We start from the raw sequence: 57,146 nt of genomic DNA, 5'->3' as shown, positions 1-57,146 counted from the left end.
GGTAGGCGGAGTAGCCGGCGACGATGATCAGCGGCTTGAACTCGCGGGCCTGGGCGCGCAGGGCCTCGTAGTCGATCAGGCCGGTGGCGGGGTCGGTGCCGTAGGAGCGCTGGTCGAACATCTTGCCGGAGATGTTCGGGCGGAAGCCGTGGGTGAGGTGGCCGCCGGCGTCCAGGGACATGCCGAGCATGCGCTGGTTGCCGAAGGCCTGGCGCAGCTCGGCCCAGTCGGCGTCGGAGAGGTCGTTGATCTGGCGGACGCCGGTCTTCTCCAGGAAGGGCGCCTCGACACGGTCGGCGAGGACGGCCCAGAAGGCGACGAGGTTGGCGTCGATGCCGGAGTGCGGCTGGACGTAGGCGTGGCGGGCGCCGAAGAGCTCACGTGCGTGCTCGGCGGCCAGGGACTCGACGGTGTCGACGTTGCGGCAGCCGGCGTAGAAGCGGCGGCCGACGGTGCCCTCGGCGTACTTGTCGCTGAACCAGTTGCCCATCGCGAGGAGGGTCGCCGGGGAGGCGTAGTTCTCGGAGGCGATCAGCTTGAGCATCTCGCGCTGGTCGGCGACCTCCTGGCCGATGGCGTCGGCGACGCGCGGCTCGACGGAACGGATCACGTCGAGGGCGGCGCGGTAGGCGGTGGAAGCGGTGGAGAGGGGCTCGGCTGACATGGGGACCTCCGGACGTTGCGTTCAGCGTTCACGGTAGGCCCTGACGTGACGACAGGGCCCAAGGCCCAGGCGCACGGCACATGTGCCGGACCCGACGGGTCCGGGGGCCGCTTCCCGATGGTTGGTCCCATCCCAGCGCGCCAGTCACGGCCCGTGAGCAGCCTACCGGGCGGCACGGAGTGCCGTGGTCCGGCGTCCACCATGCGGGCGGCGGTGTCCCCTACGGGGGCGTCACAGGATCACGTGCGGCAGGAAGCGGGCGTACTCGTCCGTGATCAGGCCCTTGGACTCCCGGATGCCCAGTCCCGCCGACTCGTTCTCCACCACCCAGGCGCCCAGGACCACCCGGTTGCCGTCGAAGTCGGGCAGCGGGGCCAGTTCCTGGTAGCAGCAGGGCTCGGTGCGGGTGACCGCCTCGGTGCCGGGGCGGTGGACCGTGACGCCCGCGCCCTCGCGGCCCAGCAGCGGCTTGGCGACGTAGCCGGTGGTGTGCGCCAGCTCCCGTGGGCCGTCCAGGTGGGCGGGGAGGAGGTTGGGGTGGCCGGGGTACAGCTCCCAGAGGATGGCCAGCAGGGCCTTGTTGCTGAGCAGCATCTTCCAGGCGGGCTCGATCCACAGGGTGCTGCCGGTGCCGCCGCCGTTGTCGAGGGTGTCCAGGACGTGGCCGGCGAAGCGGTCGGTGGTGAGCCATTCCCAGGGGTAGAGCTTGAAGATGCTGCGGATGAAGCGGAGCTTGTTGTCGACGAAGCGGCCGGACAGGCGGTCCCAGCCGATCTCCTCCATGGAGATCCAGTCGGTGTCGAGGCCGGCCTGTTCGGCGGTCTCCTTGAGATAGGCGACCGTCATCAGGTCCTCGCCGAGTTCGTCGGCGGAGGAGTGTGCGAAGTACAGGGGGCTGCCGGGCGGGAGCAGGGCGGCCTGCTTCTTCCAGGCGTCGATCAGGCGCTCGTGGAGGGAGTTCCACTGGTCGGCGCCGGGGAAGCGCTCCTCCATCCAGAACCACTGCGGGGAGGCGGCCTCCACGAGGGAGGTGGGGGTGTCGGCGTTGTACTCCAGGAGCTTGGCCGGGCCGGTGCCGTCGTAGCGCAGGTCGAAGCGGGCGTAGACGGAGGGCAGTTCGGCGCGGCGGTGCCATGCCTCGGCGACCGCGCGGGCCACGCGCGGGTCGGTGATACCGAGGTCGGCGAAGCGGTCGGCGGTGACGATGTGCTCGGCAGCGGCCAGGCACATGCGGTGGAGTTCCTCGACGACCTCCTCCAGCGCCTCGACCTCCTCCAGGCTGAAGACGTAGTAGGCGCTCTCGTCCCAGTAGGGGCGCAGGGAGTCGTCGGGGTAGCGGGTCAGGGGGTAGATGCACCCCTGTTCCTCGACGGTCTGCTGCCAGCCGGGGCGGGGGTCGATGGTACGGCGCTCCACGGCTCAGCCGCCGCCGCTGCCGGAGCCGGAGCAGCCGAAGCCGCCGCGGTCGACGGCCTCGTCACGGCTGAAGGTGCCGTAGTCGGCCCAGCCGCCGGTGACCTCGGCGTCGTAGTACCAGTCGGCGTTCGTCACCCGCTTCGCGGCGCCGGTCTTGCGTCCCTTGCCGGAGGAGGAGCCCGACGACTTGCAGTTCTTGTCGGCGACGATCTTGTACCCGTTGAGGTAGTCGTAGCTGTCGCGGTCCACGCAGCGGCGGTCCGGGTCCGAGCCGCACGCGCTCAGGGCCGCCGCGAGGACCCCCATGCCGCCGAGCACCACGGTGCTCGACCGCAGCCGTCGCCGGGTCTCTGCCATGTCCTTGTCTCCCCGTTGTCCGTGCAGGTGTACGACAGTTGGGCCGATCGAGTGTATGGCCGCCGCCGGGCCTGGACTCTACGGCAGCGCACGGCACAGCGCGTCCAGCGCCCCCGCCCAGGCGTGGTCGGGCGGGGTGCCGTAGCCGACGACCACGGCGTCCAGCGGTTCCGTCACCGCTTCCGGGTGGCGGAAGAAGGACAGTCCGTACAGGCCCAGGCCCTGCCAGGCGGCCGAGCGGACCACCGACGCCTCGGTGCCGGGCGGCAGCCGCAGGACGGCGTGCAGACCGGCGGCGATGCCGGTGGCCCGGACCTCGGGGGCGCGTTCGGCGAGCGCCGCGACCAGGGCGTCGCGGCGGCGGCGGTAGCGCAGGCGGGCGGAGCGCACGTGCCGGTCGTAGGCGCCGGAGGTGAGGAACTCGGCCAGGGTGAGCTGGTCCAGCACCCCGCAGGTGTCGAGGCCGCCCCTGGCCGCGGTGAGTTCGTCGGCGAGGCCCGGCGGCAGCACCGCCCAGGCCAGCCGGAGGCCGGGCGCCAGGGACTTGCTGGCGGTGCCCAGGTAGACCACGTGGTCGGGGTCCAGGCCCTGGAGGGCGCCGACGGGCTGGCGGTCGTAGCGGAACTCCCCGTCGTAGTCGTCCTCCAGGACCAGGCCGCCGGTGCGCCGGGCCCAGTCCACGACGGCCGCCCTGCGGTCGGGGTGCAGGGGCGCGCCCATCGGGAACTGGTGGGCGGGGGTGAGCAGCACGGCGCCCTCGTCCTTCAGCGGTCCGGGGTCGGTGCCCCGTTCGTCGAAGGGCAGCGGGACGGTGCGCAGGCCGGCCGCGGTCAGCAGGTCGCGGTGCACGCCGAGGCCGTAGGACTCGACGGCGACGGTGCGCACGCCGCGGGCGCGCAGCACCGCGCCGAGCACCGTCAGACCGTGCGCGAACCCGCCGCAGACCAGGATGCGCTGCGGGTCGGCGCGGACGCCGCGGGCCCGGGCGAGGTAGCCGGCGAGCGCGGAGCGCAGCTCGGGGCGGCCGCGGGGGTCGCCGTAGCCGAGGGCGTCGTTCGGGGCGGTGGTGAGGGCACGGCGGGTGGCCTTCAGCCACTCCGCGCGCGGGAAGGAGGCGAGGTCGGGGGTGCCGGGGCGCAGGTCGTGGGCGGGTCGGGCCGGCTCACGGCGGCGGTGCGCCGAGCCGGCCGGCGGGACGACCGTGCGATCGCCCACCCGGGTGCCGGAACCCTGCCGAGCGGTGAGCCAGCCCTCGGCGACGAGGTCGGCGTAGGCGTCGGCGACGGTGTTGCGGGCGATGCCGAGGTCGGCGGCGAGGGAGCGGGAGGACGGCAGCCGCGTGCCGGGCGCGAGCCGGCCGGTGCGGACGGCTTCGCGCAGCGCGTCGGTCAGCCCGCGGCGCAGCCCCGGACCGGTCGGTTCCAGGTGCAGGTCGACGCCCAAGGTGGCCCACTGTTCTGCCATGGAAGTGGACCATACTCCTGGGCTGCTTCCTCCCTAGGGTCGAGGCATGACGACTTACACCGAGGACACGTCCACCGCATACGCCTCCGAGCTGCCCGTCCGCCTGCGCTGGGCCGAGCACGCCCCGGCGGTCTACAAGGCGATGATCAAGCTCGACACCGCTGCCCGGCAGGGTCTGGACCCGAAGCTCTACGAACTGGTGAAGATCCGCGCCTCGCAGATCAACCACTGCGCCCTGTGCATCGACATGCACACCAAGGACGCGCTCGCGGCCGGCGAGAGCGTCGAGCGGATCATCCTGCTGAACGCGTGGGAGGAGTCGCGGCACTACTACACCGAGAAGGAACTCGCCGCCCTGGAGCTGACCGAGGCGGTGACCGTCCTGACGGACGGGTTCGTGCCGGACGAGGTGTACGAGAAGGCCGCGAAGCACTTCGAGGAGGCCGAGCTGGCACAGCTGATCTCCGCGATCGCGGTGATCAACGCCTGGAACCGGTTCGGCGTGACGTGCCGGATGACGCCGGGGCACTACCAGCCGGGACAGCACGCGTGACGGCTCGTACGACGCTGCTCGACCGGGAGGTCGCCCAGGCCATGTCCGCGCTGAGCGCGGCCGCGAAGAAGGGGCTCGGCGACCCGGCGCTCGCCGAGCTGGTGATGATCCGCGCCTCGCAGATCAACCACTGCGCCTTCTGCCTGGACATGCACCTCACCATCGCCCGCAAGAGCGGTGTGAGCGAGAAGCAACTCGATCTTCTCGAAGCGTGGGAGGAGGCCGGGGACGTCTTCGACGAGCGGGAGCGGGCCGCGCTCGCGCTGACGGAGGCGGTGACGGTCCTCACGGACGGTTTCGTGCCCGACGAGGTGTACGAGCGGGCCGCCGCCCGTTTCACCGACGCGGAACTGGCGCACCTCACAGGGCTGGTCGCCGTGATCAACGGCTGGAACCGTGTGATGGTCAGCCGCCGCATTCCGCCGGGAGGTTATGCACCATGAGCCATGCGGACGTCTTCCGCGCCCTCCACCACGGCCGTGCCCCGGACGACCCCCTGGTCCTGCCCGGCCCCTGGGACGCGGCGAGCGCCCGCGTGTTCGCCGAGGCCGGGTTCCCGGCGCTGGCGACGCCCAGCGCCGGGGTCGCCGCCTCCCTCGGGTACGAGGACGGGCAGACCCCCGCGGACGAGATGTTCGCGGCGGTCGCCCGGATCACCCGGTCGGTGGACGTACCGGTGTCGGCGGACGTGGAGGACGGGTACGGGCTCGCGCCGAAGGAGCTGGTGGAGCGGCTGCTGGAGGCGGGAGCCGTGGGCTGCAACCTGGAGGACTCCGTGCGCGGGGAGCTCAAGGACCCGCAGGAGCACGCCGAGTGGCTGGCCGAGGTGCGCTCCGAGGCCGCGGAACGGCTCTTCGTCAACGCCCGCGTCGACACGTTCGTCCGCGGGATCGACGATCCGGACCGGGCCATCGAGCGGGCAGCGCTCTACGTCGCCGCGGGCGCCGACTGCGTGTATCCGATCGCCGCCCCGCACTCCGTCCTGCCGCTGCTGCGGGCGGGGATCCAGGGGCCGGTCAACGTGGTGGCCACGCCCGGGGTCGGCCCCTCGCCCGCCGAACTCGGCGAACTCGGGGCCACCCGGATCACGTTCGGGCCGGGCCTCCAGCGGCGCGCTGCCGGGGCGCTGCGGGAGATCGCGGGACAGCTCGTGAAGTGAGGGTCAGGGCAGCCACGCCTTCCAGACGGACTCGTGGCTGTCCACCCACTTCTTCGCCGCCTCCTCGGGGGACAGCTTCTGCTCGGCGATCATCAGGGAGACCTCGTTCTGGTCCTCGGTCGTCCACCTGAACTTCTTCAGGAACGCCGCCGCCTCGCCGCCGTCCTTCGCGAAGCCGGCGTTGAGGTACTTCTGCAACGGGGTGTGCGGGTAGGCGCAGTCGACGTTCGCGGGGTCGGCGTCGCAGCCCTCCTCGTACGGCGGCAGCTTCACCTCCGTCATCGGGACCTTCTCGAACAGCCACTGCGGGGAGTACCAGTAGGTCAGGAAGGGCTTCTTCTCCTTGGCGAACTGCTTGATCTGGGTGATCTGGGCGGCCTCGGAGCCCGCGAAGACGACCTTGTAGTCCAGGTCCAGGTTCTTCACCAGGGCCTGGTCGTTCGTGACGTAGGACGGGGAGCCGTCCATCAGCTGGCCCTTGCCGCCGCTCTCCGGGGTGCGGAGCAGGCCGGCGTACTTGTCGAGGTTCTTCCAGTCCGTGACGTCCGGGTGCTCCTCGGCGAAGTACGTGGGGACGAACCAGCCGATGTGTCCGGTGACTCCGAGGCCGCCGCCGTTCACGATCGTCTTCTTGTCCTCGACGTACCGCTGCTCCTGCTCGGGGTGGCCCCAGTCCTCCAGGATGGCGTCGACCCGGCCCTGGCTGAGCGCGTCCCAGGCGGGGACCTCGTCGACCTGGACGGTGTCGACGCGGTAGCCGAGCTCGTGCTCCAGCAGGTATTGGGCGACGGCGACGTTGGCCTGGGCGCCGACCCAGGACTGCACGGACAGGGTGACGGTCTTGGTGCCCCGGGCGTTCGCGAACGGGGACGCCTGCTGGGTCATGTCGGCGGCGCCGCAGCCGGTCAGCAGCACCAGCGAGCCCACCACGGCGGTCGTACGCAGTCGCATGTCAGGCTCCCTTCGCCGTACGGCGTCCGGTCGGCTGGGTCACCCGGTCGAGCATCAGGCCGAGGCAGACGATCGCCGCGCCGGCCACCAGGCCGGTCGCCAGATCGCCCTGCGCCAGGCCGAAGACGACCTGGTAGCCGAGGGCGCCGCCGCCGACCAGGCCGCCGATGATGACGACCGCGAGGACGAGCACGACGCCCTGGTTGACGGCGAGCAGCAGGGCCGGCCGGGCCAGCGGGAGCTGGACCTGCCGCAGTTGCTGCCCGCTGGTGGCGCCGAGCGAGCGGGCCGACTCCAGGGCGGCGGGGTCGACCTGGCGCAGTCCCTGGGCGGTGATGCGGACGACGGCCGGGAGGGCGTAGACGACCGCGGCGGCCACGGCCGGCGCGCGGCCGACGCCGAACAGGGCGACGACCGGGATCAGGTACACGAACTGCGGCATCGTCTGGAACACGTCCAGCACGGGCCTCAGCCACCGCTCGAAGCGGTCGCTGCGGGCGGCGGCGATGCCGGTGGCGAAGCCGATGACGAGGGTGACGGCGACGGCCGCGAGGACCTGCGAGAGCGTGTCCAGGGACGGCTTCCACACCCCGAGCACACCGATCGCGGCCAGGGCGAGGACGGCGGTGAGCGCGGTGCGCCAGGTGCCGATCAGCCAGGCCAGGGCGGCGACGATCAGCAGCACGGACCACCAGGGCAGCCACTGCAGGCCGTCTCGGAGCGGGTCGAGGACCCAGGTGGTGAAGCGGCCGGCCCAGTCGGCGGTGCCGCCGACGACGGGCACGCCGGAGTACAGGTGCGCGGTCATCCAGTCGACGGCGCGGTTGACCGGCTCGGCGATGTTCGCCTCCCACGCCTCGGGCCACTCCAGGAGCCCGGCGAGCCGGCCGGCGACCGCCACGGCGACGGCGGCGGCCAGGGCGTAGGCCCACTGGGCGGGAGCCGCCGGGGCGTCGTCCACCAGCCGCTCCCCCGCCGCTCCCGTGACCCGGTCCAGGACGACGGCGAGCAGCACGATCGGGATGCCGGCCGCGAGGGCGGCGCCGACATCGACGGAGGCCAGTGCCTGGTAGACGCGGTCGCCGAGGCCGCCGGCGCCGATGACCGACGCGATGACCGCCATGGAGAGGGCCATCATGATCGTCTGGTTGAGGCCGAGGAGGAGTTCCCTGCGGGCCAGCGGGATGCGGGCGGTCAGCAGTCGCTGGCGGGCGGTGGTGCCGAGGGACTCGACGGCCTCCAGGACCTCCTTGTCGGCGCCGCGCAGGCCGAGGGCGGTGAGCCGCGCCATGGGCGGGGCGGCGTAGACGACGGTGGCGAGGACGGCGGCGGGTACGCCGATGCCGAAGACCAGGACGACGGGCAGCAGGTAGGCGAAGGCCGGCAGCACCTGCATGGTGTCCAGGACCGGGCGCAGGACACGGTCCATCCGGTCGGACAGCCCGGCGGCCAGCCCCAGCAGCGCGCCGGCGACGACGGACGCGAGGACCGCGACGACCATCAGGGCGAGGGTCTGCATGGTCGGCACCCACATGCCGAGCAGCCCGCAGGCCAGGAACGCCGCCGCCGTGCCGAGCGCGAGCTTCACGCCGGCGACCCGCCAGGCGACGAGGGCGCCGACGGCCGTGACGCCCGCCCAGCCCACGGCGAGCAGCGCCAGGTAGACGGCGCGTACGGACAGGACGACGGCGTTGCTGACGTGGCCGAAGAAGTACAGGAACAGGGGGTGGCCGTCCCGGTTGTCGATGATCCAGTCGCTGGCCTTGCCGAGCGGTTCGGATACGTCGACGGTGAAGGCGGCCGGCCAGGTGCCGCTGGACCACTGGGCGTGGGCCAGCGGTACGAGGATCGCGGCGGCGGCCGCGAGGATCAGGAGCTTGCGGACGGCTCGGTTGGCGAGGATGCCCGGCGGCGACGCCTTCTGGGCCGTTGCAGTGATCGTTGCCATTACACCGGCTCCTCGCTGGGGGTGGCCGGGGCGGTCGGCTCACGGCGCTCGGCCGGTGCCGCTGCGCCCACCCTCCCCCGCTCTCGGCTTCGCTCGAGCGGGGGGACCCCCATCGCCCCAGCGGCACGACTGCCCGCAGCCACGTCGGCTGTGCCCGCCACGACCGACAGCAGCGCTTCCGCGTCGACCACGCCCAGGCAGCGGCCGTCGGACATGACGCGGGCGGCCGAGCCGGCGCGGGCGACGGCCTCGATGGCCTCGGACACGGTGGCGTCGGGCCGCAGGGCCGGGCCGCCGTCGGTCTCGTCGGAGGACGACGCGGGACGCATGGCCGTACGGACCGTCATGACCTGCTCGCGCGGTACGTCGCGGACGAACTCGCGCACGTAGTCGTCGGCGGGCGAGCCGACGATCTCCTCGGGGGTGCCGAGCTGTACGACACGGCCGTCGCGCATCAGGGCGATGCGGTCGCCCAGCTTCAGGGCCTCCTGGAGGTCGTGGGTGATGAAGACCATCGTGCGGCCCTCCTCGCGGTGCAGCCGGACGACCTCCTCCTGCATCTCGCGCCTGATCAGCGGGTCGAGCGCGCTGAACGGCTCGTCGAAGAGCAGGACCTCGGGGTCGGCGGCGAGGGCGCGGGCGAGGCCGACGCGCTGCCGCTGGCCGCCGGAGAGCTGGCCCGGACGGCGGTGTTCCAGCCCCTCCAGGCCGACCTTGGCGACGACCCGGGCGGCCCGCTCGCGCCGCTCGGCGCGGCCCATGCCCTGGACCTGGAGGCCGTAGGCCACGTTGTCGAGGACGGTGCGGTGCGGGAGCAGGCCGAAGTGCTGGAAGACCATGGCGGCGCGGTGGCGGCGCAGTTCGCGCAGCCGGGCCTTGTCCATGGCGCGGACGTCCTCGCCGTCGATGGCGATGGTGCCCGCGGTCGGCTCGATCAGCCGGGTCAGGCAGCGCACCAGCGTGGACTTGCCGGAGCCGGACAGGCCCATGACGACGAACACCTCGCCCTTGCGCACGTCGAAGGAGACGTCCCGGACGGCGGCCGTGCAGCCGGTGCGGGAGCGCAGCTCGGCCGGGGTGAGGGCGGCCAGTGCGGGGTCGGCGGGGACGCGGCCGGCCTTCGGGCCGAAGACCTTCCACAGGCCGTCCACGGAGAAGACCGGGGCCGAGGACCGCGTGGTATCCGGCGGCGTACTGGTGCCGGTGGCGGTACTCATCGGGCATCACCGCCGATCAGCTCGACGGCCCGCTCCCCGACCATGAGCACGCCGATCATCGGATTCACGGCCGGCATGGTCGGGAACACGGAGGCGTCGGCGACGCGGATGCCCTCCAGGCCGCGGATGCGCAGCTCGGGGTCGACGACCGCCTGCTCGTCGTCGGCGGCGCCCATGCGGCAGGTGCCGGCCGGGTGGTAGACGGTGTGGGCGGCCTTGCGGGCGTACTCGCTCAGTTCCTCGTCGCCGGTGATGCCCGGGCCCGGGCACACCTCCCGCTTGAGCCAGCCGGCCAGCGGCTCGGCCTTGGCGATCTCGCGGGCGATGCGGATGCCGTCGACGAGGGTACGGCCGTCGTAGTCGTCCTCGTCGGTGAAGTAGCGGAAGTCGAGCGCGGGCTTGACCTCCGGGTCGGCGCTGGTCAGGTAGAGGCGGCCGCGGCTCTTCGGCTTGGGGATGTTGGGGGTCATCGAGACGCCGAACTCCGGCCGCTCGTAGCCCAGTCGCTCCGGGTTGTCCGTGAACGGGATCTGGTAGAAGTGGAACATCAGGTCCGGGCCCGCGTGGGCGGGGTCGCGGCGCACGAACAGGCCGGCGTCGGAGTCCATCGCGGAGTTGTCCGGGATGGGGCCGTTCGTCTCCCAGACGATCACCGACTCGGGGTGGTCGAGCAGGTTCTCGCCGACGCCGGGCAGGTCGTGGACCACGGGTATGCCGAGCGCTTCGAGGTCTTCACGCGGACCGATTCCGGAGTGCAGCAGCAGGCGGGGCGAGTCGACGGCGCCGGCGCACAGCACGACCTCGTTGCGGGCGCGGACGAGGAACTCCTCGCCGTCCTTGGTGCGGACGTGGACGCCCTCGGCGCGGTTGCCGTTCAGCTCCAGCTTGTACGCCCAGGTCTCCAGCAGGATCGTCAGGTTGGGGCGTTCGTCCATCACCGGGTGGAGGTACGCCACCGACGCCGACGAGCGCTTGTTGTTCTCCGGGTGGTAGGCGAGGTCGAAGAAGCCGACGCCCTCGGTGAACGGCTTCTTGTTGAAGCCCTCGATCCGGGGGACCTGGAGCGCCTTCTGGGCGGCGTCGACGAAGTCGCGGGCGATGGCGTTCCGGTCCTTCTCGTCGACGGGGACGATGTTGTTCAGGAGGCGGGCGTAGTACGCCTCCATCTGCACCGCGCCCCAGCCCTTGGCGCCGGCGGCCTCCCACTCGTCCCAGTCGGACGGCAGCGGCTTGAAGGCGATGAGCGTGTTGTGCGACGAGCAGCCGCCGAGCACGCGGGCGCGACTGTGCCGGATGTGGGAGTTGCCGCGCGGCTGTTCGGTGGTCGGGTAGTCGTAGTCCAGTTCGCCGCCGAGCAGGCCCATCCAGCGGCGCAGCGTCAGGACGTCGTCGCGGCCGACGTCGCTGGGGCCGCCCTCGATGACGGCGACGGTGGTGTCCGGGTTCTCGGTCAGCCGGGAGGCGATGACCGAGCCCGCGGTGCCGCCGCCGATGACGACGTAGTCGTAGACACGGGGGGTCTCGGGCATGGGGGGACTCCTGTGGTGCGTGGGGACGAGGAGGTTTTGCGGGGGGCGGGCAGTTCAGCCGGCGAACCAGCGGACGGGCTTCGGCGCGAGGTTCTGGTAGACGTGCTTGGTCTCGCGGTACTCGGCGAGGCCGGCGGGGCCGAGTTCGCGGCCGGTGCCGCTCTTGCCGAAGCCGCCCCACTCCGCCTGCGGGAGGTAGGGGTGGAAGTCGTTGATCCAGACGGTGCCGTGCCGCAGCCGGCCGGCGACCCGGCGGGCCCGGCCCGCGTCCGCGGTCCACACGGCGCCGGCGAGGCCGTACTCGGTGTCGTTGGCGAGGGCGACGGCCTCGTCCTCGGTGCGGAAGGTCTCGACGGTGAGGACGGGTCCGAAGACCTCCTCGCGGACGACACGCATCCCGCGGTGGCAGTGGTCGAGCACGGTCGGCTCGTAGAAGTAGCCGCTCTGCGGCCGCTGGGGGGACGGCTCGGGGCGCCTGCCGCCGCAGCGCAGCACCGCGCCCTCGGCCAGCGCGGAGGCGACGTACTCCTCGGTCTTCGCACGCTGCTGCTCGGAGACGAGGGGGCCGCACTCGACGCCGTCCTCGGTGCCGCGGCCGAGGCGGATCCTCTCGGCGCGGCGGGCGAGTTCGGCGACGAAGCGTTCGCGGACCGGCTCCTCGACGATCAGGCGGGAGCCCGCGGAGCAGACCTGGCCGCTGTGGATGAAGGCCGCGTTGAGGGCCTGGTCGACGGCGGTGTCGAAGCCCTCCTCGGTGGCGCAGGCGTCGGCGAAGACGACGTTGGGGTTCTTGCCGCCGAGTTCGAGGGCGACCTTCTTGACGGTGACGGCGGCGGCCCGGGCGACCTTGGTGCCGCTGGCGAGGCCGCCGGTGAAGGAGACGAGGTCGACGTCGGGGTGCTCGGCGAGCCGGGCGCCGACCGTGTGGCCCGGGCCGGTGACGATGTTGGCGACGCCGGCGGGGAGACCGGCCTCGATCAGCAGGTCGATGAGGGCGACCGTGGTGAGCGGCGTGATCTCACTGGGCTTGATCACGAAGGTGTTGCCGGCGGCGAGCGCGGGCGCGATCTTCCAACTGGCCTGGAGCAGGGGATAGTTCCAGGGCGTGATCATCGCGCAGACGCCGACCGGCTCGTGCACGACGACGCTGTGGACGTCGGGCGAGCCGGCGTCGACGACCCGGCCCGGGGCCTCGGCGGCGACCAGGTCCGCGAAGTAGCGGAAGGCGTCGGCGACGCAGTCGATGTCGACGCGGCCCTCCTCGACGGTCTTGCCCGCGTCCCGGCTCTCCAGCAGGCCGAGCTTCTCGCGGTCACGGACGAGGAGGCCGGCCACGCGGCGCAGGAGCGCGGCGCGTTCGGCGACCGGGGTGTGCGGCCAGCCGCCCTCGTCGAAGGCGCGGCGCGCGGCGGCCACCGCGAGGTCGGCGTCCTTCTCGTCGCCCTCCGAGACCACGGCGAACGGCCGGGCGTCCGCGGGGTCGAGGATCTCGCGCGTGCCGCCGGAGGACGCCTCGTGCCACTCGCCTCCCGCGTGGATGGTGCCGCGCTTCCGCTCCGCCTGGAGTTCCGTTCCGTCCGCCATGATCCGGTTTTTGCCTTCCGTCGCTGTTCGGCGTCCCTGTGTCACACACGTGTCACTCCCAGGACCGTGGGCCCCCTGCCCTGCGCCTCCGGGGGCATGCGGAATCGGCGGCCGAAAGTGCCCCGTGTCACTGACAAGAGCGATAAAAGGGACGGAACGCCACTGGACCCCGGCATTTCCTTTGACTAAAGTCAAAGAAATATGGAGCCAGTGTCGACCGACGACGTGACGGCGTTCCGCCGTTTCAACCGCTACTTCACACGCCGTATCGGCGTCCTCGACGACCACTACCTGGGCCAGGACCGCCCGCTCGGCGAGGCCCGGCTGCTCTACGAGATCGCCGGGAGCGAGGCCGGCGTCTCCCTGCGGGACCTGCGCGGCCGCCTCGGCCTGGACGCCGGGTATCTCAGCCGCATGGTCAGGACGCTCCAGGCCCAGGGCATGGTCCGGCTGGGCGTGCACCCGGACGACAGCCGGCTGCGCACGGTCGAGCCGACCCCCGCCGGCCGGGCCGAGGTCGAGGAGCAGAACCGGCGGGCCGGCGCGCTCACGGCCGGGCTGCTGCAGGGGCTCGCCCCGGACCAGCGCCGGGAGCTGACCGAGGCGTTGGCGACCGCCCAGCGCCTGCTGCGGCTGGCCGGCATCACCGTCGAACGGGTCGACGGTCACGCACCGGACGCGCGCGCCTGTCTGGACGCGTACGCCGCCGACCTGGACGCGCGCTTCCCCGAGGGGTTCGACAAGTCCGACCTCGTGGGCCCCGAGGAGGTGTCGGGGGACGCCGGGGCGTTCTTCGTCGCGTACGAGGAGGGCCGGCCGGTCGGCTGCGGCGCGCTGCGGCGGCTGGAGCCCGGCGTCGGCGAGATCAAGCACGTGTGGGTGGACCCCGGGGCCCGGCGGCTGGGGCTGGCGCGCCGGCTGCTCGACGCCCTGGAGGGCGAGGCGGCCGCCCGTGGTCTCACCGTCGTACGGCTCGACACGCACGCCGTGCTCACCGAGGCGCAGGCGATGTACCAGGCGTGCGGCTACACGGAGATCCCGGCGTACACCGACCACGTGTACGCCGGGCACTGGTTCGAGAAGCGGCTGGGGAGCGGTCCGGAATCCCGGCGGTGACCCGCGGCAAGGGGAACGGAAACGGGAACGGGCCCCGTTCCGGCGGCAATCCGGAACGGGGCCCGTGGGCGGGCCGACGAGCGGCCCGATCGCTGCGGGACTCAGATGAGGCCGAGACCGCGGACCGCCTCGCGCTCCTCCGACAGCTCCTTGACGGAGGCGTCGATGCGGGCGCGGGAGAACTCGTTGACGTCCAGGCCTTGGACGATCTCGTACTTGCCGTCCTTGCAGGTGACCGGGAAGGAGGAGATCAGGCCCTCCGGGACGCCGTAGGAGCCGTCCGACGGGATGCCCATGGAGGTCCAGTCGCCCTCGGCGGTGCCGTTGACCCAGGTGTGGACGTGGTCGACGGCGGCGTTGGCGGCGGAGGCGGCCGAGGAGGCGCCGCGGGCCTCGATGATGGCGGCACCGCGCTTGGCGACGGTCGGGATGAAGTCGTCGGCCAGCCACTTCTCGTCGCCCACGACCTCGGCGGCGTTCTTGCCGGCGACCGTGGCGTGGAAGATGTCCGGGTACTGGGTGGCGGAGTGGTTGCCCCAGATGGTGAGGCGCTTGATCTCCGAGACCGGGACGCCGGTCTTCTTCGACAGCTGGGTCAGGGCGCGGTTGTGGTCCAGGCGGGTCATCGCGGTGAAGCGCTCGGCCGGCACGTCCGGGGCGGCGGCCTGGGCGATCAGCGCGTTGGTGTTGGCCGGGTTGCCGACGACGAGCACCTTGATGTCGTCCGCGGCGTGGTCGTTGATGGCCTTGCCCTGCGGCTTGAAGATGCCGCCGTTGGCCTCCAGGAGGTCACCGCGCTCCATGCCCTTGGTGCGGGGGCGGGCGCCCACGAGGAGGGCGACGTTGGCGCCGTCGAAGGCCACGTTCGGGTCGTCGGTGATGTCGATGCCCTGCAGGAGCGGGAACGCGCAGTCGTCCAGCTCCATCGCGGTGCCCTCGGCGGCCTTGAGCGCCGGGGTGATCTCCAGCAGGCGCAGCCTGACCGGCACGTCCGCGCCGAGCAGCTGGCCGGAGGCGATGCGGAAGAGCAGGGCGTAACCGATCTGGCCGGCCGCGCCGGTGACGGTGACGTTCACGGGAGTGCGGGTCATGGCGTTCTCCGTATGACAGCTGGCGGTGGGGCGGTCCCTGCCCCGGGTGGGACGTACAGATGATCGATCTCTTGGCGTCAAGATAGATCCAGCGGTCAGGCTATCGCGCCCTCGGGATCCCGGACGTCCGGGTCGGTGTGGCCCGTCCCACAGGACCGCCCACTCGGCGGGCCGGCCCGGGAGGCCGCCGCCGCGCGGGCAGAAGAAGAGGCGGCCGCCTGTCCGGGAGAGGAGGGACGAAGGCGACCGCCGTTGGGGGATACCGTTGCCGGACTCCCGTGGGGGTACTGTTCGCGTGCCCGGGCCGCCCCCGCCCATGCCTGCTCCGAACGGATTCTTTCTGCGGGTTTCCAGGGCCGTCCGGGTCGTCCGTGTCTTCAGGGGTCGGTCCGCGTCTTCCGGGGGTCGTCCCCGTCCTCCCGGTCTGTCCGCTACTGCGTGCAGCCCTTCTGGCCCGACGCGAGCGTCACGCAGGCCTTGGCCTCGGCGGCGTTCTTGACCGCCACCATGGGCGTGTATGCGACCGTGTCGCCGGCAGCCGTGATCGAGCCCGTCTGCCGGTTCTTGCCGTCCGCGCTGACCTGCACCTCGTCGCCCTGGCCGGCCTGGGTGACCCGGCCCCACGCGGTGCCGCAGGTCTTGCTGTAGCGAACCTCGACGACGGCGGTGCCGACGGTGGCGGTGCTGGCCGTGGTCACCAGGTCGCCGCCGCAGCCCATGATCTCCGCGTCCTTGCCGGTGCAGAGGTCACCGCTGCACTTCACCCCCGGCGGCAGCTCGGGGTTGGTGCTGACGGTGGGGGACGGGGACGCCTTCCCGCCCTCGTTCTCCTTCTCGCCGCCGTCGTTCAGCAGGAAGAAGGCACCCGCGACGACGACGAGCACGCCGACGACGCCCGCGACGAACGTCGTCATCCGCCTGCCGCCGCCGGAGGACCCGCGCGAACGACTCCCCGCCCGCGGGGGCTCCCCGTACGCGCCGCCGGCATCGGCACCCCGGGGAACGGCGGACGCGGCCGGAACGCCCGCGTCGTGCGCCACCCGCGCGCCGCCACCGAGGCCCGCGGTCCCGGCCCCGACGCCCGCGGTCCCGGCCCTGCGGCCACCGGACGGCGACGGTCCCCGGTAGCCGGCGAGGCCCCACGAGTTGCCGTCGGAGGCACCGGCCGAGGGGGCGGACGAGCCGCCGCCGCGGACCGCGCGGCCGGCCGAGTCGGCGCTGTCGGCGGCCGTCGGCTGCGCGGGCACGACCGGCGGCAGCGTCGGCGACACACCCGCCGGACCGGCGACCCCGGGGCTGATCGTGGCGCTGCCGCCCTTGCTGCCCGTCTTGCCGCCCTTGCCGCTGCGGGAGTTCGCCGGGGGCGTGCCCAGTTCGCCGAGCGCGGCACGCGCCTGGGAGATCCGGATGGCCTCCATGGTCATGTCGTGCCGCATCTCCGAGCGGCTCCAGGCACGCTCGGCCAGCTCCCACATGGTGGTCAGGTGGACGGGATTGGTCCCCGTCACCTCGGCCAGGGCCACGATGGCGCCCTTCGGGGCCAGCAGACGGCCGTTGAGATAGCGCTCCCAGGACGTCTTGCTGTAGCCCGTGGCGTCCGCCACCGCCGCAATGCTCAGATCGCTGCGGTCCACGAGTCGGCGCAACTGGCCGACGAACTCTCTGATCTGCGGATCGAGTTCATCCGGCAAGGCCCTCCAACGAGGCATTGCTTCCCCCCTCTTCCCCCCGGTGACGTGCTGTTTCGGTCCCCCGCTCGGCCCCCGCGCGTGGCGTCCCGCGCAGAGTCCCGTTCTGGCTACCCACAGGGATGCGCCCGGTCAGGATCTCAGTTCCCGGGGTGGGGGCGCACGGGTGCGCAGAAGCCGCGAGCATGCACCGTCGCACGCCCACCGGCTCGTGGTCCAGTGTCCCACCGGCGTTCCTGTGCATCGAACAGAACCCCCGCCGGCGTTCCCCGGCACCGCACGGAACCCCGGCCGTCGTGACGCCACCCCCCGGCCCGTCGTACGGGACGCCACGGACGTCCCGATTGACCACGCTAACCCCGTCCTTGAACGACTTGGCAGCAAATCCGCGAACTTGTCAATACTTCCGCACACGGATCGCACATGTGCGGTCACGTCGGGCACACGGGCCCCGTCTCTCCCGGACTCCGTAGCGGAACGGTCACTTCCGTGCCACAGCGCCCTGACAGCCGTTGAACAGGCCGTTCGACGTGCAGGAGGGTTGGTCACGGCGGCGGCCCGTCCTCCCACGGGGGAGAGGACGGGCCGCCGTTCTCCGGCTCTTCGGGCCGGTGCCGCCTACTGGCTGACCGTGAAGTGCAGGGTGTCCTTGAGGAACGGGATCTCCAGCAACGGGTTCGGCTGGGCCATCATCGCCAGCAGGACGATGGCGAGGCCGAGCACGCCGTAGGTGGCGATGTCCGTGAAACGGGAACGCACGGCGAGCATGCCGACGTCCGGCACGACCCAGCGCAGCCCGGCGCCCGCCAGCAGCGCGACGCCGATCAGCAGCGTGCCGTAGCGGAACACGTCCAGCGCGGTCAGCAGCAGGCCGAGGCCGACCAGGCAGATCACGGTGAGCACGGGCCACTGCCGGGCGGGCGCGGGGGCGTCGCCGGAGGCGGCCCGGCCGCCGCCCTCGGGGCGCGCGGTGTCGCGCGTGAACAACGGGAAACGACGCGTGGTGCGCCGCGGCCTGCCCTCGGCGTCGGGCGCGCTGACGGCGTCCCGGGCCGTGGCCTCCTCCGGCCGCTCGGCGTCCGCCTCAGCCGGCACTGCGCTCCGCCGCCTCGACCACGTTGACGAGCAGCTGGGCCCGGGTCATCGGGCCGACGCCGCCGGGGTTCGGGGAGATCCAGGCGGCCACCTCGGCGACGTCCGGGTGGACGTCGCCCACGATCTTGCCCTCGGCGTTGCGCGAGACGCCGACGTCGAGGACGGCCGCGCCCGGCTTGACGTCCTCGGCGCGGACCAGGTGCGGGGAGCCGGCGGCGGCCACGATGATGTCGGCGCGCTTGAGGTGGGCGGACAGGTCACGGGTGCCGGTGTGGCACTGGGTCACCGTGGCGTTCTCGCTGCGCCGGGTGAGCAGCAGCGGCATCGGGCGGCCGATGGTGACGCCGCGGCCGACGACCACGACCTCCGCGCCCTTGATCTCCACGCCGTAGCGGCGCAGCAGGGTGAGGATGCCGTTGGGGGTGCAGGGCAGCGGCGCGGGCTCGTTGAGGACGAGGCGGCCGAGGTTCATCGGGTGCAGGCCGTCCGCGTCCTTGTCCGGGTCCATCAGTTCCAGGATGCGGTTCTCGTCGATGCCCTTGGGCAGCGGCAGCTGCACGATGTACCCGGTGCAGGCCGGGTCCTCGTTCAGCTCGCGGACGACCGCCTCGATCTCCTCCTGGGTCGCCGTGCCCGGAAGTTCGCGCTGGATGGAGGCGATGCCGACCTGGGCGCAGTCGCGGTGCTTCCCGGCGACGTACTTCTGGCTGCCGGGGTCGTCGCCGACCAGGACGGTGCCGAGGCCGGGCGTGACGCCCTTCTCCTTCAGCGCCGCCACGCGGGCGGCCAGTTCGGACTTGATCGCGGCTGCGGTGGCCTTGCCATCGAGAATCTGGGCGGTCATGCCCCCATCCTCGCGGATGACCGGCCCCCTGTTCCAATCCGGCCGCCGTCCGGGCACCGCCCGGGAAGCATCCGGGCACCACGGGACACGTCCCCCGTGTCCGGTATTGATCATGGATGTTGCACTTGCACAACACCTCGCGAATGCGGCTGGACAAGCCAGTGGCGGTCGAGAACCATGGGGCAGCACAGTGCCGCGGGCAGTACCGGGGGGACGAACCGCAACCACCTGTAGAAACTTCCTCCGAACCGTGCCGCGCGTCCCCGCACATGGAGCACATCGGAGGAAGGACCGCCATGAGTTTCGGCGACCCGAACAATCCCTACGGGCCCCCACCCGCGCAGCCGCCGGCCGCTCCCGGCTACGGATACCCCCAGCAGCCCCCCGGCGCGCCGCAGCAGGGCTACGGCTTCCCGCAGCAGCAGGCGTATCCCGGCTACCCCGGCGCGAACCAGATGATGCCGCAGTCGATGCCGGGGCTGCTGGTGACGGCCCGGGTGTTCCTGTACATCATCTCGGCCGTGCAGATCATCGGCGGCCTGATCTACCTGTACGTCGCCGCCTTCGTGAACGACGTGTCGGACTCGGCGGACTCGCTGAGCACGTCCTCCGACGATCCGTTCAGCGACCTCGGTGACTTGGGTGACGCCGCGGCCGGGCTCATCGCCGGCATCGCGATCTTCCTGCTCGCGCTGGCGGCCCTGTCCATCACCCTGGGCGTCAAGTTCGGCCGCGGCGGCCAGGGTGTCCGCATCACCACGGTCATCTACGGCGCGCTCGGCACCATCGTCGGTCTGCTGCTCCTCTTCGTCGGCCTCGACTCGGGCCTGGCCTCGGCGATCATCTTCCCGTTGCTGTGGGTCGTCTTCGGCGCCGTCATCACCGCCGCTCCGGTGGTGCCCAGCGGTACTGCCTGGTTCAGCCGCCCGCGCTACTGAACGCGCCCCGGCGACTGAACAGTTCGCGCCAAACACACCCAAGGGCCGTGTCTCACCCGTACGAGGGGAGACACGGCCCTGGTGCGTCGCCCTAGTCTGGCGTGGGTAGCCGTCAGGCACGGGGAGACGCACCTTGTACAGCATCATCGTGGTACCTCCGCCGACCACGGAGGACGAACGCAGCCGCACCCAGCTCCGCCTCGCCCCCGGCGAGCGGCTCGTCTTCGGACGGTCCGTGCCCGCCGGCGGCCTGCTGATCGAGCACGACGGGGTCTCCCGCAGAGCCGGTGAGATCACCGCCCACGGCACCTTCTGGGCCCTGAGCAACCTCTCGGGCCACCAGACGTACGTGGTGGAGAACCCGGAGGGCGCGGGCGAGCACATCAAGGTGGCACCGGGGCGCCTGGAGGCGCCCGTGCCCTTCGAGTTCTCCCGGATCGTGCTGCCCGCCGCAGGCGATCTGCTGCCGGTCGAGGTGTGGGCGCCCCGCCACGACTACCTGCGCGCCGAGGACGGCGCCGACGGCGAACCGACCGCCCCCGCCTTCTCCGTCGACCGCACCAAGCGCTACTTCGCGGTCCTGGCCGCGCTGTGCGAGCCCCGGCTGCGCGGCGCGCCGCACGCCCCGCTGCCGACCATGGACCAGGTCGTCGAACGGCTCCGCCCGACCTGGCCGGCCGCCTCGCGCACGTCGGTGCAGTGGAACATCGACTACCTGGCCGTGAAGCTGCGCCTGAAGCCGGGCCCGGAGACGGCCGAGCCGGGGCCTCGGCTGAACGGCAAGAAGGAGTCGCTGGTCTCCCTGGCGCTCCGCTTCGACCTGGTCCGCGAGGACGACCTGGTGATCCTCACGGAGCCCTCCGGACAGGCGCACCGGTGAGCGAGCCGTACGCGGTGCCCGTGCCGAAGGGGTACCGGGTGGGCGTCTGGGAGGTGCGCGAGCCGATCGCCACGGGCGCCTTCGGCAGCGTGTACGCCGCCCGCCGCACCGGCGACGGCGGCGGGCAGCTGCCGCGGACCGCCGCCCTGAAGTTCCTGCCGACCGGCACGGACACCCCCCGGCAACTCGCTCACCTGCGCGAACTGATCGAGCGCGAGGTCGAGTTGCTGCGCCGGCTGAAGCGGCCCCGGCTGATCCGGATGTACGAGACCCTCACCGTCGACGACCCGGCCGACCCGCGGCTGGACGGCGCCACCGTCCTCGTCCTGGAGAAGGCGGAGGGCTCCCTGTCCGCCCGGCTGGCCGCGGAGCCCCGGCCGCCCGCCGGGCCCGCGCTGCTCGCCCAGGTCTGCGCGGGGCTCGCCCAGCTGCACCGGGCGGGCTGGGTGCACGGCGATCTGAAGCCGGCCAACGTGCTGCTGATGGCGGACGGTTCGGTGCGGCTCGCCGACTTCAACATGGCCGCCGAGCTGGAGGGCACCCACGCCTACACGCCCGCCTTCTCCACGCCCGACTACACCCCGCCCGAGCTGCTGTGGTCGGAGATCGGCGAACGCGGCCGCCGGATCCGCCCGTCCGCGGACGTGTGGGCCTTCGGCGTCCTCGCCCACCTGGTCCTCACGGGCTCCTTCCCGCTGCCCGGCGCCACCCCGGCAACCCGCCGCGACGCGGCCGCCGCCTACGCCCGGGGCACCGACGAACTGCGCCTGTCGCCCGAACTGCCGGACGCCTGGCGGGACATCGTGCGGTCCTGTCTGACCCGTACGCACGCCGACCGCATCGGCACCGAGGCGCTGCTGCGCCGGGTGGAGGCCGCCACGGGCGGTGCGGACGGTGCGGGCGGCGGCACGGGACGGCTGCCGCTGCTGCGGCGCCCGTTCGCACGGGGCGGTCACCGCACGGGCGGCCGGCGGACGGTCCTCGCCGCGTCGGCGGCCACCGTCGTGGTCGCCGGGCTCGGCTACGGCATCACCACCTGGGCCGGCGACCGCTCGGACCCCGGCGGCGCGGACGGCCGGGGCGGGGCCGTGCCGGCCGCCTCCTACGGCGCCGAGGAGCTGCGCACCGACCGGGGCGTCCCGGCCGCCTACCGGCTGCTGATCGTGGAGACGGCGCACGACTGCGAGCGCCCGGAGGTCAGCCCGCCCCTGATCGCCGCCATGCTGAGGGTGGAGAGCGACTTCGACCCGAACCTCTCCGATCCCGCCAAGGACGAGTACGGGATCGCCCGCTGGACGCCGAGCGTGCTGCGCTGGTGGATGAACGCCGACGGCACCCCCGGGGAGACGGTCCCCGAACCGCCGTTCCCGCCCGCCGAGTCCATCCCGGCGATGGGCCGCTACCTGTGCTGGATCACGCCCCGCCTCGACGCCGGGCTGCCGGGCGACCGCCGGGTGCTGATCGCCGTCTCCTACCGGACGTCGTACGCGCGTGTGAACGACGCGGCCGGGGTTCCCCCGAAGTACCGCGACTACGCCGACCGCGTCGCTCACTACCTCAAGAAGTACACCCCGCCCGGCCGGAAGTGACCCTGTGAGGTCAGAGGGGGCCGGCGGGCCCCCTCTGGTTTCGGATCAGTGGAAGAAGTGCCGCGTCCCCGTGAAGTACATCGTCACGCCGGCCTTCTTCGCCGCCTCGACGACCTGCTCGTCACGGATCGAGCCGCCGGGCTGCACGATGGCCCGGACGCCGGCGTCGATCAGGATCTGGGGGCCGTCGGGGAACGGGAAGAACGCGTCGGAGGCCGCGTAGGCACCGCGCGCCCGCTCCTCGCCGGCCCGCTCCACCGCGAGACGGCAGGAGTCGACCCGGTTGACCTGGCCCATGCCGACGCCGACCGAGGCGCCGTCCTTGGCGAGCAGGATCGCGTTGGACTTCACGGCCCGGCAGGCCTTCCAGGCGAAGGCCAGCTCGGCCAGCTCCGCCTCCGGCAGGGCCTCGCCGCTGGCCAGCGTCCAGGTGGCCGGGTCGTCGCCGTCGGCCTGGAGGCGGTCGGCGACCTGGAGGAGGGCGCCGCCGTCGATCGGCTTGACCTCGACCGGGGCGGCGGGGGCCTCGGGGGCGCGCAGCACGCGGATGTTCTTCTTCTTGGTGAGGGCTTCGAGGGCGCCGTCCTCGTAGTCCGGGGCCACGATGACCTCGGTGAAGATCTCCGCGACCTGCTCGGCCATCTCCTTGCTGACCGGGCGGTTCACGGCGATCACGCCGCCGAACGCGGACAGCGGGTCGCAGGCGTGCGCCTTGCGGTGGGCCTCGGCGACGTCGGCGCCGACCGCGATGCCGCACGGGTTGGCGTGCTTGATGATCGCGACGCACGGCTCGTCGTGGTCGTACGCGGCACGGCGGGCGGCGTCCGTGTCCGTGTAGTTGTTGTACGACATCTCCTTGCCGTGCAGCTGCTCGGCCTGCGCGAGGCCGCCGCCCTCGGGCGAGGTGTAGAGGGCGGCGGGCTGGTGCGGGTTCTCGCCGTAGCGCAGGGTGTGCGCGCGGTCGTACGTGGCGCCGAGGAAGTCCGGGAAGCGCGACTCGTCGACCGGGGCGTACTCGGAGGCGAACCAGGAGGCGACCGCGACGTCGTAGGCGGCCGTGTGCTGGAACGCCTCGGCGGCCAGGCGCTTGCGGGCGGCCAGGTCGAAGCCGCCGTCCTTCGCGGCGGCCAGGACGTCGGCGTACCGGGCGGGGCTGGTGACCACGGCCACGGAGGGGTGGTTCTTGGCGGCGGCGCGGACCATGGAGGGGCCGCCGATGTCGATCTGCTCGACGCACTCGTCGGGGGTGGCGCCCGAGGCGACGGTCTCGCGGAACGGGTAGAGGTTGACCACGACCAGGTCGAACGGCTCCACGCCCAGCTCGGCGAGCTGCTGCCGGTGGCTGTCCAGGCGCAGGTCGGCGAGGATGCCGGCGTGGACCTTGGGGTGCAGGGTCTTCACCCGGCCGTCCAGGCACTCGGGGAAGCCCGTGAGGTCCTCGACCTTGGTGACCGGGACGCCGGCGGCGGAGATGCGGGCGGCCGTGGAACCGGTGGAGACGAGCTCCACGCCCGCCTCGTGCAGGCCGCGGGCGAGCTCCTCCAGCCCGGTCTTGTCGTAGACGCTGACGAGCGCCCGGCGAAGGGGCCGCTTGTTGCTCTCGGCGGTCACTGGATAACTACCTTTCGTCCCTCAATGCGATAGCCGTTGCGGGCGAGACGCCCCACGACATCGACGAGCAGCCTTCGCTCGACTTCTTTGATGCGCTCGTGCAGCGCGCTCTCGTCGTCCTCGTCCCGGACCTCCACCACGCCCTGCGCGATGATCGGCCCGGTGTCGACGCCGTCGTCGACGAAGTGGACGGTGCAGCCGGTGACCTTGGCGCCGTACGCGAGTGCGTCGCGCACGCCGTGGGCTCCCGGGAAACTGGGCAGGAGGGCGGGGTGGGTGTTGACGAACCGCCCCCCGAAACGGGCCAGGAACTCCTTGCCCACGATCTTCATGAACCCGGCCGAGACGACGAGGTCCGGCTCGTGGGCGGCCACGGCCTCGGCGAGCGCCGCGTCCCACTCCTCGCGGGTCCCGTAGTCCTTGACCCTCGTCACGAAGGTCGGCAGTCCGGCGCGCTCGGCGCGCGCGAGCCCCTCGATGCCGTCGCGGTCGGCGCCGACGGCCACGATCTCGGCTCCGTAGGCCTCGACGCCGGTTTCGGCGATCTCGTCGAGGAGCGCCTGCAGATTGGTGCCGGATCCGGAGACCAGCACGACGAGGCGCTTGGCCACGGGCTTGGCGGCCACGGTGGGGCCCTTTCTCGGGGAAGCGGTTCTGTGCGGTCGGTCCGTACGGTCGTTTGTGCAGTCGTACGAATGCTTCGCGCCCCCTGATACGGGGAAGTCTACGAAGCGGCCGACCGTCAGCAACGATACCGGCACACGGGACGGCCCCCTCGGGACGGGGGCGTGGCCGGAAGGTAGCGTCTGGATGGAGCGGGACCGGGAACGCCGCTCATGGACCGCGCGTTCACCAGTCGTGCCCACCGGTTCGGCGGCGGGGGTTCATCCCTGCAGTTCGAACCACTGTTCGCTTCACCGTTCGTCACGACGGTCACGACCGTCACGACCACTCGTAACCACGATTCGTATCGCCAAGGGGAAGACGCTCACTTGATGCCGGACCGCAGCCTGCGACTGCTCACGCTCCCCCAGCAGTCGGCGCAGGGAGGAGAGCGCAGCGCCGTGCTGCTGCGGGAGCGCCCGTCCTCGCCGCCCGACGCGTCCTCGGACCGGAGGAACGGCGGCGAGCAGGGCGGCGGGACCCAGGACGACAACCCGTTCGCGCCGCCGCCGGAGGGCACGCCGGACTCCCCGTGGCAGCCGCGGCACCCGGCGGGCGGCGAGGGCTCCCAGGACGGTGAGGGTTCCCAGGGCGGCGGGCGCTCGCCGTGGGGCCGCCAGTGGAGCGACCGGCAGCCCGGCCGGTCGTCCGGCGGCTTCGGCGAGCGGCCGGGCGGATCCGGCTCCGAGGGACCGGGCGGCGGTCCGGGCCCGCGCTGGGACCCGACGGACCCCGTCCAGCGGCGCGCCCGCTATGCGCTCCTGTGCGGCATGTGGGCCCTGTTCTTCGCGCTGTTCAGCTGGCCGTACGTGGCGCTGCTGCTCGGCGCGCTGTCCCTGTACTGGGGCATCAGCTCGCTGCGCGCCAAGCCCCGCACCGCCACCGACCCCGACCGTCCGGCCCCGGCCTCCGACCCGGCCGTCCGCCCGCAGCGCACCGCCGCGGTCAGCGGCCTGGTCACGTCCTCGCTGGCCCTCGTCCTGGTCGCCGCCTCCTTCACCGCGCAGCTCGTCTACCGCGACTACTACACGTGTCAGAGCGACGCCCTGACCAGCGAGGCGAAGCAGTCGTGCAGCCGGCACCTGCCGGAGGAGCTGCGGGGCGTGCTGGGCACGGACGGCTGACGCCCGGCCGCCTCACCGGGTGCGGGGCGGCTCCGCCGGGGAGTCGGCGGGCGGGAGGCCGTAGGCGCTGAGCGCGTCGTCGTCCTGGTCGTAGAGGCCGACCGGCACGGCGGCCTCGTCGGCCTCCGCCGTCGCCGGCGCCTCCTGGGCGGCCTTGTCCGTCCCGCGCGTGAACCGGCCGCCCAGCGACGGCAGCGGCATCCGGAACCGGCGCCCACCGGTTCCGGCCGGCGCCGGGGGCGGAGCCGGTGGGCGCCGGTCGCCTACGTCGCCGGGGGCGGCCGCCGGCGTCCGCTCCGGACGGCTCCGTCCGTGGCACCTCCAGGCGCGTACCCCCACCGCCACGGGAACGGCCACCACCCCGGTCCACACCAGCGCTGCGCCCCCGGCCTGCCACCACACCGGCCCGAACCGGGCGAGGGCGCCGTCCCCGAGCGCCCCGCCCGACCAGGCGGCGAGCAGGGCGACGAGGGCCGCGCACAGCAGGGCGGCCAGGCCCGCGGCGGCAGCGGTGCGGCCGAGGGGCCACGGCGCGGTGTCCGGGTCACCGCTTCCGGCCGTCGTCGTCATCCGGTCGGCGCCGGCTGTTGTCTTCCGTTCGGCGCCGGCTGTCGTCCCAGGGTCCGTGTCGGGCGTCGTGGCCGCCCGGGCGGTGAACCACCCCACCGTCACCCCGGCCGCGACCGGCACCGCACCCGCCGCCCAGTGCAGCGTCGTGCCCGGGCCCGCGTCCGGCACCGCCGCCAGCAGCGGGAAGGGCGGCAGCAGCCGGACGGGGTCCGAGGCGAAGGGGTTCACGAGGTGACCGGCGCCGAGGACGAAGCCCGGGCCGAGGGCGTACGCCGCCGCCCACACCGCCGCGTTCGGCACCAGCGTCAGGCAGAGCAGCAGCACGGCGAACTGCCCCGGCCATCCCTCGGCCAGCCGCTGGAAGGACCCGCGGGCGGCCCCGCCGTGCCAGATCAGGGAGCCGGCGAGCAGCAACCCCCCACCGCCGAGCAGCACCGCCACCCCGGCGCCCGCGGCGCGCGCCGCGGCGCCCGGGCGCGCATCCCGCCCGAGGATCAGCTCCCGCGTCCACGACGGCAGCGCGGCCCGCACACGCCCCACCGGCCCACAGGGGCGGCCGTGCGCCGTCAGCACCCCGACCCCGGCCGCGCCCATGACGGCCAGCGGGAGGCACAGCACCGTCCAGGGCCACGAGGGCCGCGGCTCGCCGCCCGCGGCGTACAGCACGGCCGGCGTGCCGACGGCCAGGTAGCCGAGGACGACGCCCCGCCACGCGGCGCGCGGGGAGACGGGTGGCGGGCCGGGGTCCGCCGCGCGGCCCGGGCCGGCCCCGGCGCTCGCGCCCCCGTCGCCCTCGGCGCCGCCGTCCATGGCGTCCCGTGCCGCCCGGTACACCAGCCACAGCGGCAGGACGAGCAGCAGCAGCGGGGTGACGCCCACGGGCGCGGGCGCGCCGGAGAGCGTGTCGCCGCGCACCAGCTCGACACCGTGTGCCAGCACCCACAGCGTCGCGGCGACGTGCAGCGAGCCGCCGGGTCCGTCGTCGGGGTACGGCGAGCTGATCCACAGCACCGTCACGAGCACGGTGATCGAACCGAGCCCCAGCCCCGCCGCGACCGCGCCACCCAGGAGGCCGCCGGCCAGCCCGGGCGCCCGCGACCGGTCGCGCCACCGGATGAGCAGCAGGGTCAGCAGGGCTCGGCGAGCGGTCGTCTGGATCACGCCGCCATGCTCCCAACGACACGCGCTTTCCCGTCGTAACGGGCGAAGCACCGCTGTGTCGCTCAATATATGCTTATGTACTTTTTCGCGCGAAGGGGTGCCCTGTGACGCAGAGCCCTGACACCCCGCTCCCCCCTCCCGAGGCGCGCCGACGTCTGCGCGAGGCCGCCTCGCTGACGTGGGCTCAGCTCGCGGCGCGGGTGGGCGCCGCCCGTGAGGCGGTACGTGCGGAGGAGGACGACCGGGCGACTCCACGGGACCGGGAACGGGAAGCGCCCCTGACGCCCGCTCAGGCGTTCGATGCCCTGTACGACTTCAGCGCCCCGGCCCTCGCACGGCAGACCTTCCTGCTGACCGGCCGCCGGGAGCTGGCCCGCGAGTCGGTCGAGCGGGCCTTCCGACTGGCCTGGGAACGCTGGCCGGAGGTGGCCCGCGACCCCGACCCGGTGGGCTGGGTGCGGGCGGCGTCGTACGAGTACGCCCTCTCCCCCTGGCAGCGCTTCCGTCCGCGCCACCGGCACCCGGAACCGCCGCCTGCCGACCCCTCCGGCCGCGCCCTGCTGGACGCGTTGCTGGCGCTTCCGCCGCCCCATCGCCGCACGCTCCTGCTCCACGACGGGGTCGGTCTCGGCCTGCCCGAGACGGCCGCGGAGACCGAGGCCAGCACCCCGGCGGCGGCCGGCCGGCTGCTGCGTGCCCGGGAGTCCGTCGCCGCCCTCCTGCCCGAGCTGGCGGACCCGGAGGAGCTGCACCGGCGGCTGACCGCGCTGGCGTCGGCGGAGCGGCTGCGGGCGGAGGCCGCGTCGGCGGTGCGGATGGGCAGCGAGCGCCGGGCGCGGTTCTGGACACGGACGGCGGTCGCCTTCACGGCCGCCCTGGTCGGCACCACGGTCCTGACCCTGCGCACGGCTCCCGCCCAGTACGAACCACCCGTGGCACCGGGGTCGACGGTGCGCGGCGTGCCGCCCCGGACGGCGCCGGGACCGCTGTCGGACGAGCAGCTCGAGCTGCGTCACAAGCTCCGGAGCGAGTTGCAGGACGGGCCGGAGAGGCTGGTGCCCGAACCGGGGTGACGGCCCGGATGCGCTCCGGGTCCGCCCGAGATCCCGCTCCGGGTCCGCCGCGGGTCCCGCACCGGAACAGAGCCGCCGCGGAAACGGCAGCGGGCCCGCCCCCGGGAAGGAGGCGGGCCCGCTGCCGTGCGCGGAAGGTCCCGGCCCGGCTCGGCCTGGCCTCGGCCTGGCCTCGGGCCTGGGAGGCCGTCCTCAGCCGGCGAGGATGGCGCGCGCGAGCTTGGCCGTCTCGGTCGGCGTCTTGCCGACCTTGACGCCGGCGGCCTCCAGGGCCTCCTTCTTGGCCTGTGCGGTGCCGGAAGAACCGGAGACGATGGCGCCGGCGTGGCCCATGGTCTTGCCCTCGGGCGCGGTGAAGCCCGCGACGTAGCCGACGACCGGCTTGGTCACGTTGTCCTTGATGAAGGCCGCGGCCCGCTCCTCGGCGTCGCCGCCGATCTCGCCGATCATGACGATCAGGTCGGTGTCGGGGTCGTCCTGGAAGGCGGCGAGCGCGTCGATGTGCGTGGTGCCGATGATCGGGTCACCACCGATGCCGACGGCGGTCGAGAAGCCGATGTCGCGCAGCTCGTACATCATCTGGTACGTCAGCGTGCCGGACTTCGACACCAGGCCGATGCGGCCCGGCTTGGTGATGTCGCCCGGGATGATGCCGACGTTGGACTGGCCCGGGGTGATGATGCCGGGGCAGTTCGGGCCGATGATGCGGGTCTTGTTGCCCTTCTTGCCGGCGTACGCCCAGAAGGCGGCCGTGTCGTGCACGGCGATGCCCTCGGTGATCACGACGGCCAGCGGGATCTCGGCGTCGATGGCCTCGACGACCGCGTCCTTGGTGAACTTCTCCGGCACGAAGATGACCGAGACGTTGGCGCCGGTCTTCTCGATGGCCTCCTTGACGGTGCCGAAGACCGGTACCTCGGTGCCGTCGAAGTCCACGGAGGTGCCCGCCTTGCGCGGGTTCACGCCGCCCACGACGTTCGTGCCGTCACCGAGCATGAGCTTGGTGTGCTTCATGCCGGTGGAGCCGGTCATGCCCTGGACGATGACCTTGCTGTCCTTGTTGAGCCAGATAGCCATGGTGTGTTGGTGTCCTCGTCCTGAGTGCTTACTTGGCGGCGTGGGCCAGCTCGGCGGCCTTGTCGGCCGCGCCGTCCATGGTGTCGACGCGCTGGACCAGCGGGTGGTCGGCGTCGGTGAGGATCTGCCGGCCCAGCTCGGCGTTGTTGCCGTCGAGGCGGACGACGAGCGGCTTGGTGACCTGCTCGCCGCGGTCCTCCAGCAGCTTCAGGGCCTGGACGATGCCGTTGGCGACCTCGTCACAGGCGGTGATGCCACCGAAGACGTTGACGAAGACGGACTTGACGTCCGGGTCGCCGAGGATGATCTCCAGGCCGTTGGCCATGACCTGGGCGGAGGCGCCACCGCCGATGTCCAGGAAGTTGGCCGGCTTGACGTTGCCGTGCTTCTCACCGGCGTACGCGACGACGTCCAGGGTCGACATGACCAGGCCCGCGCCGTTGCCGATGATGCCGACCTCGCCGTCGAGCTTGACGTAGTTGAGGTTCTTCTCCTTGGCGGCGGCCTCGAGCGGGTTGGCCGCGGCCTTGTCGTGGAGCTCCTCGAAGTCGGGGTGACGGAACTCGGCGTTGTCGTCGAGCGACACCTTGCCGTCGAGGGCGATGACGTCGCCGGAGGCGACCTTCGCCAGCGGGTTGACCTCGACCAGGAGGGCGTCCTCCTTGATGAAGGTGTCCCACAGCTTGACGAGGACGTTCACGACCTTGTCGGCGACCTCGGCCGGGAACTTCGCGGCCTCGACGATCTCGCGCGCCTTCTCGGGGGTCACGCCCTCGATGGCGTCGATCGGGGTCTTGGCGACGGCCTCCGGACGGGTGGCCGCCACCTCCTCGATCTCCATGCCGCCCTCGACGGACGCGATGGAGAGGAAGGTGCGGTTGGCACGGTCGAGGAGGAAGGAGACGTAGTACTCCTCGACGATCTCCGGAGCGGTCTCGGCGATCATCACCTTGTGGACCGTGTGGCCCTTGATGTCCATGCCGAGGATGTCCGTCGCGCGGGCGACGGCCTCGTCCGGGGTGGCGGCCAGCTTCACGCCACCGGCCTTGCCGCGGCCACCGACCTTCACCTGAGCCTTGACGACGGACTTGCCGCCCAGACGCTCGGTGATCTCGCGCGCCGCCTCAGGCGTGTCGATGACTTCACCGGCCAGCACCGGTACATCGTGCTTGGCGAAGAGGTCCCTCGCCTGGTACTCGAACAGGTCCACGCGCTTCCGTCCCTATCAGTGATCTCGCGGTTCGTTGGATGCGTGGGCGTGCCGCGAAGGGCAACGTGACGTCCGCATGTGTCACAAGGGAGGCGCACACGGTGTCCGAGCGCGCGGCATGTCCGTCTCGCAGGTTATCGCCGCTTGCGGGGGGTCTCTAAATCGCGAGTCACACCTGCGCGGTGATACCTGTCACATGATGCCGTCCTCTCTGGCACGGGGTGCCGTGTGTGAGGGGCGTCGGTGCGCGGGCGGGCGGCGTGGGGCCTCACCGGGCTGGGGTTGACCCGGTGAGGCCCGTCGGGATTCTCCGTGTGCCGCACGGTGCGGCCCCACGGAGTGCGGGCCGGCCGGTCCCCACCCCAATGGGGACCGGCCGACCCCATCCGCGGGGTTCCGGCCGGCCGGGGGCCGACGGCTTTCGGCCTTCCGGGGCCGGGTACCCCGCGGAGTCGGTCGTCCGCCCCGGTCGTCACGCTCCGGCGGGCGGACGCGTTGCCCGCGTCCGCCGCGGTCGCGCTGCGCGGGGCGGTGCGCCGGGTGCGGCGCCGGGTGGAGCGTTCGTGCCGGTCTGACCGGTCGGACCGGTCAGACGCGGTACGGGGCGGCGGTCCGGTGGGCGTCGTGGGCGTAGCCGTGGACGGCCGGCTGGTGCACGCCCTGGGCGTGGTCCGCAGTGACCGACTGGTACACGCCCTGGGCGTAGCCCGGGGTGACCGACTCGGCCACGCCCAGGGCGCCGGTGACGGCGTGACCGGCCAGCGGGGCCGCGGTGTCGCCGACGGTTCCGGTCAGGTCCTGGGCGAAGGGCGCGACCTGCCCGGTGACGCCCTGGGCGAACGGGGAGACCTCGCCGACGACGCCGTCCGCGAAGGGCGCCGCGTGGCCCGCGACCCCGTACGCCAGCTCCGTGGCGCTGCCACCGACGCCCTGGACGACCGGGCGGACGGTCTCCACGACGGCGTCGACGACGGGCCGCACGGCACCGGTGACCCCGTCGGCGAAGGGCGGCACCTCGCCGGCGACGCCCCCGGCGAAGGGTCCGGCCTGTCCGGCCACGCCCTGCGCGAGCGGCGGTACGGCGCCCACGACGCCGCCCGCGAAGGGCCGCACGTCGCCCACGACGCCGTGCGCCACCGCGCCCGCGTCACCGACGGCCTGCCCGGCGACGGGCACCACGCCCCGCACGGCGGTGTTCGCGACCGGCGGCAGCACGGCGTCCGCGGTGTCGCCGGTGACCTGCCCGACCAGACCGGTGGCGTACGGCGGTACGTCGGCGGCCACACCGTCGACGACCCGGACCACGCCGGCCACGGCGTGCCCGGCGACCGGCTCGGCGCCCGTCACGGCCCGGTCGGCGACCGGCGGGACGGCCGCGTCGGCGGTCTCCCCGACGACCGGCGTCACCGCGCCGGGGACGCCGGCCACGGTGTCCTGCGCGGCGGCCGGGGCCTGCTCCAGCTGGGGTGCGAATGCGGAGAGGGGGCCGAAGAGGTAGTCGATGTCGTCCTCGGCGGACTCGGACCCGGCCTCGGGCGTCTGGATCTGCGGGGCCTCGGGCCGGGGGGCCTGCACGGACCGGTCGGCGGCCTCCCGGACGTCGGAGACGGTGCCGTCGGCCGTGTCCGTCACGGCGTCGGCGGTGGTGTCGGCGGTGTCCGGTACGGAGACGGAGACGGAGGGCAGCTCGTCCGCACTGGCGACGGCGGAGCCGAGCGCCCAGGCACCGGTCACGCCGGCGGCTATGACGATGGAACGGCGGATGTTCTTGTTCATGGGTGGGTCAGGGTCCTTCACAAGCTTGGGGACATTTCCGGCGCCGGGCCGGCGGTGCTCCGCGGCGGCCCCGGCTTCCTCCCTCCGGGAACGAGGGTTTCCGGAGGGGCGGGCAGACCTTTCCGCCCCCGCGCGGCAGGTCTGTCGCGGGGGAAGGCCCTGCCTAGGCCGGAGAGACCGGAATGTCCCGGTACCTGTCCTGGACCTCGTCCGAGTCGGCGCGCACGACGGCGCCCGGCACGAGTCGGAGCGGTACCTGGTGGTGAAGGGTGACCGCGTGCGCGTCGCCGTGCCGCGGGGTGCCGTTGTCGGCGGCGGAACCGTTGCCGAGCGCTCCGTCCGGATCACCTGCGGGTGCCGGACGGGCGGGGGCGTGTGCGGCGGCCGAACGGTGCGTGTCACCGTGCGCCGTGGGGTGAGCGGCACCATCGGCGAGCCGGGGCCCGTACGGGGCGCCGGACGTCGGGGCGGCCGCCGACGACGCCGTGGCCGCGGGATCGTGGCCGGGCTGCGAGGCGGCCGGGGACACCGGTGCGGCGGGAAGATCCGGATGCGGGTCGGACACGTCCGGCAGCGCTGGGGGCGCGGGGACGGCCGGAAGCACCGGCGCCTCGGGGACGGCCGGGAGCGACGGCATGTCGGGGACGGCCGGAAGCGGCGGCGGCGCGGGGAGCGACGGCAGCGGCTCCAGCGGCAGCAACTCCAGTGGCGGCGCCTTCGACCGTGCGGACTCGAGGTCCTCCGACACCATCCGCACCAGGTCGTCGACCGGCCGCACGACCCGGTCCTGCACGGACCGGACGACGTGACCGGTCACCGGCCGGAGGTCCGGAACGAGTGACGCAGATGTCTCGCCGGCCGGCTTCGCGCCCGCCCCGTCACGCTCACCGGGAGCCTCGGATCCGCCCGTGGCCGCCGGGACGACGTCCGCGACCGTGCCGACGACGTCCTTCGCCGGGGGCACGCCCTCGGCCGCCTGCGCCCGTTCCCCGAAGAGCAGCCCGAGGACGAACACCCCGCCCACGAGCAGTGCCACCTGAAGCGCACGCCACCCGGCCGCCCTGCGCATCACACGCAGAGCGGCACCGGGCAGGGCTGGTGACCAGATCAAGAGGGGGAGGTTCCTCCCGTTCGGCGGAACGACGGGCGCCGCGGACGACGCATCGATACGACGCGCGATCCTCGCACGGGAGTCCCGAGGTTGCGCAAGCCCGCCGTTACCGATGGGTAGTCATGTCCGTTTTGCTGGCAGGAGTCGGGCGGCGCCGGATCGACAAGTCGCCACCCGGCCGGCGCGCCCGCCCCGGCCTCACCCGGCGTCCGGTACGGGCAGGGGCCGCTTCTCGATCGCCGCCGCCATCACCTCCGGGAACAGATCCGGCGTGCAGGCGAAGGCCGGCGCGTCCAGTGCGGCCAGCGCCGCCGCGTGCTCCCGGTCGTACGCGGGCGCCCCCTCGTCGGACAGGGCCAGCAGCGTCACGAACTGCACGCCCGCCGCCTTCATGGCCGCCACCCGCTTGAGCATCTCGTTGCGTATGCCTCCCTCGTAGAGGTCGCTGATCAGCACGACCACCGTCTCCGCGGGCCGGGTGATCCGGGACTGGCAGTACGCCAGCGCCCGGTTGATGTCCGTCCCGCCGCCGAGCTGGGTGCCGAAGAGCACGTCCACCGGGTCGTCGAGCTGGTCGGTGAGGTCGACGACCGCGGTGTCGAAGACGACGAGCCGGGTGCTGATCGACTTCATGGACGCCAGCACCGCCCCGAACACGGACGCGTACACGACGGACGCCGCCATCGACCCCGACTGGTCGATGCAGAGGATGACCTCCTTCTTCACGGACCGGGACGCCCGCCCGTAGCCGATGAGCCGCTCCGGCACGATCGTCCGGTACTCCGGCAGGTAGTGCTTGAGGTTGGCCGCGATCGTGCGGTTCCAGTCGATGTCGTGGTGGCGGGGCCGGCTGACGCGGGCGCTGCGGTCGAGGGCGCCGGTGAGGGTGGCCCGGGTGCGGGTGGCGAGCCGCTTCTCCAGGTCCTCGACGACCCCCCGCACGACGGCCCGTGCCGTCTCCTTCGTCGTCTCCGGCATCGCCTTGTTGAGGGACAGCAGCGTGCCGACGAGGTGCACGTCGGCGTCGACGGCCGCCAGCATCTCCGGCTCCAGCAGCAGCGTGGCGAGGCCGAGCCGGTCGATGGCGTCCCGCTGCATGACCTGCACGACGGAGGACGGGAAGTATGTCCGTATGTCCCCCAGCCAGCGCGCCACGGACGGCGCCGACGCCCCGAGCCCCGCGGAACGGTCCCGGCTCTTGTGGGCCTTGTCCGCCTTTCCGTAGAGGGCCGCGAGGGCCCCGTCCATCGCCGCGTCCCGTCCGGAGAGCGCGCACCCGGTGCCGTCGGCCGCGTCACCGCCGAGCACGAGCCGCCACCGTCGCAGCCGCTCCCGCTCCGGGTCCACCAGCTCGGTCGTCATGCCTCCACCCCCACCGGGTCGTTGTCCTCGTCGTCGGCCTCGTGGCGGCCGGTGTCCCCGGCTCCTGGAAGGAGTGCGCCGGCCGGGTCCGGGCCGAGCAGCAGCCGGACCACCGGCAGCACCGCGTCGGCGCGCCCGGTGTCGAGCTCGTCCGCGAACCCGGGGATGCCGGACCCCGCCGCGGTCACGCTCCCCCGCTGCCCCGGTCCGCGCCGGACCAGCTCGCCGAGGGTGCGGCGCACCCCGGGCTCGTAGCCCGAGAAGGTGCGCCGCAGCAGTGGCAGTACGTCCGTGAACGCCTCCGCCGGTACGCCCGTCAGCCAGGCGTCGACCAGTCCGAGCAGGCGCTCGTCGTGGACGAGGAGCAGGCCGCCTCCGGAGCCGCCTCCGACGAAGCCCTCGATCCAGGCCGCCCCGTCCGCCGGTGGCGTACCCGGGGAGAGGACCAGCCCCATGAGCCGTGCCGCCTCCTCGGCCGCCAGCTCCCCCTCGTCCAGCAGGAGCCGTACGGCGCGTCCCCGGATGACGCCGGGCACGGTGTCCCGGACGGACAGCAGCCGCAGGACCGTCTGCCAGCGCCTCCGCAGGTCGCCGTGGCCCGGTGCGGGGTCGTCCCCGAGCAGCCCCACCGCCCCGTGCACGGCGTCCACATGGCGGCGCATCTCCTCGGCCGCGTCGGCGTCCAGCGCGGCACAGGCCGGGGGCAGGCCGACGAAGACCCGCTCGGCGAGCCCCGCGGCGACCTCGGCCAGCGCGCCGGTGTCCGTGCCCCGCACGTCGCCGTAGCGCAGGGAGCGGACCAGGGCCGGCAGGGCCTGGGCGAGGTGGCCGACGTCCGCGTCGAGGGCGGCGCGGTCGGCGAGGATCCGCATCACCGCGGGGAGCGCGTCCGGCAGGTCGGCCAGCAGGCAGCGCTCGGCGAGCGCGGTGACCTCGGCGAGGCCCTGTGCGGACACGGCGTCCGCCTCCGCCTTGGCGGTCGCGGCGGCGAGCACGGTCGTGCCCCACACCCCGGCCTCGGCCACCCGCACGGACAGCTCCGGCTCCCAGCGCAGCCGCCACGTCTCCCGGAACGTGCCCGTACTGCCCCGAGACGCGGCCGGCTCGCCCCATCCGATGCCGAGCAGCCGCAGCCGGTGCAGCAGTCTGCCGCGCTCGGCGTCGGTCTCCTTGCGCAGGTCGAGCTCCAGTTCGCGCTCCAGCGCCTCCGGCTTGAGCCGCAGCCGTCGCTGGATCCGGGCGAGGTCCCGCTGCAGGGGCACCGCGGGCGCCCCCGGGGGCACCTCGCCGAGCACGTCCCCCACGACCAGCCGGTCGTGCACCAGCGCGAGCGGCACGTCCGAGCCCTCGCACATGACCGCGCGCACGGCATCCGTCGTCTCGCTCAGGCCGGGCAGCGGACGCCCGCGCATCGCGGCGAGCGTGCCGGCGAGCCGCACGGCCTCGATGACATGGGCCGAGGAGACGATCCGGTCCTCCTCGCGCAGCAGGCCGGCGACCTTCGTCAGCCATCGCTCGACGGGCCGGTCCGGCGCGCCGAACAGGTGTCCGTACCAGCCCGGTGAGTCGATCCCCGCCCCGTACCCACTGGCCCGGGACAGCCTGCGGTGGGTCCACGGCACCCAGGTCATGTCGACCTTCGTCCTGGGCAGTCCCTTCAGCAGCGCCCGGTCGGCGGCGACGGTGGTCCTCCGCCGCAGTGCCGGTACGTGCCAGGCCCCGCAGACCACGGCCACAGCGTCGGCGAACTCCCGCTGCGCCGCCCGCACCTGGAGCCGCATGTACGCCTCGCGCACGAGGTCCCGGTCGCGCCCGTCGCCGGTCTCCGTCTCCCGCAGCGCCCCCATGGCCTCCTCCAGCGCGGTGAACGGCGCGAGGGCGTCCCCCTCTCCCGCCCCCCGGTGCTCGACGACGTCCTCCCACCAGCGCTCCGGGTCGTCGTGCCCGGCGGCCTCGGCGAGCACGGCGAGGGGGTCGGCCCGCACGTCACGGGAGGCTTCGGGGTCGCCCCCCGCCCCCTGACCGTCCTCGGGATCGCGCCCCGCCCCCCGTCCGTCCTCGGGCCCGTCCCCTTCGGCGTCCTGCTCCTGCCACGCGAGCGTGTGCGCGGCCGGGAGGTCGACGAAGCGGGCCGGGACGCCGTTCTCCACGGCCCAGCGGATGGCGACCCACTCCGGGGAGAACTCGGCCAGCGGCCAGAACGCGGACCGGCCGGGTTCGTCCACGGCGTGGGCGAGGAGGGCGACCGGCGGCCGCATGCCCTCGTCGGCGGCCAGGGGGATCAGGGAGTCCGCCTCGGGCGGCCCCTCGATCAGCACGACCCGCGGCCGGGCCGCCTCCAGCGCGGCCCGGACCGCCCGTGCCGACCCCGGCCCGTGGTGCCGCACGCCGAGCAGCAGCGGACCCGCGGCGGACCGCCCGGCCGGCTTGTCAGCGCCCGTCACCCCGTCCCCCTCGCTTCCGGTTCCAGCTCGAGTCGTCCTCGTCCCCGGTCCGGCCGGACGCGGCACCACGCGTGCCGTACGCCGTGACGCCCGTCCGGAGCCGCCACCACATGCCGGTCATGCGCTCACCTCCCGGCAGGCCCGGTAGAAGTCCTTCCAGCCGTCGCGCTCGCGGACGACCGTCTCCAGGTACTCCTGCCAGATGACGCGGTCGGCCGCCGGGTCGCGGACGACGGCGCCGAGGATGCCCGCGGCGACGTCACCGGGCCGCAGTACTCCGTCGCCGAAGTGGGCGGCCAGAGCGAGGCCGTTGGTGACCACGGAGATGGCCTCGGCCGTGGACAGCGTGCCGCTGGGCGACTTCAGCTTCGTCCGGCCGTCGGCCGTCACCCCGTCGCGCAGCTCGCGGAAGACGGTGACGACGCGGCGGATCTCGTCGATGCCGTCGGGCGCGGCCGGCAGGTCGAGGGACCGGCCGATCTGGTCGACGCGGCGCGAGACGATGTCGACCTCGGCCTCGGCGCTCTCCGGCAGCGGCAGCACCACGGTGTTGAAGCGGCGGCGCAGCGCGCTGGAGAGGTCGTTGACCCCGCGGTCGCGGTCGTTGGCGGTCGCGATCAGGTTGAAGCCGCGGACCGCCTGCACCTCCTGGCCGAGCTCCGGTATGGGCAGGGTCTTCTCGGACAGGATCGTGATGAGCGTGTCCTGCACGTCGGCGGGGATGCGGGTCAGCTCCTCGACGCGGGCGGTCATCCCCTCCGCCATGGCCCGCATGACCGGGCTGGGCACGAGTGCGTCGCGGCTGGGGCCGTGGGCGAGCAGCTGCGCGTAGTTCCAGCCGTAGCGGATCGCCTCCTCGGGCGTGCCGGCCGTGCCCTGCACCAGCAGGGTGGAGTCACCGCTGACCGCCGCGGCCAGGTGCTCGGACACCCAGGTCTTCGCGGTGCCGGGCACGCCGAGCAGGAGCAGGGCGCGGTCGGTGGCGAGGGTGGTGACGGCGACTTCGACGATGCGGCGCGGGCCCACGTATTTCGGTGTGATCACCGTGCCGTCCGGCAGGGTGCCGCCGAGCAGGTACGTGGCCACGGCCCACGGCGACAGCTTCCAGCGGGCCGGGCGCGGACGGTCGTCCTGCGCGGCCAGCGCGGCGAGTTCGGCGGCGAAGGCGTGCTCGGCGTGCGGCCGCAGCGCCTCGGCTCCGGGTGTGCTCGACTGTGTGTCCGCGGGCGCGGCAACGGGGCTGCCCGTCCCCGTGTTCGCGGGCGCGGACCCGTTCTGGCTCGGGTCGACGGACGTCGGTTCAACGGACGCAGGCATGGCTGAGTCCCCCTCCAGCTCGGCCGGTTCGGATCTGGCATCCACGGTGCACCACCCCACTGACAATCGCTCTGACCAGCACTGACGCGCTCGCGAGGTCGATTGTCAGTGGCGGGATCTACCTTCGATGGCATGACTCAGCAGGGGGTGCGCTGGAGCGCGGACCAGGTGCTGGCACTGGCGCCTGACGCCGCGTCACGCAAAGCGGGCAGCAAACTCGGCGCGGCCGGGCCGTGGTCCGAGGCGGGGAGTTCCGACGAGGGGACGGTGTGGGGGCTGTGCAAGGGCAGTGGCAGCAAGCCGTATCAGACGATCGTCGACATCGCGGACGTTTCGGGGCCCGCGTACAAGTGCAGTTGCCCGAGCCGCAAGTTCCCGTGCAAGCACGCGCTCGGTCTGCTGCTGCTCTGGGCGGGCGGGGAGGGGGCGGTGCCGACGGCGCAGGCGCCGGACTGGGCGGAGCAGTGGATCTCGGGCCGGCGCAGACGCGCCGAGGAGAAGAGTGCGGCGGACTCCCCCGGCTCCGGGCCCGGCGCCGGTGATCCGGATGCGGCGCGGCGCAGGGCGGAGCGCCGGGCCGAGCGGATCACCGCGGGGGCCACGGAGCTGGAGCAGCGGCTGACGGACCTGCTGCGCGGTGGTCTGGCCGGCGTGGAGCAGGCCGGGTACGGGATGTGGGAGGAGACGGCGGCCCGCATGGTCGACGCCCAGGCGTCGGGACTGGCCGCGCGGGTCAGGGAGTTGGGAGCGATTCCGGCGTCCGGTCCCGGCTGGCCGGTGCGGCTCCTGGAGGAGTGCGCCCTCCTCCACCTTCTCGGCCAGGGCTGGCTGGGGCGCGATCGGCTCCCCGACGACCTGGCGGCGACGGTCCGCGCGCGCGTCGGCCTGCCGGTGTCGCCGGACGGGCCTCCGGTGCGGGACAACTGGCTGGTCCTGGCTCAGTACGACACCGCCGACACGCGGTTGACGACCCGTCGGATATGGCTGCACGGCGTCGAATCGAACCGCACCGCACTCCTGCTCTCCTACGGCGCCGCCGGCCGTGCTCCGGAGCTCGCGCTGCCGGTGGGCCTGACCCTGGAGGCGGAGGTGTCCGCGTATCCGGGCGGCGGCCGGCAGCGGGCGTCACTGGGCAAGCAGTTCGCTCCGCCGGCCCCGACGGCGATACGCCCACCGGGCGTGTCGACGACCCGGGCCGCCGCCCGCTACGGCGAGGCGCTCCGTGACGACCCGTGGCTGGAGTCGGTCCCGGTGACCCTGGAGCGGGTCGTTCCGGTCCCGGACGGCGACTCCTGGCAGCTGGCGGACGCCGACGAGGACACGGCGCTGCCCCTCACGCCCGCGACGCACCACCGCCCGGGTCTGTGGCGCCTGGTGGCCCTCTCCGGCGGTGAGCCGGTCAAGGTCTTCGGTGAGTGCGGTCACCGGGGCTTCACCCCGCTGGCGGCCTGGCCGGCGGATCCCGGACCGGCGGTGCAGCTGTGCTGACCCATTCCACGGAAGGGAACCGCATGCCCCAGACGCCCGCTCCCGCGCAGGCGCCCGTGCCGGGCGCCTGGGAGGAACTCGTCACCTCGGCGCTGCTCGGCACGGAGCGGCGCACTCCCCCGGGCCACGCGCCCGGTCGGGCGGCACCGACGGCCCTGCTGGACGCGGCGGCCGTGGAAACGGTGCGCAGACGCGCCGGGCTGCGCCCCGCCCGCTCGGCGGAGCGTCTGGAACCGGCGCCCGAGGATCCGCGCCCACCGCTGCCGGCCGCGGCGGCACGCAGGCTCACCATGCTGCTCGCCGACCGCCCCGGCACGGCGGGCGGGGGCCGCAGGGGCACGGCACCCGACCTGATGGAGCTGCTGCCCCAGTGGCTGGCGGCGGCGAACGCCCGGGGCTTCGCCGCGCCCCCTCAGACGCTGCCCGCCCTGCTGGACGCGGCACGCGGGCGTACGGACCTGCGTCCGGCGACGCTGACGTTCGCCGGGCCGCGCGCCCTGTGGCTGGCCCGGCTCAACCCGGACTGGCGGTTCGCCCTGCGCGCGGCACCGGGCGGAGGAGCCGCGCTGCCGCGCCCCGAGGACACGGCCCGGGTGCGGCAGCTGTGGGAGGAGGGGCTGTTCGCCGAGCGTGTCGCCCTCCTGGCGGCCCTGCGCGCCCGGGACGCCGCCGGCGCCCGCGAGCTGCTCGCCTCCACCTGGCCGACGGAGCGGGCCGAGGACCGCCTGATGTTCCTCGACTCGCTGCGGACGGGGCTGGGGCCGCAGGACGAGCCGTTCCTGGAACGGGCACTGGCCGACCGGAGCCGTAACGTACGGGCGACGGCGGCGGAGCTGCTGTCGGCGCTGCCGGGCTCGGCGCTCGCCGCGCGGATGGCGGCCAGAGCCCTGACCTGCGTGTCCGTCGACCGCACGGGCGCCGCACCGGCGATCGTCGTGGAGGCCCCCCACGAGTGCGACGCGGACATGGAGCGCGACGGCGTCGTACCCAAGCCTCCCGCGGGACGCGGTGAACGCTCCTGGTGGTTCGGCCAGTTGGTCGAGGCGGCACCGCTCGGGACCTGGCCCGCCCGGCTCGGCGGACGTACGCCCGAGGAGATCGTCGCCCTGCCCGTGGCGGACGACTGGCAGAGCGAGCTGCACGCGGCCTGGTGCCGGGCGGCGGTGCGGCAGCGGGACGCCGGGTGGGCGAGGGCGCTGCTGGGTTCGCCCACGGCACCCGAGGCCGGCGGCCCGGGAGCGGTGTCCCTGGCCGAGCGGGCCAAGCTGCTCGGCACGCTGAACGCCGGGGAGCGGGCCGAGTGGGTCGCCGGGTTCATCGCGACGCACGGCCTGTCGGAGGCGTTCCAGCTCCTGGGGATGTGCGCGGTGCCGTGGGCCGCGCCGCTCGGGCGGGCGGTGGTCGACGCGCTCAACATCGCCCGGGACGCGGGCAGTTATCCATGGAGCTTCAGCGGGGTCATGGGACTGGCCGAGCGCTGTCTCGACCCCTCGGAGGCGGGCCGCCTGGACGGCCTGCTGGCGATACCGGACGAGACGGAGGACGCTTCGCCGGGGGCGGGCGGGTACTGGGCGGAGGCGTTCCAGCGCCTGGTGACGACATTGCGCCTGCGCGCCGCGATGACCGAGGAACTGGGGGCGCCCTAGGACAGACCGCCGAACTCCCACCGTCCGCCCGAGCGAGGAGCCCGGGGACGCGCACCCCGCCCCGCCGAACCAGGCCCGGCCCACCCCGGCACGGACCGGGCCCGGCCCACCGCAGCACGGTCCGGGCCCTGCACAGCCCGGGCACGGGACGGGCCATGCCCACCGCGGCAGGGGCCAGGCCCTGCCCACCGCGGCGCGGACTGGGCCCCGCCCACCCCAGCGAGGACCGAGCCCTGCACAACCCGGGCACGGGACGGGCCATGCCCGCCCCGGGCGCGGGACGGCTCCGTCCCCCTGAGGCGGGGCGGCTCCCGACCCGCGCAAGGCAGGCCGACTCCCGGCCCCTCGTACAGGCGTCACACGGCCTCGCAGCCCGGCGCCACGCGGCGGGACTGCATACGACGGCGTCCGCGCGGCAGGCGGGAGCAAGGACGCGACCGGACGCAGAAGGTCCGAGATCCGGCATCACGAGGTGCCGCCCGACGGTCTCCGAACCGGCACGGAGCGCGCGGCCGACCGGGCGTCCAGGCCCCGGACGCGCTCCGACCGGGCGTTCGCCCCGGACGAGCTCGCGGCTACGCCTGCGCCGGCTGCCGCACGTTCGCCCGGACCCAGTCCACGATCGACGCTGTCGTCGCACCGGGCGTGAAGATCTCCGCGACGCCCTTCTCCTTCAGCGGAGCGATGTCGGCCTCGGGGATGATCCCGCCGCCGAAGACCAGGATGTCCTCCGCGTCCCGCTCCTTGAGCAGGTCGATCACGGCGGCGAAGAGCGTGTTGTGCGCACCGGAGAGGATGGACAGCCCGATCGCGTCGGCGTCCTCCTGGATCGCGGTGTCGACGATCTGCTCGGGGGTCTGGTGGAGACCGGTGTAGATGACCTCCATACCGGCGTCGCGCAGCGCACGCGCGATCACCTTGGCCCCGCGATCGTGGCCGTCGAGCCCCGGCTTGGCCACCACCACGCGGATCGGACCGGCTGCCACACCCATCACTGCCTCCATGAAGCGACTACATCCATCCGTACGACAAGTACCGCACACATCACCCACGCCGTACACACGGCACGGCGTGCACGAAGGGCACACAGTGCACGGACTGCGCGAACCGCAGGGCGCACTCCGCGCGTGCCGGGGAAGTGAACGAACGTTATCGCCAGCATCCCGCAACCGGCGGTTTCGCGGTGGAGACAGAGGGGGAAATCACACGTGGGACACGTTCCGCCGCACATCTCTCCGGAGGGTCGCGGTAGGGACACGCGCAAGGAGAGCCGCAGCGAGGGCAGGCAGCGGAAGGCCGCATCGCCGCATCGCCGACACCACCAGCACCTGATCACATCACCGGCATCACCGCCCCACCAGCCGCAGGGGCATATTCAGCTCACGGCGACCTCGCAAATACCACCTACCGCAGGTGTCACGGCTCTCCACGAGGGCACACGGGGACAGAGGCGTTCCTCCGCGTGCCGACAGGAGGTCGGCCCATGTTGGTCACGGTCACCCGGGCAGTTTCGCCCCTTCTGCCGTTCTGCCAGCGTCTTCTGCCCGATCTGCCCGGCCTCCCGGGCAGGCTGACGGGAATCTCCCTGACCCTCCTGAAAGCCACGGCACTGGAAATCGCGATCCTCGCCGGGCATCTGCTGCTCTACCCCTCCGGAATCGTCCAGGAACGCCGGTCCGCTCCCGTCCTCCCCTCGCCGCAGCCGTCCCCGGACGCGGCGGACCGATGCGGACCACCGGGCCCCCGACCGTCCCCGCCCACGCCGCAGCTGCCGTCCGGCACCAGCCTCCCGGTAGTCCTCCTGCACGGCTTCATCGACAACCGCTCGGTCTTCCTGTTCCTGCGCCGCAGCCTCGCCCAGCACGGCAGGCACCAGGTTGAGTCGCTCAACTACTCACCGCTGACCTGCGACATCCGCACCGGTGCCGAGCTGCTCGGTCGGCACATAGAGGAGATCTGCGCCCGCACGGGCAGCGATCGGGTCGACGTCGTCGGCCACAGCCTCGGCGGACTGATCGCGCGCTACTACGTGCAGCGACTCGGCGGCGACGCCCGGGTCCGGATGCTCGTCACGCTCGGCACCCCGCACACCGGCACCCGCGTGGTGCCGCTGGCGAACGCGCACCCGATCGTGCGCCAGATGCGCCCCGGCTCCGCGGTGCTGGAGGAGCTGGCCCTGCCGTCACCCGGATGCCGCACCCGGTTCGTGAGCTTCTGGAGCGACCTGGACCGCGTGATGGACCCGCTGGAGACGGCCTGCCTCAACCACCCCGACCTGTCGGTGGAGAACGTACGGGTGAGCGGCATCGGTCACCTCGCCCTGCCCGTGCACCCCGCCGTCGCCACCGGCATACGGCAGGCCCTCGACACCACCGTGCCGGCCGACGGGAAGAAGGACCGCGCAGACGGCCTGACCGTCGCCTGAAACCCGGCCCGAAGTCGAACATTTCTCGAACACAAAGCCAAGCTCACGTCCGCCGTCCCCCAAAACACGGCCGATTGCCCGTTTCCTGCGCGCGCGAAACCTGCCGAAGATTGTCGTGCCCGTATACCGCCGGGTACAGTCGCCGCACTGCTCTGGCAGCCCCTGTTGTCGAGGCGAAAGAGAAGTTGGTGAACGACCGTCACCCGTCGGGGACCATGACCACCCCGGCCCCGGCTTCCGACGCCGCCCCGGCGCACTACGCGTCGTACGGCACCGAGGAAGCCCAGTACGGCGACCTCACCACGTACGGCGGCTACGACGCCACCGGTTTTGCCACCGGCGGTCACGCCGCCACGGCGGCCTTCGACGCGGACCCCCTGTTCGGGAGCCTCCCGGCCCAGAACACCGGCGCCTACGACTCGTACGACACCACGGGTTCGTACGACGCCACCCAGTGGACCACCGGCAGCCACCAGACCCTGAACCACGACCAGTACGCGGCTCAGCACCACGCCGCCTACGACACCGGCGCCTACGACACGACCACCTGGACCTCCGGGTACCAGCAGGTCTCCGTGCCGGCGCAGGCGACCGCCGAGGCGACCGGCCAGTGGGACGCCGGCGCCTGGCTCCAGCCCGACCAGTCCGGCAACCCCGCCGACCACACCCAGCAGTGGGAGTGGGGCACGCAGACCTTCGACACCGGGGCCTACGACGCCACGCAGTGGAACTCGGACGGCGCGGCGGACAACCCCGGCCCGGACGGCGACGGCGCTCCCCCGCAGGACGAGCACGCCTCCGTGCCCCTCGACCAGCAGGCCACGGCGACCTTCGCCCAGCTGCCCCAGGACGAACCGGCACGGGACAACGGCGAGACGGCCGCCACCGGCGAACTGCCCACCGTGACCGCCCTGCTCGACGACCAGGAGGAGACCACCCCGGCCCGGATCCCGGCCCCCCGTGCCGGATCCCGCGGCGCGGCCCGTTCCCGCCGCCGTCAGCCCGCCAAGCGCTCGGCGCTGCTGACCATCGCGGTCCCCTCCGCCTGTGTCATGGGCGTCGCCGGCATCGCCGCCGCCTCGGTCGGCGGCCTCTCGGGTGGCGAGGAGGGCCAGGAGACCACGGCCTCCGCGGCGGACGCGCAGCCGGTGAAGCCGTCCACCGCCAACAACAAGCTGGACACCCAGCTCGCCAGCCTCTCCGCCGGGGCCGACGACTTCGCCGACCGGGCCAGCCGGACCCAGGAGCGCATCGACCTCGAGGCCCAGCAGGAGGCCGAGAAGAGGAAGGCGGCGGAGGAAGCGGCCCGCAAGGAGCGGCTGCGCCCGAAGTTCGCGCTTCCGGTCGCGCAGCACGGGCTGAGCGCCTACTACGGCCAGGCGGGCATCAACTGGATGTCGGTGCACACCGGCATCGACTTCCCCGTGTCGTACGGCACCACGGTGATGGCCGCGACCGACGGCACGGTCCGTACGCAGTGGAACAGCGCGTACGGCAACATGATGATCGTGACCGCGAAGGACGGCACGGAGACGTGGTACTGCCACCTCTCCAGCTACCAGGTCCCCTCCGGCACCACGGTGAAGGCCGGCGACCCGATCGCGTACTCCGGCAACTCGGGCAACTCCACCGGACCCCACCTGCACTTCGAGGTACGGCCGGCCGGCGGTTCGGCGATCGACCCGCTCTCGTGGCTGCGCAGCCACGGCCTGGAGCCGTCGTGACGGTTTGACGTCGTGCCGATGTGACGTCGTGACGACGTGACGACGTGACGTCTCACCCGAGGATGAACGGGCCCCGCCGACCGGCGGGGCCCGCCGCGCTCAGAGCTTCTCCACCGGGGCGTACCGCAGCAGCAGACGCTTCGGCTTGGTGTCGCCGAAGTCGATCGTCGCCTCGGCGTTCGCCCCCGTGCCCTTCACCGCGACCACGGTGCCGAGCCCGAACTGGTCGTGCGTGACCCGGTCGCCCACCGCCAGCGAGACCGTCGGCTTCTCGCCGGCCCGGCGCGTGGCGAACCCGGACGCGCCCGACGCCGACGAGCGGGAGCGGGACGACGACAGCGAGGCCGCCACGCCCGAGACCGAACCGGAGGACGAGGGCGCGCTCGCCCCGGTCCGCTTCCACTCCACGTGGGGCGCCGGGATCTCCTCCAGGAAACGCGAGGGCGGGTTGTACGAGGGCTGCCCCCAGGCGCTGCGCATCGTCGACCGGGTCAGGTACAGCCGCTCACGCGCGCGTGTGATGCCGACGTACGCAAGGCGCCGCTCCTCCTCCAGTTCCTTGGCCTGGCCGAGGGCGCGCATGTGCGGGAAGACGCCGTCCTCCATGCCGGTGAGGAAGACGACCGGGAACTCCAGTCCCTTGGCGGTGTGCAGGGTCATCAGCGTGACGACCCCGTCGCCGTCCTCCTCGTCGGGGATCTGGTCGGAGTCCGCGACCAGCGCGACCTTCTCCAGGAAGTCGGCCAGGGTTCCGGCCTCCTCGCCGTCGGCGCGCTCCTGCTCGAACTCCAGGGCGACGGCCGCGAGTTCCTGGAGGTTCTCGATGCGGGTCTCGTCCTGCGGGTCGGTGGACGCCTGCAACTCGGCGAGGTAGCCGGTGCGTTCGAGGATGGCCTCCAGCACGGTCGCCGGTCCTGCGCCGGACTCGGCGATCGTCCGGAGGTCCTCCATGAGCGTGTTGAACCGCTTGACGGCGTTCGCGGAGCGCGCGGCCATGCCGTACGCCTCGTCCACGCGCTTGAGCGCCTGCGGGAAGCTGATCTTCTCGCGCTGGGCGAGGGCGTCGATCATGGCCTCGGCACGGTCGCCGATGCCCCGCTTGGGGACGTTGAGGATGCGGCGCAGCGGCACCGAGTCCTCGGGGTTGGCCAGCACCCGCAGGTAGGCCAGGACGTCCCGGACCTCCTTGCGCTCGTAGAAGCGGACGCCGCCGACGACCTTGTAGGGCAGGCCGGTGCGGATGAAGACCTCTTCGAAGACACGGGACTGGGCGTTGGTGCGGTAGAAGACGGCGACGTCGCCGGCCTTCGCCTCGCCCGCGTCGGTGAGGCGGTCTATCTCGTCGGCGACGAACTGGGCCTCGTCGTGCTCGGTGTCGGCGACGTACCCGGTGATCCGCGAGCCGGCGCCCTGGTTGGTCCACAGGTTCTTGGGGCGGCGGGACTCGTTGCGCTCGATGACGGCGTTGGCGGCGCTGAGGATCGTCTGGGTGGAGCGGTAGTTCTGCTCCAGCAGGATCGTCGTCGCGTCCGGGTAGTCCTCCTCGAACTGGAGGATGTTGCGGATGGTCGCGCCGCGGAAGGCGTAGATCGACTGGTCGGCGTCGCCCACGACGCACAGTTCGGCGGGCGGGACCTCGGCCTCGGGCGGCACGTCGACGGGGTGCTCGGAGGTCCCGACGAGTTCGCGCACCAGGGCGTACTGGGCGTGGTTGGTGTCCTGGTACTCGTCGACCAGGACGTGCCGGAAGCGGCGGCGGTAGTGCTCGGCGACGTCCGGGAAGGCGCGGAGCAGGTTGACCGTCGTCATGATCAGGTCGTCGAAGTCGAGGGCGTTGGCCTCGCGCAGCCGCGACTGGTACAGGGCGTAGGCCTGGGCGAGGGTCTTCTCGAAGCCGTCGGCGGCCTGGGCGGCGAAGTCCTCCTCGTCGATCAGCTCGTTCTTCAGGTTGCTGATCTTGGCGCTGAAGGACTTCGGCGGGAAGCGCTTGGGGTCCAGGTCGAGATCACGGCACACGAGCGCCATCAGACGCTTGGAGTCGGCGGCGTCGTAGATCGAGAACGACGACGTGAAGCCGAGCTTCTTGGACTCGCGGCGCAGGATGCGGACGCAGGCGCTGTGGAACGTCATCACCCACATCGCGTTCGCCCGCGGGCCGACGAGGTGCTCGACGCGCTCCTTCATCTCGCCCGCGGCCTTGTTGGTGAAGGTGATCGCGAGGATCTGGCCGGGGTGGACGCCCCGCTCGGCCAGCAGGTAGGCGATGCGGTGGGTGAGCACGCGAGTCTTGCCGGAGCCGGCACCGGCCACGATGAGCAGCGGGGAGCCGGAGTGCACGACGGCGGCGCGCTGGTTGTCGTTCAGCCCCTCCAGGAGCGCGGCGGAGTCGACCGCCGGGCGCGGGGCGCCGTCCCGGTAGTGCGTGTCCCGGTCCGGGGGCACGTCGAACTTCCCGTCGAACAGATCGTCCGGGACCGGCTCCGGTACGTGATCGTCCTCGGGCGGTGACGGGGGCTCCTCGTGGCCGCGGGGGACCTGGAGGCTCGCCAGGAAGCTGTCGTCAAAGAGGCTGCTGCTCATCGCTCTCCGAGTCTAGGGCGCCGCACCGACAACCGGCCGCCGTCCCGGAAACCCGGCCGGCGCATCGCGGGCCGGCACGGTCCCGACAGGCGTCATCACACAGCGTGAACCGGAAGCCAAGGTCACGAAAATGTATCGGGCATATCACCCACCAACCTTCACAGGCGCCACACGAGTTGGCTACGGTGCGGGCGGGCCGCACGACCCCCACCGGCGAACGTCGCCGGGCCGCGCGGCCTCCGCCGAGTCCGGCGCGTCCGCACGGCGCCCGGAGCCGGGGACCCACCGAGACCTTGGGGTGAATCGGCCCACATCCCCTTCGGGGCGGGCCGTAGGGCAACCCTTCCGAGCCGTCCCTGCCCGAACCCGACAGCTAACCCGGTAGGCGGTTCAGGGAAGGAGTCGCCTCTCTTGGCGTCGCACCGCAAGCCGCGCCCCTCGGGTACGCGCGTCGCAGGCATACGGACCCCCGCCCTCGCCACGGCGGCCCTCACCTCCGTGGCCCTGCTCTCGCAGTCGGCCAACGCCGCCCCCGCCGACGACAAGCCGAGCCTGGAAGAGGTCGAGAGGAAGGTCGACGACCTCTACCGCCAGGCCGGGTCGGCGACCGAGAAGTACAACGCGGCCAAGGAGAAGACCGCCAAGCAGCGCAAGCGCGTCGACACCCTCCTCGACGACGTCGCCCAGCGCACCCAGAGCCTCAACGAGGCGCGCGAGGAACTCGGTTCCTTCGCCGCCGCCCAGTACCGCACGGGCGCCGCGGTCCCCGACACCGCGACCTTCCTGCTGGCGGACTCCCCGCAGGACTACTTCGACCAGAACCAGCTGATGAGCCGGCTCACCGGCCGCCAGAAGGAAGCGGTCGACGACTACATCACGCAGCAGTCCGAGACGATGAAGAAGCGCCGGGAGGCCACCGAGAGCCTCAAGACGCTCACCGACTCGCAGAACGACCTGAAGACGGCCAAGGCCACCGTCCAGAAGAAGCTCGCCACCGCACGCGAACTGCTGTCGACGCTGACCGCCGAGGAGAAGGCCCGGCTCGCGGCGATCGAGAAGAAGAAGCAGGAGGAGGCCGCCCGCAAGGCCGAGGAGCTCGCCCGGCAGCAGGCCGAGGAGCGGCAGCGGCAGCAGGAGGCGGCCCAGGAGCAGCAGAACGAGGCCCCCTCGGGTACGTCCGGATCGGGAACGGACTCCGGCACCACCGGCTCGTCGGAGGGCTCCTCCTCGGCGGACTCCTCGGCGGACTCCTCCTCCAGCACCAAGGCCGAGAAGGCGCTCGCCTTCGCCCGCGCCCAGATCGGCAAGCCGTACGTCTGGGGCGCCACCGGTCCCGACTCCTACGACTGCTCCGGCCTCACCCAGGCCGCCTGGAAGGCCGCGGGCGTCACGCTGCCGCGCACCACATACGACCAGGTCGCGGCCGGCACCACGGTCCCGATCTCCCAGGCGCAACCCGGCGACCTGGTCTTCTTCTACGACGACGTCACCCACGTCGGCCTCTACATCGGCGACGGAATGATGATCCACGCCCCGAAGCCGGGCACGTACGTGCGTGAGGAATCGGTCTACTACGACGGAGAGTCGTCGATCCACAGCGTGGTGCGACCGGCCTGACCCACGCCGGTCCCTACGATCGGCCCATGTCGTCCGGTACCCACCATCCCCTGCGCACCTGGTGGGCGCAGCGTCCGCCGGCGGCCGGGGCCGCCGTGATGGCGACCGGCATCGTGTCGGTCGGTCTGCACCTGACGGGGCACGAGGTCCTGTCCCGCATCGCGCTGGTCCTGGCCTGCGCCGCCTGGCTGGGACTGGCGGTGAGCTTCGTGTCGCTGCTGCTGCTCCAGCGCACGACGTGGCTGGCGCAGGCGGGGACGCCGGGTGCGCTGACCGCCGTGGCCGCGACGACCGTGCTCGGCACCCGCTTCTCCCTGCTGGGCACGCAGCCGCCGGCCGAGGCGCTGCTGGCGCTGGCCGCGGTGCTGTGGCCGGGGCTGCTCGTGCTGGTGGTACGGCACTGGGAAGGCCGTATGCCGGGGGCGGTGTTCCTCGGGTGCGTGGCCACGGAGGGGCTCGCCGTGCTCGGTGCCACCCTGGCCGCGGCCACCTCGACGGCCTGGCTCGCGCATGCGGCCCTGGTGCCGTTCTGGCTCGGGCTCGGGCTCTATGCCATCGCGTTCTTCCGCTTCGATCTCCGGCAGGTCGCCCACGGCGCCGGGGACCACTGGGTCGCCGGGGGCGCGCTCGCCATCTCGGCGCTCGCGGGGTCCAAGCTGCTCGCCGCCGAGTCCGGCATGTACCTGTGGAACGACGACGACCACGACGTCCTGCACGGTGTGACCGTCGCGCTGCTCGTGCTCGACCTCGTCTGGTACGCCGTGCTCCTGGTCGCGGAGATCGTGTGGCCGCGGGCCCGCTATGACGTGCGCCGCTGGTCGACCGTCTTCCCGCTCGGCATGACGGCGGCGGCGACGCTGTCCGTCGCCGCCGCCGTGGACGTCCCGTGGCTGGAAGGGCCCGGTCAGGTGCTGCTGTGGATCGCGGTGGCCGCGTGGCTGGCGGTCGCCGCGGGGGCGGTCGCCTCGGCCCGGGCCGCGCTGCGGTCCACGGGCGCCGGGGCCGCGGGCGTCAGGTCCACAGCACGGCGATGAAGATGTTCGCCAGGGTCAGCAGGCCGACGAGGCCGAACAGGCCCTTGTCCGCCTTCTCCTCGTCCCGCTTCACGTAGACCAGGCCGAGGATCACGATCAGCACGGCCAGCTTCACGCCGATCTTGATGTTGTTCACCGACTGGTCGTCGGCCTGGTTGAGGCCGACCAGGATCACTCCGGTGACCAGCATCGTCAGCGCGCCGTGCAGCATCGCCGGGGTGAAGCGCGCCGCGCCCTGTCCCATCGTTTTCATCTGCGTGAGGAAGCCCCCGAGGAGCGCCGCGATGCCGACGATGTGCAGGCCGACGAAGAGGTTGATGAGTACGTCCATGAGGCCGGAGCCTAATGAGCGGCCGGTACGCCTCCGACACCGGCTCGGTCATCGGGCCGCCGGGTCCGCATGCGGGCCCGGCGGCTGCGGCCTAGCGTGAAAGAAGAGAGAGCGACCCCAGCAGCGCGCACCGGGGGAGGCCGTGCCGATGCCGGACGAGCAGAGGACCACATCGACAGCCACTGCGGAGACAGCCACTGCGGAGCGGGCGATCGCCGATCGGCTCCGCCTCTCACTCCGGGGTGAGGTGATCGACCGCGGGCATCCCGGCTACGACGAGGCCCGCGCCGTATGGAACGGGCTGATCGACCGCCGCCCCGCGCTCATCGCCCGCTGCTCCGGTACCGCGGACGTCGTCGAGGCGGTGCGGGCCGCACGCGAGCACCGGCCGGTCGTGAGCATCCGCGGCGGCGGGCACCAGGTGGCGGGCAGCGGGGTGTGCGACGACGGGCTGGTGATCGACCTCTCACGGATGAAGGGCGTCCACGTCGACCCCGCGGCCCGTACGGCCCGCGCCCAGGCGGGCGTGAGGTGGGGCGAACTGGACCGCGAGACCCAACTGCACGGGCTGGCCACGCCGGGAGGGGAGATCTCGGCGACCGGGATCGCGGGGCTCACGCTCGGCGGGGGCTTCGGGTTCGTGATGCGGACGTTCGGTCTGAGCTGCGACAGTCTCCGCTCGCTGGAGATCGTCACCGCGGACGGCACGGTGCGCACGGCGAGCCGGGACGAGGAGCCCGACCTGTTCTGGGCGGCGCGCGGCGGCGGCCGGGGCATCGGGGTCGTCACGTCCTTCGAGTACGACCTCCATGCGCTCGGCCCGGAGGTGGCCGGGGTGCTGGTGCTCCACCCGTACGAGCGCGCCGAGGACGTCCTGCGGGCCTGGCGGGACGCGACGTGCACCGCGCCGGAGACGGTCACGCCGGAACTCCTGCTCTGGAGCGTCCCCGCCCTCCCCGTGATCCCCGAGGAACTGCACGGAGCGAACTGCGTCATGGTCGGCGCCGTGTACGGAGGCCCGCCGGACGATGGTGCCTCCGCCGCGCTGGCGCCGCAGCGTGAACTGGGCCCGCCGCTCATCGACCTGAGCGGAACCCTGCCCTACGTCACGCTGCAGAGCGCGAACACCTGGCGGTTCCCCGACGGCGAGCGCTACTTCATGAAGTCGCACTTCATGGACGAGCTGAGTGACGAGGCCATCAGGACCGTGCTGGACTGGGACTCCCGGCGGCCGACTCCGGAGAGCCTCACCGTCATCCGCACCCTGGGCGGCGCCGTGGCGCGCGTCGGCCCCGACGACAGCGCGTTCGCGCACCGGTCGGCGCGCTACAACGTGAGCTTCGACGCGGGCTGGCAGGACCCCGCTCTGGACGAGGCCGCGATCGGGTGGGCGCGCTCGGCGTGGGACGCGCTGAGGCCCTTCTCGAGCGGCGGGACGTACGTCAACTTCGCCGGGCTCGGCGAGGACGCGAGCGAGCTGCGGGGCGCGGTCTTCGGCTCGCACGAGGAGCGGCTCGAAGGCATCCGTGCCGCGTACGACCCCGAGGGCCTGTTCGCACCGGCCGCGCGCAGGCCGTGACCTCGGCCGGCCGCGTCCCGCGTCCCTGCCGCGCCGTCACACCAGGCGGCGTGCCGTCGCCCAGCGGGTCAGCTCGTGCCGGTTGGACAGCTGGAGCTTGCGCAGCACCGCCGAGACGTGGGACTCGACCGTCTTCACGGAGATGAACAGCTGCTTGGCGATCTCCTTGTACGCGTAGCCGCGGGCGATGAGCCGCAGCACCTCGCGCTCCCGCTGGGTGAGACGGTCGAGGTCCTCGTCCACCGGCGGGGCGTCGGTCGAGGCGAAGGCGTCGAGGACGAAGCCGGCCAGGCGCGGCGAGAACACCGCGTCGCCCTCCTGGACGCGGAAGATCGAGTCGACGAGGTCGGAACCGGTGATCGTCTTGGTCACGTAGCCCCTGGCGCCGCCGCGGATCACGCCGATCACGTCCTCCGCCGCGTCCGAGACGGACAGCGCGAGGAAGCGCACGGGCTGCTCGGCGTCGGCCATCAGCGGGGCACAGCGGCGCAGGACCTCCACCCCGCCGCCGCCCGGAAGGTGCACGTCGAGGAGCACCACCTCGGGCCGGGTCGCGGTGATGACCGTGACCGCCTGGTCGACGTCGGCGGCCTCGCCGACGACCTCGACGCCGGTCTGCGCGGTCTGGCCGATCTCGGCCTGCACGCCCGTGCGGAACATCCGGTGGTCGTCGACGAGGACCACGCGCACGTGCCGCCTCCCCGCGCCGCCCGCCTGCTCCGCGGGCTCGGCCGCCTCGCCCGCTCCCGCCGTTCCGTTCGCCTCGGTCGGGTCGCTCATGACGTCTTCTCCGCCCTCTCCATCTCCAGCTCGACCTCCGTGCCGCCGTCCGGCACCGCGCGCAGCCGCGCCGTGCCGCCGTTGCGCTCCATGCGGCCGATGATCGATTCTCTGACACCCATGCGGTCGGCGGGTATCGAGTCCGGGTCGAAGCCGGGGCCCCGGTCGCGGACGGACACGAAGACCGTCCTGCCCTCGACCTCCGCGTAGACCTGGACGGCACCGCCCTCGCCACCGTACTTGGCGGCGTTCACCATCGCCTCGCGCGCGGCCTGCATCTGTGCGCCGGTCCTCTCGTCGAGCGGGCAGTCCCCGACGACGACCACCTCGATGGGGACGCCGTGCTTGTCCTCGACCTCCGCGGCGTTGCGCCGTACGGCCTCGGCCAGGGTGCTGGGTTCGTCCTCCTCGTCCTTGCCGTTGCCCTCGGGCTTGTAGAGCCAGGCGCGCAGGTCGCGCTCCTGGGCGCGGGCCAGGCGTCGCACCTCTCCCGCGTTCTCCGCGTTGCGCTGGATCAGGGTCAGGGTGTGCAGCACCGAGTCGTGCACATGGGCGGCGACCTCCGCGCGCTCCTGGGCGCGGATGCGCATCAGCCGCTCCTCGGAGAGGTCCTGCGTCATGCGGACCAGATAGGGGCCGGCGAGCAGCGTTATGCCGACGAGGACCGCGAGGGCCGCCTGCAGCACGGACCCGAGGTGGGCCGCGGACCCCTGGAGGACGAAGATGGCGGAGACACCGGCGGTCACCAGCAGCACGCCGGCCACGGTGCGCAGCAGCGTGACCGTACGACGGTGCCGTCCCACCTCGGCCCAGCGGGCCCGGCGGGCGTTGTCCGCCTGGCGCCAGACGAGGGCGACACCCGCGCCGACCAGCACCGTCGGCCACAGGTATGCCTTGGCGCCGCCGCCGAGGTTGACGTTGCCCACGAAGACCATGGCCACGACGACCATGAGGAGCAGGGCGACTATCTGCCCCTTGTCCGGTTTGCGGGCGACGATTCTGCGGCGGCCGTCGGGCGAGGTCTCGGTCGTGACCAGGGACGGCGGCTTCTGCGCGTCGACGCCGCCGACTCCGAGCGGCACGAAGAACCAGAACGCCGCGTAGAGCAGAGCGCCCAGGCCGTCGGCCATGAACAGGCCGACGAAGACGAGCCGCACCCAGATCACGGGCAGCCCGAGATGCCCGGCGAGCCCCCGCGCCACGCCACCGAGCCAGCGTCCGTCGCTGCTGCGGTAGAGCTTGCGCGGCGGCCGCGGTTCGACGAGGGGTGCTGCTGCGGCTTCCGGCATGCCATCGATGGTCACACGGCCGTGGGAGCGGAGCATCAGGGTCTGCCCCGGAGACTCCCCTGATCTTCGGGCGGCGGGTCCTTCGAACGCTCCCCCGGCATCGCCTCAGGGCCGATCTCAGGGTCCGACCAGGGTCGTCCCGTCTGCCACCACGGCGCCGCGCCCGTCACCATGGACCCATGACAGATCACGAGCACGCCGCGACGGGTCCGGGACCCGGCTCCGGCCCGCGCACCCCGCGGGGCGCCGGGCCGCAGGATGCCGCACCCGCCGCGGATGCCGCACCCGGCGCCGGCTCCGCCGGGCCGACCCGCAGGTTCCGGCGCGACCGGGGGCACAAGATGCTCGCCGGAGTGTGCGCGGGCCTCGGGCGCCAGTGCGACATGGATCCGGTGATCTTCCGGATCACGCTCGCGGTGCTTTCCGCGACCGGCGGCATCGGCCTCATCTTCTACGGCTTCGCCTGGCTCTTCGTCCCCTACGACGACGAGGAGGAGGAGAACGAGCTGCGCAGGCTGCTGACCGGCCGGGTCGACGGCCAGGCGCTGGCCGCCGTGCTGTTCGCCCTGGTCGGCTGCGGGGTGTTCCTGACCATGCTGAACAACGGCGGGGTGCTGACCTTCGCCGTCGTCCTCTCCCTTCTTCTCGCGGGCGCCGGCTACTGGTCGCGGCAGCGCGGTGCCCCCGGCCCGGACCCCCTCTCCGCCCAGGCGGTCGCCGACGCCCCGCCGGAGGCGCAGGCCCCGCCGGTCGTCATCACCTACCCCTCCTGGTGGCGTGGCCCCCTCGTGAAGGACGGCACCCACGTCGGCGGCACGGGATACCTGTGGGGCCCCGGGGATTCGCACGACCGGGACATCGCGGCGGCCATCGACATCGCCCGCGGGAGCGACCGCGCGGACCCACGTGATCAGCGCCCCCGGCCGCCGAAGCCGCGCGGACCTCGCTGGATCGGCGGCTGGGTGTTCCTGTTCGCCCTGGTCGCGGGCGGCCTCGGCACGGGCCTGACCTGGGACCGGCAGCCACTGGGCACCAGCCTGCAGACCGGCCTGGCCTGCGCGCTCGGCGTCTTCGGCCTCGGCATCGCGATCAGCGCCTTCCTGGGACGCACGGGAGCCGGTTCGGTCTTCCTCGCGGTGATCACAGCGGCCCTCCTCGCCGCCTCCGCCGCCCTGCCCAAGGACATCGGCACGCGGTGGACCCACGACACGTGGACGCCCACCACGGCGGCGGCCGTGAAGAAGCAGTACGAGGTCGGCGCCGGCACCGGCACCCTGGACCTGTCCCGGCTGGACCTGGCCGGCGGACAGACGGTGAGCACCCGGGCCGACGTGGGCATGGGCCGAATACGGGTGATCGTGCCGCAGGACGTGACCCTGCGGCTGGACATCGAGGTGGGCGTGGGTGACATCCAGCTGCCCGGAGACAGCGGGAAGGACGTGGACGTGGCGCCGGGCAAGCACAAGGAGGTGACCCTGCCCCCCGCCGAGGGCGGCAAGGGCGCCGGCACCCTCGACCTCGACCTCCAGGTGGGCGTCGGGCAGGCGGAGGTGAGCCGTGCTGCGTCATGAGTTCCAGCCCGGACGCCTGCTGGCCGGGGTCTTCCTGATCCTGGCGGGCGTCATCTACGCCGGAGACGCGGGCGGCCTCTGGGAGACCCCCTGGTTTGCGCTGATACCCCTCGTCTCGGGCGGACTCTGCCTCGCCGGCGTGGTCGGGATGGTGGCGGGCGGCGTCCGCAGGCGCCGCAGGGCGCGCCGCCCCGCCACCGAGGCACCCCCGTCGGCGGACCTCCCGGGCTGACCTACCGGTACCCGCCCGTCCTGCGCCGGGCGCGCAGCGCGGCGTCCAGCGACAGCAGGGGCGCGCCCGCGAGCACGAGGGGGATCCAGGCCATGAGGTAGGCGAGGTCGTTGCCGTAGTAGTACGGGTCGGAGGCCCAGCTCACGGTCAGCCACAGGCTGAGCGAGATCAGGGCGCCGCCGAGCGCCGCGAGGCGGGCCAGCAGGCCGAGCAGGGTGCCGATGCCGACGGCCACTTCGCCGAGGGCGATGGCGTATCCGAAGCCGGG

47 protein-coding genes and 2 riboswitches (2 of these 49 cut by a window edge) are annotated in these 57,146 nt (G+C 73.2%); of the genes, 18 read left to right on the top strand and 29 right to left on the bottom strand.

What is annotated here, in order from left to right:
• The 4 genes from H0H10_RS28935 to pdxR form a co-directional block, all read right to left on the bottom strand.
• A protein-coding gene (locus H0H10_RS28935; protein ID WP_188184075.1) for a glycine hydroxymethyltransferase crosses the window boundary here: on the bottom strand, positions 1-664 show its beginning. Its footprint begins 785 nt before the window's first position; the window shows 664 of its 1,449 coding nt (coding positions 1-664); its start codon is at positions 662-664; its stop codon lies off the left edge, out of view.
• 56 nt (positions 665-720) lie between these two features.
• Positions 721-822, bottom strand: a riboswitch (ZMP/ZTP riboswitch).
• Between the two features lie 73 nt (positions 823-895).
• On the bottom strand, positions 896-2,080 hold the full coding sequence (locus tag H0H10_RS28930) for a glutathionylspermidine synthase family protein (protein ID WP_188184074.1): 1,185 nt from the start codon (positions 2,078-2,080) through the stop codon (positions 896-898).
• A gap of 3 nt (positions 2,081-2,083) precedes the next feature.
• Complete coding sequence (locus H0H10_RS28925; protein ID WP_188184073.1) at positions 2,084-2,437, bottom strand: hypothetical protein; 354 nt, start codon at positions 2,435-2,437, stop codon at positions 2,084-2,086.
• A gap of 78 nt (positions 2,438-2,515) precedes the next feature.
• The gene (pdxR, locus tag H0H10_RS28920) at positions 2,516-3,901 is read right to left on the bottom strand and encodes a MocR-like pyridoxine biosynthesis transcription factor PdxR (RefSeq protein WP_188184072.1); all 1,386 of its coding nucleotides are present in this window, start codon (positions 3,899-3,901) and stop codon (positions 2,516-2,518) included.
• 46 nt (positions 3,902-3,947) lie between these two features.
• Here pdxR and H0H10_RS28915 point away from each other — a divergent pair, with 46 nt between their 5' ends.
• From H0H10_RS28915 to H0H10_RS28905, 3 genes are read left to right on the top strand one after another with little or no spacing between them, the layout of a single operon-like run.
• Positions 3,948-4,454 carry a carboxymuconolactone decarboxylase family protein gene (locus H0H10_RS28915; RefSeq protein WP_188184071.1) on the top strand — a complete coding sequence of 169 codons (507 nt, stop codon included), beginning with the start codon at positions 3,948-3,950 and terminating at the stop codon, positions 4,452-4,454.
• Positions 4,451-4,897, top strand: coding sequence for a carboxymuconolactone decarboxylase family protein (locus H0H10_RS28910; RefSeq protein ID WP_188184070.1), 447 nt, complete (start codon positions 4,451-4,453; stop codon positions 4,895-4,897). The genes H0H10_RS28915 and H0H10_RS28910 overlap by 4 nt, the downstream gene beginning before the upstream one ends.
• Positions 4,894-5,613 (top strand): isocitrate lyase/PEP mutase family protein, encoded by a 720-nt coding sequence (locus tag H0H10_RS28905; RefSeq protein WP_188184069.1) that lies wholly within the window; start codon positions 4,894-4,896, stop codon positions 5,611-5,613. Before H0H10_RS28910 ends, H0H10_RS28905 begins: the two co-directional genes overlap by 4 nt.
• 3 nt (positions 5,614-5,616) lie before the next feature.
• Here H0H10_RS28905 and H0H10_RS28900 read toward each other — a convergent pair whose 3' ends face one another.
• Genes H0H10_RS28900 through H0H10_RS28880 form a run of 5 tightly spaced genes read right to left on the bottom strand, consistent with a single transcriptional unit; the run spans position 5,617 to position 12,842 of the window.
• Positions 5,617-6,564 carry an ABC transporter substrate-binding protein gene (locus tag H0H10_RS28900; protein ID WP_188184068.1) on the bottom strand — a complete coding sequence of 316 codons (948 nt, stop codon included), beginning with the start codon at positions 6,562-6,564 and terminating at the stop codon, positions 5,617-5,619.
• Between the two features lies 1 nt (position 6,565).
• A complete protein-coding gene (locus H0H10_RS28895; RefSeq protein ID WP_188184067.1) occupies positions 6,566-8,512 on the bottom strand; it encodes an ABC transporter permease in 1,947 nt (648 codons plus the stop codon).
• On the bottom strand, positions 8,512-9,729 hold the full coding sequence (locus tag H0H10_RS28890) for a quaternary amine ABC transporter ATP-binding protein (protein WP_188184066.1): 1,218 nt from the start codon (positions 9,727-9,729) through the stop codon (positions 8,512-8,514). Before H0H10_RS28890 ends, H0H10_RS28895 begins: the two co-directional genes overlap by 1 nt.
• Entirely contained in the window at positions 9,726-11,258 is a 1,533-nt protein-coding gene (locus tag H0H10_RS28885; protein ID WP_188184065.1) for a GMC family oxidoreductase, read from the bottom strand. Before H0H10_RS28885 ends, H0H10_RS28890 begins: the two co-directional genes overlap by 4 nt.
• 54 nt (positions 11,259-11,312) lie before the next feature.
• On the bottom strand, positions 11,313-12,842 hold the full coding sequence (locus tag H0H10_RS28880) for an aldehyde dehydrogenase family protein (protein ID WP_188184064.1): 1,530 nt from the start codon (positions 12,840-12,842) through the stop codon (positions 11,313-11,315).
• Between the two features lie 201 nt (positions 12,843-13,043).
• Between H0H10_RS28880 and H0H10_RS28875 the strand changes: the two genes are divergently transcribed.
• Positions 13,044-13,958: a helix-turn-helix domain-containing GNAT family N-acetyltransferase gene (locus H0H10_RS28875; RefSeq protein ID WP_188184063.1), complete on the top strand. Its 915-nt coding sequence runs from the start codon at positions 13,044-13,046 to the stop codon at positions 13,956-13,958.
• A 101-nt stretch (positions 13,959-14,059) separates the two neighbouring features.
• On the opposite strand, the gene H0H10_RS28870 is transcribed toward H0H10_RS28875, so the two are convergent.
• From H0H10_RS28870 to H0H10_RS28855, 4 genes are all read right to left on the bottom strand, one after another.
• Positions 14,060-15,049, bottom strand: coding sequence for a malate dehydrogenase (locus H0H10_RS28870; protein ID WP_188184062.1), 990 nt, complete (start codon positions 15,047-15,049; stop codon positions 14,060-14,062).
• 431 nt (positions 15,050-15,480) lie between these two features.
• On the bottom strand, positions 15,481-16,740 hold the full coding sequence (locus H0H10_RS28865) for a helix-turn-helix domain-containing protein (RefSeq protein ID WP_223180563.1): 1,260 nt from the start codon (positions 16,738-16,740) through the stop codon (positions 15,481-15,483).
• A 615-nt stretch (positions 16,741-17,355) separates the two neighbouring features.
• On the bottom strand, positions 17,356-17,832 hold the full coding sequence (locus H0H10_RS28860; RefSeq protein ID WP_188184060.1) for a DUF3017 domain-containing protein: 477 nt from the start codon (positions 17,830-17,832) through the stop codon (positions 17,356-17,358).
• Complete coding sequence (locus H0H10_RS28855) at positions 17,822-18,676, bottom strand: bifunctional methylenetetrahydrofolate dehydrogenase/methenyltetrahydrofolate cyclohydrolase (protein WP_077800383.1); 855 nt, start codon at positions 18,674-18,676, stop codon at positions 17,822-17,824. Before H0H10_RS28855 ends, H0H10_RS28860 begins: the two co-directional genes overlap by 11 nt.
• A 296-nt stretch (positions 18,677-18,972) precedes the next feature.
• Between H0H10_RS28855 and H0H10_RS28850 the strand changes: the two genes are divergently transcribed.
• From H0H10_RS28850 to H0H10_RS28840, 3 genes are all read left to right on the top strand, one after another.
• Positions 18,973-19,614: a hypothetical protein gene (locus H0H10_RS28850; RefSeq protein WP_188184059.1), complete on the top strand. Its 642-nt coding sequence runs from the start codon at positions 18,973-18,975 to the stop codon at positions 19,612-19,614.
• A 133-nt stretch (positions 19,615-19,747) separates the two neighbouring features.
• On the top strand, positions 19,748-20,494 hold the full coding sequence (locus H0H10_RS28845) for an FHA domain-containing protein (RefSeq protein WP_188184058.1): 747 nt from the start codon (positions 19,748-19,750) through the stop codon (positions 20,492-20,494).
• Positions 20,491-22,083 (top strand): serine/threonine protein kinase, encoded by a 1,593-nt coding sequence (locus H0H10_RS28840; RefSeq protein ID WP_188184057.1) that lies wholly within the window; start codon positions 20,491-20,493, stop codon positions 22,081-22,083. Before H0H10_RS28845 ends, H0H10_RS28840 begins: the two co-directional genes overlap by 4 nt.
• A gap of 45 nt (positions 22,084-22,128) precedes the next feature.
• On the opposite strand, the gene purH is transcribed toward H0H10_RS28840, so the two are convergent.
• The gene (purH, locus tag H0H10_RS28835; RefSeq protein ID WP_188184056.1) at positions 22,129-23,694 is read right to left on the bottom strand and encodes a bifunctional phosphoribosylaminoimidazolecarboxamide formyltransferase/IMP cyclohydrolase; all 1,566 of its coding nucleotides are present in this window, start codon (positions 23,692-23,694) and stop codon (positions 22,129-22,131) included.
• Positions 23,691-24,320 carry a phosphoribosylglycinamide formyltransferase gene (gene purN / locus H0H10_RS28830; RefSeq protein WP_188184055.1) on the bottom strand — a complete coding sequence of 210 codons (630 nt, stop codon included), beginning with the start codon at positions 24,318-24,320 and terminating at the stop codon, positions 23,691-23,693. Before purN ends, purH begins: the two co-directional genes overlap by 4 nt.
• A gap of 369 nt (positions 24,321-24,689) precedes the next feature.
• On the opposite strand from purN, the gene H0H10_RS28825 reads away from it, so the two are divergent.
• Positions 24,690-25,481, top strand: a complete 792-nt coding sequence (locus H0H10_RS28825) for a hypothetical protein (protein WP_188184054.1) — start codon at positions 24,690-24,692, stop codon at positions 25,479-25,481.
• 12 nt (positions 25,482-25,493) lie between these two features.
• Here the strand turns inward: H0H10_RS28825 and H0H10_RS28820 are convergent, their stop codons facing one another.
• Positions 25,494-27,212 (bottom strand): cell division protein PerM, encoded by a 1,719-nt coding sequence (locus tag H0H10_RS28820; protein WP_188184053.1) that lies wholly within the window; start codon positions 27,210-27,212, stop codon positions 25,494-25,496.
• Positions 27,213-27,316: 104 nt separating this feature from the next.
• Here H0H10_RS28820 and H0H10_RS28815 point away from each other — a divergent pair, with 104 nt between their 5' ends.
• Positions 27,317-28,285, top strand: a complete 969-nt coding sequence (locus H0H10_RS28815; RefSeq protein ID WP_188184052.1) for a SigE family RNA polymerase sigma factor — start codon at positions 27,317-27,319, stop codon at positions 28,283-28,285.
• Positions 28,286-28,477: 192 nt separating this feature from the next.
• Here H0H10_RS28815 and sucD read toward each other — a convergent pair whose 3' ends face one another.
• The 7 genes from sucD to H0H10_RS28780 form a co-directional block, all read right to left on the bottom strand.
• Complete coding sequence (gene sucD, locus H0H10_RS28810) at positions 28,478-29,362, bottom strand: succinate--CoA ligase subunit alpha (protein ID WP_188184051.1); 885 nt, start codon at positions 29,360-29,362, stop codon at positions 28,478-28,480.
• Positions 29,363-29,390: 28 nt separating this feature from the next.
• Positions 29,391-30,572 carry an ADP-forming succinate--CoA ligase subunit beta gene (gene sucC / locus H0H10_RS28805; protein ID WP_188184050.1) on the bottom strand — a complete coding sequence of 394 codons (1,182 nt, stop codon included), beginning with the start codon at positions 30,570-30,572 and terminating at the stop codon, positions 29,391-29,393.
• A 588-nt stretch (positions 30,573-31,160) separates the two neighbouring features.
• On the bottom strand, positions 31,161-32,348 hold the full coding sequence (locus tag H0H10_RS28800; RefSeq protein ID WP_223180562.1) for a hypothetical protein: 1,188 nt from the start codon (positions 32,346-32,348) through the stop codon (positions 31,161-31,163).
• Between the two features lie 163 nt (positions 32,349-32,511).
• Positions 32,512-33,459, bottom strand: coding sequence for a hypothetical protein (locus tag H0H10_RS28795; RefSeq protein ID WP_188184049.1), 948 nt, complete (start codon positions 33,457-33,459; stop codon positions 32,512-32,514).
• Positions 33,460-33,657: 198 nt separating this feature from the next.
• Positions 33,658-34,821 carry a VWA domain-containing protein gene (locus H0H10_RS28790; protein WP_188184048.1) on the bottom strand — a complete coding sequence of 388 codons (1,164 nt, stop codon included), beginning with the start codon at positions 34,819-34,821 and terminating at the stop codon, positions 33,658-33,660.
• Complete coding sequence (locus H0H10_RS28785; RefSeq protein ID WP_309141920.1) at positions 34,818-37,265, bottom strand: DUF5682 family protein; 2,448 nt, start codon at positions 37,263-37,265, stop codon at positions 34,818-34,820. The genes H0H10_RS28790 and H0H10_RS28785 overlap by 4 nt, the downstream gene beginning before the upstream one ends.
• 117 nt (positions 37,266-37,382) lie before the next feature.
• The gene (locus H0H10_RS28780) at positions 37,383-38,582 is read right to left on the bottom strand and encodes an ATP-binding protein (protein ID WP_188184047.1); all 1,200 of its coding nucleotides are present in this window, start codon (positions 38,580-38,582) and stop codon (positions 37,383-37,385) included.
• A gap of 132 nt (positions 38,583-38,714) precedes the next feature.
• On the opposite strand from H0H10_RS28780, the gene H0H10_RS28775 reads away from it, so the two are divergent.
• A complete protein-coding gene (locus H0H10_RS28775; RefSeq protein ID WP_188184046.1) occupies positions 38,715-40,070 on the top strand; it encodes an SWIM zinc finger family protein in 1,356 nt (451 codons plus the stop codon).
• A 23-nt stretch (positions 40,071-40,093) separates the two neighbouring features.
• Positions 40,094-41,716: a DUF5691 domain-containing protein gene (locus H0H10_RS28770; RefSeq protein ID WP_188184045.1), complete on the top strand. Its 1,623-nt coding sequence runs from the start codon at positions 40,094-40,096 to the stop codon at positions 41,714-41,716.
• 575 nt (positions 41,717-42,291) lie between these two features.
• On the opposite strand, the gene icmB is transcribed toward H0H10_RS28770, so the two are convergent.
• A complete protein-coding gene (gene icmB, locus H0H10_RS28765; RefSeq protein ID WP_188184044.1) occupies positions 42,292-42,708 on the bottom strand; it encodes a coenzyme B12-dependent isobutyryl CoA mutase small subunit in 417 nt (138 codons plus the stop codon).
• A gap of 491 nt (positions 42,709-43,199) precedes the next feature.
• Between icmB and H0H10_RS28760 the strand changes: the two genes are divergently transcribed.
• Positions 43,200-44,141 (top strand): esterase/lipase family protein, encoded by a 942-nt coding sequence (locus tag H0H10_RS28760; protein ID WP_188184043.1) that lies wholly within the window; start codon positions 43,200-43,202, stop codon positions 44,139-44,141.
• Positions 44,142-44,329: 188 nt separating this feature from the next.
• The gene (locus H0H10_RS28755; RefSeq protein ID WP_188184042.1) at positions 44,330-45,865 is read left to right on the top strand and encodes a M23 family metallopeptidase; all 1,536 of its coding nucleotides are present in this window, start codon (positions 44,330-44,332) and stop codon (positions 45,863-45,865) included.
• Between the two features lie 99 nt (positions 45,866-45,964).
• Here H0H10_RS28755 and pcrA read toward each other — a convergent pair whose 3' ends face one another.
• Entirely contained in the window at positions 45,965-48,445 is a 2,481-nt protein-coding gene (gene pcrA, locus H0H10_RS28750) for a DNA helicase PcrA (RefSeq protein WP_188184041.1), read from the bottom strand.
• A gap of 230 nt (positions 48,446-48,675) precedes the next feature.
• Positions 48,676-48,848, top strand: a riboswitch (cyclic di-AMP (ydaO/yuaA leader).
• An 8-nt stretch (positions 48,849-48,856) separates the two neighbouring features.
• On the opposite strand from pcrA, the gene H0H10_RS28745 reads away from it, so the two are divergent.
• Positions 48,857-50,062, top strand: a complete 1,206-nt coding sequence (locus H0H10_RS28745) for a C40 family peptidase (RefSeq protein ID WP_188184040.1) — start codon at positions 48,857-48,859, stop codon at positions 50,060-50,062.
• Between the two features lie 26 nt (positions 50,063-50,088).
• The gene (locus tag H0H10_RS28740; RefSeq protein ID WP_188184039.1) at positions 50,089-51,096 is read left to right on the top strand and encodes a tellurite resistance/C4-dicarboxylate transporter family protein; all 1,008 of its coding nucleotides are present in this window, start codon (positions 50,089-50,091) and stop codon (positions 51,094-51,096) included.
• Here H0H10_RS28740 and H0H10_RS28735 read toward each other — a convergent pair.
• Positions 51,074-51,427 (bottom strand): hypothetical protein, encoded by a 354-nt coding sequence (locus tag H0H10_RS28735; protein ID WP_188184038.1) that lies wholly within the window; start codon positions 51,425-51,427, stop codon positions 51,074-51,076. The two genes, H0H10_RS28740 and H0H10_RS28735, sit on opposite strands and share 23 nt — an antisense overlap.
• Before the next feature lie 247 nt (positions 51,428-51,674).
• On the opposite strand from H0H10_RS28735, the gene H0H10_RS28730 reads away from it, so the two are divergent.
• The gene (locus tag H0H10_RS28730) at positions 51,675-53,006 is read left to right on the top strand and encodes an FAD-binding oxidoreductase (RefSeq protein WP_309141919.1); all 1,332 of its coding nucleotides are present in this window, start codon (positions 51,675-51,677) and stop codon (positions 53,004-53,006) included.
• A gap of 36 nt (positions 53,007-53,042) precedes the next feature.
• Here the strand turns inward: H0H10_RS28730 and H0H10_RS28725 are convergent, their stop codons facing one another.
• Both H0H10_RS28725 and H0H10_RS28720 read right to left on the bottom strand, forming a co-directional pair.
• Positions 53,043-53,786: a LuxR C-terminal-related transcriptional regulator gene (locus H0H10_RS28725; RefSeq protein WP_188184036.1), complete on the bottom strand. Its 744-nt coding sequence runs from the start codon at positions 53,784-53,786 to the stop codon at positions 53,043-53,045.
• Complete coding sequence (locus H0H10_RS28720; protein WP_188184035.1) at positions 53,783-55,075, bottom strand: ATP-binding protein; 1,293 nt, start codon at positions 55,073-55,075, stop codon at positions 53,783-53,785. The genes H0H10_RS28725 and H0H10_RS28720 overlap by 4 nt, the downstream gene beginning before the upstream one ends.
• 179 nt (positions 55,076-55,254) lie before the next feature.
• Between H0H10_RS28720 and H0H10_RS28715 the strand changes: the two genes are divergently transcribed.
• Positions 55,255-56,646, top strand: coding sequence for a PspC domain-containing protein (locus tag H0H10_RS28715; protein WP_188184034.1), 1,392 nt, complete (start codon positions 55,255-55,257; stop codon positions 56,644-56,646).
• Positions 56,633-56,878: a hypothetical protein gene (locus H0H10_RS28710; protein ID WP_188184033.1), complete on the top strand. Its 246-nt coding sequence runs from the start codon at positions 56,633-56,635 to the stop codon at positions 56,876-56,878. The genes H0H10_RS28715 and H0H10_RS28710 overlap by 14 nt, the downstream gene beginning before the upstream one ends.
• A 1-nt stretch (position 56,879) precedes the next feature.
• Here the strand turns inward: H0H10_RS28710 and H0H10_RS28705 are convergent, their stop codons facing one another.
• Positions 56,880-57,146: the 3' portion of a DoxX family membrane protein gene (locus H0H10_RS28705; RefSeq protein WP_188184155.1), read on the bottom strand. Its footprint extends 258 nt past the window's final position; 267 of the gene's 525 nt are visible here — the last part of the coding sequence; the start codon falls outside the window, past its right edge — the gene reads right to left on this strand; it ends in the stop codon at positions 56,880-56,882.

The organism is Streptomyces griseicoloratus (genome assembly GCF_014534645.1).
Taxonomy (GTDB): domain Bacteria; phylum Actinomycetota; class Actinomycetes; order Streptomycetales; family Streptomycetaceae; genus Streptomyces; species Streptomyces griseicoloratus.
The sequence above is the reverse complement of the archived record's forward strand: the minus strand, read 5'-3'. Positions and strand labels throughout refer to the sequence as shown.

Excerpts from the sequence above, each read along its gene's own strand:
- H0H10_RS28925 (WP_188184073.1), bottom strand. The coding sequence starts at position 2,437 with ATGGCAGAGACCCGGCGACGGCTGCGGTCGAGCACCGTGGTGCTCGGC.
- pdxR (WP_188184072.1), bottom strand. The coding sequence starts at position 3,901 with ATGGCAGAACAGTGGGCCACCTTGGGCGTCGACCTGCACCTGGAACCG.
- H0H10_RS28915 (WP_188184071.1), top strand. The coding sequence starts at position 3,948 with ATGACGACTTACACCGAGGACACGTCCACCGCATACGCCTCCGAGCTG.
- H0H10_RS28905 (WP_188184069.1), top strand. The coding sequence starts at position 4,894 with ATGAGCCATGCGGACGTCTTCCGCGCCCTCCACCACGGCCGTGCCCCG.
- H0H10_RS28900 (WP_188184068.1), bottom strand. The coding sequence starts at position 6,564 with ATGCGACTGCGTACGACCGCCGTGGTGGGCTCGCTGGTGCTGCTGACC.
- H0H10_RS28895 (WP_188184067.1), bottom strand. The coding sequence starts at position 8,512 with ATGGCAACGATCACTGCAACGGCCCAGAAGGCGTCGCCGCCGGGCATC.
- H0H10_RS28890 (WP_188184066.1), bottom strand. The coding sequence starts at position 9,729 with ATGAGTACCGCCACCGGCACCAGTACGCCGCCGGATACCACGCGGTCC.
- H0H10_RS28885 (WP_188184065.1), bottom strand. The coding sequence starts at position 11,258 with ATGCCCGAGACCCCCCGTGTCTACGACTACGTCGTCATCGGCGGCGGC.
- H0H10_RS28880 (WP_188184064.1), bottom strand. The coding sequence starts at position 12,842 with ATGGCGGACGGAACGGAACTCCAGGCGGAGCGGAAGCGCGGCACCATC.
- H0H10_RS28875 (WP_188184063.1), top strand. The coding sequence starts at position 13,044 with ATGGAGCCAGTGTCGACCGACGACGTGACGGCGTTCCGCCGTTTCAAC.
- H0H10_RS28870 (WP_188184062.1), bottom strand. The coding sequence starts at position 15,049 with ATGACCCGCACTCCCGTGAACGTCACCGTCACCGGCGCGGCCGGCCAG.
- H0H10_RS28855 (WP_077800383.1), bottom strand. The coding sequence starts at position 18,676 with ATGACCGCCCAGATTCTCGATGGCAAGGCCACCGCAGCCGCGATCAAG.
- H0H10_RS28850 (WP_188184059.1), top strand. The coding sequence starts at position 18,973 with ATGAGTTTCGGCGACCCGAACAATCCCTACGGGCCCCCACCCGCGCAG.
- H0H10_RS28825 (WP_188184054.1), top strand. The coding sequence starts at position 24,690 with ATGCCGGACCGCAGCCTGCGACTGCTCACGCTCCCCCAGCAGTCGGCG.
- sucD (WP_188184051.1), bottom strand. The coding sequence starts at position 29,362 with ATGGCTATCTGGCTCAACAAGGACAGCAAGGTCATCGTCCAGGGCATG.
- H0H10_RS28800 (WP_223180562.1), bottom strand. The coding sequence starts at position 32,348 with ATGAACAAGAACATCCGCCGTTCCATCGTCATAGCCGCCGGCGTGACC.
- H0H10_RS28790 (WP_188184048.1), bottom strand. The coding sequence starts at position 34,821 with ATGACGACCGAGCTGGTGGACCCGGAGCGGGAGCGGCTGCGACGGTGG.
- H0H10_RS28780 (WP_188184047.1), bottom strand. The coding sequence starts at position 38,582 with ATGCCTGCGTCCGTTGAACCGACGTCCGTCGACCCGAGCCAGAACGGG.
- H0H10_RS28775 (WP_188184046.1), top strand. The coding sequence starts at position 38,715 with ATGACTCAGCAGGGGGTGCGCTGGAGCGCGGACCAGGTGCTGGCACTG.
- H0H10_RS28770 (WP_188184045.1), top strand. The coding sequence starts at position 40,094 with ATGCCCCAGACGCCCGCTCCCGCGCAGGCGCCCGTGCCGGGCGCCTGG.
- icmB (WP_188184044.1), bottom strand. The coding sequence starts at position 42,708 with ATGGGTGTGGCAGCCGGTCCGATCCGCGTGGTGGTGGCCAAGCCGGGG.
- H0H10_RS28760 (WP_188184043.1), top strand. The coding sequence starts at position 43,200 with ATGTTGGTCACGGTCACCCGGGCAGTTTCGCCCCTTCTGCCGTTCTGC.
- pcrA (WP_188184041.1), bottom strand. The coding sequence starts at position 48,445 with ATGAGCAGCAGCCTCTTTGACGACAGCTTCCTGGCGAGCCTCCAGGTC.
- H0H10_RS28740 (WP_188184039.1), top strand. The coding sequence starts at position 50,089 with ATGTCGTCCGGTACCCACCATCCCCTGCGCACCTGGTGGGCGCAGCGT.
- H0H10_RS28735 (WP_188184038.1), bottom strand. The coding sequence starts at position 51,427 with ATGGACGTACTCATCAACCTCTTCGTCGGCCTGCACATCGTCGGCATC.
- H0H10_RS28725 (WP_188184036.1), bottom strand. The coding sequence starts at position 53,786 with ATGAGCGACCCGACCGAGGCGAACGGAACGGCGGGAGCGGGCGAGGCG.
- H0H10_RS28720 (WP_188184035.1), bottom strand. The coding sequence starts at position 55,075 with ATGCCGGAAGCCGCAGCAGCACCCCTCGTCGAACCGCGGCCGCCGCGC.
- H0H10_RS28715 (WP_188184034.1), top strand. The coding sequence starts at position 55,255 with ATGACAGATCACGAGCACGCCGCGACGGGTCCGGGACCCGGCTCCGGC.